Source organism: Streptomyces sp. iso_384 (assembly GCF_056172905.1).
The window spans coordinates 7,813,264-7,868,294 of record NZ_JBWBTT010000001.1 but is presented as its reverse complement, the minus strand read 5'-3'; the positions used below and the strand labels follow the sequence as shown (position 1 = coordinate 7,868,294).

At 70.8% G+C, this 55,031-nt stretch carries 54 protein-coding genes, 2 tRNA genes and 1 pseudogene (2 of these 57 only partly in view); 39 read left to right on the top strand and 18 right to left on the bottom strand.

The features are described 5' to 3' along the window. The 4 genes from AC0VY3_RS35740 to AC0VY3_RS35725 all read left to right on the top strand — a co-directional run. Window positions 1–642 carry the 3' portion of a GntR family transcriptional regulator gene (locus tag AC0VY3_RS35740; protein WP_475551583.1) on the top strand. 102 nt of this gene lie to the left of the window's left edge, so 642 of the gene's 744 nt are visible here — the last part of the coding sequence; its start codon lies beyond the left edge, outside the window; the stop codon is at window positions 640–642. After that, window positions 639–941 carry a hypothetical protein gene (locus AC0VY3_RS35735; protein ID WP_475551582.1) on the top strand — a complete coding sequence of 101 codons (303 nt, stop codon included), beginning with the start codon at window positions 639–641 and terminating at the stop codon, window positions 939–941. Before AC0VY3_RS35740 ends, AC0VY3_RS35735 begins: the two co-directional genes overlap by 4 nt. A 431-nt stretch (window positions 942–1,372) precedes the next feature. After that, a complete protein-coding gene (locus AC0VY3_RS35730) occupies window positions 1,373–2,638 on the top strand; it encodes a TerD family protein (RefSeq protein WP_475551581.1) in 1,266 nt (421 codons plus the stop codon). A 177-nt stretch (window positions 2,639–2,815) separates the two neighbouring features. Beyond that, window positions 2,816–4,171 carry a hypothetical protein gene (locus tag AC0VY3_RS35725; protein WP_475551580.1) on the top strand — a complete coding sequence of 452 codons (1,356 nt, stop codon included), beginning with the start codon at window positions 2,816–2,818 and terminating at the stop codon, window positions 4,169–4,171. Window positions 4,172–4,453: 282 nt separating this feature from the next. Here the strand turns inward: AC0VY3_RS35725 and AC0VY3_RS35720 are convergent, their stop codons facing one another. Continuing rightward, entirely contained in the window at window positions 4,454–5,050 is a 597-nt protein-coding gene (locus AC0VY3_RS35720; RefSeq protein WP_475551579.1) for a hypothetical protein, read from the bottom strand. Window positions 5,051–5,768: 718 nt separating this feature from the next. Then, the gene (locus AC0VY3_RS35715) at window positions 5,769–6,233 is read right to left on the bottom strand and encodes an NUDIX hydrolase (RefSeq protein ID WP_475551578.1); all 465 of its coding nucleotides are present in this window, start codon (window positions 6,231–6,233) and stop codon (window positions 5,769–5,771) included. An 18-nt stretch (window positions 6,234–6,251) separates the two neighbouring features. Here AC0VY3_RS35715 and AC0VY3_RS35710 point away from each other — a divergent pair, with 18 nt between their 5' ends. From AC0VY3_RS35710 to AC0VY3_RS35650, 13 genes are all read left to right on the top strand, one after another. After that, window positions 6,252–7,031: a GntR family transcriptional regulator gene (locus AC0VY3_RS35710; RefSeq protein WP_030579276.1), complete on the top strand. Its 780-nt coding sequence runs from the start codon at window positions 6,252–6,254 to the stop codon at window positions 7,029–7,031. A gap of 139 nt (window positions 7,032–7,170) precedes the next feature. Next, complete coding sequence (locus tag AC0VY3_RS35705) at window positions 7,171–7,533, top strand: SCO3933 family regulatory protein (RefSeq protein WP_475551577.1); 363 nt, start codon at window positions 7,171–7,173, stop codon at window positions 7,531–7,533. 2 nt (window positions 7,534–7,535) lie between these two features. Then, window positions 7,536–8,888: an FtsK/SpoIIIE domain-containing protein gene (locus AC0VY3_RS35700; RefSeq protein ID WP_475551576.1), complete on the top strand. Its 1,353-nt coding sequence runs from the start codon at window positions 7,536–7,538 to the stop codon at window positions 8,886–8,888. Between the two features lie 80 nt (window positions 8,889–8,968). After that, the gene (locus tag AC0VY3_RS35695; RefSeq protein ID WP_326593040.1) at window positions 8,969–9,154 is read left to right on the top strand and encodes a hypothetical protein; all 186 of its coding nucleotides are present in this window, start codon (window positions 8,969–8,971) and stop codon (window positions 9,152–9,154) included. Continuing rightward, on the top strand, window positions 9,154–9,819 hold the full coding sequence (locus AC0VY3_RS35690) for a DUF2637 domain-containing protein (protein ID WP_475551575.1): 666 nt from the start codon (window positions 9,154–9,156) through the stop codon (window positions 9,817–9,819). Before AC0VY3_RS35695 ends, AC0VY3_RS35690 begins: the two co-directional genes overlap by 1 nt. An 18-nt stretch (window positions 9,820–9,837) precedes the next feature. Then, window positions 9,838–10,023, top strand: coding sequence for a hypothetical protein (locus AC0VY3_RS35685; RefSeq protein WP_475551574.1), 186 nt, complete (start codon window positions 9,838–9,840; stop codon window positions 10,021–10,023). Between the two features lie 5 nt (window positions 10,024–10,028). Then, complete coding sequence (locus AC0VY3_RS35680; RefSeq protein ID WP_475551573.1) at window positions 10,029–10,220, top strand: mobile element transfer protein; 192 nt, start codon at window positions 10,029–10,031, stop codon at window positions 10,218–10,220. A gap of 12 nt (window positions 10,221–10,232) precedes the next feature. Then, complete coding sequence (locus AC0VY3_RS35675) at window positions 10,233–10,388, top strand: hypothetical protein (RefSeq protein WP_010060553.1); 156 nt, start codon at window positions 10,233–10,235, stop codon at window positions 10,386–10,388. 27 nt (window positions 10,389–10,415) lie between these two features. After that, the gene (locus tag AC0VY3_RS35670; RefSeq protein ID WP_475551572.1) at window positions 10,416–10,730 is read left to right on the top strand and encodes a SpdD-like protein; all 315 of its coding nucleotides are present in this window, start codon (window positions 10,416–10,418) and stop codon (window positions 10,728–10,730) included. Between the two features lie 91 nt (window positions 10,731–10,821). Continuing rightward, window positions 10,822–12,237 (top strand): replication initiator protein RepSA, encoded by a 1,416-nt coding sequence (gene repSA / locus AC0VY3_RS35665; RefSeq protein ID WP_475551571.1) that lies wholly within the window; start codon window positions 10,822–10,824, stop codon window positions 12,235–12,237. Between the two features lie 2 nt (window positions 12,238–12,239). Next, window positions 12,240–12,461 carry a helix-turn-helix domain-containing protein gene (locus AC0VY3_RS35660; protein WP_014155129.1) on the top strand — a complete coding sequence of 74 codons (222 nt, stop codon included), beginning with the start codon at window positions 12,240–12,242 and terminating at the stop codon, window positions 12,459–12,461. After that, window positions 12,461–13,588: a tyrosine-type recombinase/integrase gene (locus AC0VY3_RS35655; protein WP_475551570.1), complete on the top strand. Its 1,128-nt coding sequence runs from the start codon at window positions 12,461–12,463 to the stop codon at window positions 13,586–13,588. The genes AC0VY3_RS35660 and AC0VY3_RS35655 overlap by 1 nt, the downstream gene beginning before the upstream one ends. Window positions 13,589–13,765: 177 nt before the next feature. Beyond that, entirely contained in the window at window positions 13,766–14,155 is a 390-nt protein-coding gene (locus tag AC0VY3_RS35650; RefSeq protein ID WP_475551569.1) for a hypothetical protein, read from the top strand. 321 nt (window positions 14,156–14,476) lie between these two features. Here the strand turns inward: AC0VY3_RS35650 and AC0VY3_RS35645 are convergent, their stop codons facing one another. Continuing rightward, window positions 14,477–15,691 (bottom strand): amidohydrolase family protein, encoded by a 1,215-nt coding sequence (locus AC0VY3_RS35645; RefSeq protein ID WP_475551568.1) that lies wholly within the window; start codon window positions 15,689–15,691, stop codon window positions 14,477–14,479. Between the two features lie 101 nt (window positions 15,692–15,792). Here AC0VY3_RS35645 and AC0VY3_RS35640 point away from each other — a divergent pair, with 101 nt between their 5' ends. After that, a complete protein-coding gene (locus tag AC0VY3_RS35640) occupies window positions 15,793–16,257 on the top strand; it encodes a MarR family winged helix-turn-helix transcriptional regulator (protein WP_031090228.1) in 465 nt (154 codons plus the stop codon). Between the two features lie 141 nt (window positions 16,258–16,398). On the opposite strand, the gene AC0VY3_RS35635 is transcribed toward AC0VY3_RS35640, so the two are convergent. The 3 genes from AC0VY3_RS35635 to AC0VY3_RS35625 all read right to left on the bottom strand — a co-directional run bounded on the left by AC0VY3_RS35635 (window position 16,399) and on the right by AC0VY3_RS35625 (window position 19,021). Further along, a complete protein-coding gene (locus AC0VY3_RS35635; protein ID WP_475551567.1) occupies window positions 16,399–16,839 on the bottom strand; it encodes a hypothetical protein in 441 nt (146 codons plus the stop codon). Between the two features lie 68 nt (window positions 16,840–16,907). Then, window positions 16,908–18,014, bottom strand: coding sequence for a hypothetical protein (locus tag AC0VY3_RS35630; RefSeq protein WP_475551566.1), 1,107 nt, complete (start codon window positions 18,012–18,014; stop codon window positions 16,908–16,910). A gap of 92 nt (window positions 18,015–18,106) precedes the next feature. Continuing rightward, window positions 18,107–19,021, bottom strand: coding sequence for a bifunctional DNA primase/polymerase (locus tag AC0VY3_RS35625; RefSeq protein WP_475551565.1), 915 nt, complete (start codon window positions 19,019–19,021; stop codon window positions 18,107–18,109). 335 nt (window positions 19,022–19,356) lie between these two features. Between AC0VY3_RS35625 and AC0VY3_RS35620 the strand changes: the two genes are divergently transcribed. The 8 genes from AC0VY3_RS35620 to AC0VY3_RS35585 all read left to right on the top strand — a co-directional run bounded on the left by AC0VY3_RS35620 (window position 19,357) and on the right by AC0VY3_RS35585 (window position 27,295). After that, window positions 19,357–19,671 (top strand): hypothetical protein, encoded by a 315-nt coding sequence (locus AC0VY3_RS35620; protein WP_098023990.1) that lies wholly within the window; start codon window positions 19,357–19,359, stop codon window positions 19,669–19,671. A gap of 241 nt (window positions 19,672–19,912) precedes the next feature. Then, window positions 19,913–21,085 carry an acyl-CoA dehydrogenase family protein gene (locus AC0VY3_RS35615; protein WP_103511448.1) on the top strand — a complete coding sequence of 391 codons (1,173 nt, stop codon included), beginning with the start codon at window positions 19,913–19,915 and terminating at the stop codon, window positions 21,083–21,085. Then, window positions 21,082–22,083 carry a bifunctional MaoC family dehydratase N-terminal/OB-fold nucleic acid binding domain-containing protein gene (locus AC0VY3_RS35610; protein ID WP_103511447.1) on the top strand — a complete coding sequence of 334 codons (1,002 nt, stop codon included), beginning with the start codon at window positions 21,082–21,084 and terminating at the stop codon, window positions 22,081–22,083. Before AC0VY3_RS35615 ends, AC0VY3_RS35610 begins: the two co-directional genes overlap by 4 nt. Window position 22,084: 1 nt before the next feature. After that, window positions 22,085–23,128, top strand: coding sequence for an acyl-CoA dehydrogenase family protein (locus AC0VY3_RS35605; protein ID WP_475551564.1), 1,044 nt, complete (start codon window positions 22,085–22,087; stop codon window positions 23,126–23,128). Next, window positions 23,125–23,556, top strand: a complete 432-nt coding sequence (locus AC0VY3_RS35600) for a MaoC family dehydratase (RefSeq protein WP_242738623.1) — start codon at window positions 23,125–23,127, stop codon at window positions 23,554–23,556. Before AC0VY3_RS35605 ends, AC0VY3_RS35600 begins: the two co-directional genes overlap by 4 nt. Beyond that, window positions 23,553–24,719: a lipid-transfer protein gene (locus tag AC0VY3_RS35595; RefSeq protein WP_475551563.1), complete on the top strand. Its 1,167-nt coding sequence runs from the start codon at window positions 23,553–23,555 to the stop codon at window positions 24,717–24,719. Before AC0VY3_RS35600 ends, AC0VY3_RS35595 begins: the two co-directional genes overlap by 4 nt. 169 nt (window positions 24,720–24,888) lie before the next feature. Then, entirely contained in the window at window positions 24,889–25,452 is a 564-nt protein-coding gene (locus tag AC0VY3_RS35590; RefSeq protein ID WP_103511443.1) for a SigE family RNA polymerase sigma factor, read from the top strand. A gap of 190 nt (window positions 25,453–25,642) precedes the next feature. Then, window positions 25,643–27,295 carry a long-chain fatty acid--CoA ligase gene (locus AC0VY3_RS35585; RefSeq protein ID WP_103511442.1) on the top strand — a complete coding sequence of 551 codons (1,653 nt, stop codon included), beginning with the start codon at window positions 25,643–25,645 and terminating at the stop codon, window positions 27,293–27,295. 148 nt (window positions 27,296–27,443) lie between these two features. On the opposite strand, the gene AC0VY3_RS35580 is transcribed toward AC0VY3_RS35585, so the two are convergent. After that, a complete protein-coding gene (locus tag AC0VY3_RS35580) occupies window positions 27,444–31,643 on the bottom strand; it encodes a hybrid sensor histidine kinase/response regulator (RefSeq protein WP_475551562.1) in 4,200 nt (1,399 codons plus the stop codon). A gap of 292 nt (window positions 31,644–31,935) precedes the next feature. Next, on the bottom strand, window positions 31,936–32,511 hold the full coding sequence (locus AC0VY3_RS35575; RefSeq protein ID WP_475551561.1) for an SSI family serine proteinase inhibitor: 576 nt from the start codon (window positions 32,509–32,511) through the stop codon (window positions 31,936–31,938). 328 nt (window positions 32,512–32,839) lie between these two features. On the opposite strand from AC0VY3_RS35575, the gene AC0VY3_RS35570 reads away from it, so the two are divergent. Together AC0VY3_RS35570 and AC0VY3_RS35565 are read left to right on the top strand one after the other, a co-directional pair. Then, window positions 32,840–32,930: transfer RNA gene (locus AC0VY3_RS35570), tRNA-Ser, on the top strand. 228 nt (window positions 32,931–33,158) lie between these two features. After that, window positions 33,159–33,231 (top strand) — tRNA-Arg (locus AC0VY3_RS35565). An 80-nt stretch (window positions 33,232–33,311) separates the two neighbouring features. On the opposite strand, the gene AC0VY3_RS35560 is transcribed toward AC0VY3_RS35565, so the two are convergent. After that, window positions 33,312–33,884 (bottom strand): ArsR/SmtB family transcription factor, encoded by a 573-nt coding sequence (locus AC0VY3_RS35560; RefSeq protein ID WP_103510865.1) that lies wholly within the window; start codon window positions 33,882–33,884, stop codon window positions 33,312–33,314. Between the two features lie 76 nt (window positions 33,885–33,960). Between AC0VY3_RS35560 and AC0VY3_RS35555 the strand changes: the two genes are divergently transcribed. Beyond that, window positions 33,961–34,695: a hypothetical protein gene (locus AC0VY3_RS35555; protein ID WP_475551560.1), complete on the top strand. Its 735-nt coding sequence runs from the start codon at window positions 33,961–33,963 to the stop codon at window positions 34,693–34,695. A gap of 123 nt (window positions 34,696–34,818) precedes the next feature. Then, window positions 34,819–35,409 carry a hypothetical protein gene (locus tag AC0VY3_RS35550; RefSeq protein ID WP_103510863.1) on the top strand — a complete coding sequence of 197 codons (591 nt, stop codon included), beginning with the start codon at window positions 34,819–34,821 and terminating at the stop codon, window positions 35,407–35,409. On the opposite strand, the gene AC0VY3_RS35545 is transcribed toward AC0VY3_RS35550, so the two are convergent. Together AC0VY3_RS35545 and sigJ are read right to left on the bottom strand one after the other, a co-directional pair. Then, the gene (locus AC0VY3_RS35545; RefSeq protein WP_475551795.1) at window positions 35,381–36,604 is read right to left on the bottom strand and encodes an NAD(P)/FAD-dependent oxidoreductase; all 1,224 of its coding nucleotides are present in this window, start codon (window positions 36,602–36,604) and stop codon (window positions 35,381–35,383) included. The genes AC0VY3_RS35550 and AC0VY3_RS35545 overlap by 29 nt on opposite strands. Window positions 36,605–36,697: 93 nt before the next feature. Next, entirely contained in the window at window positions 36,698–37,651 is a 954-nt protein-coding gene (gene sigJ / locus AC0VY3_RS35540) for an RNA polymerase sigma factor SigJ (RefSeq protein WP_242738637.1), read from the bottom strand. A 174-nt stretch (window positions 37,652–37,825) separates the two neighbouring features. On the opposite strand from sigJ, the gene AC0VY3_RS35535 reads away from it, so the two are divergent. Further along, the gene (locus AC0VY3_RS35535; protein ID WP_103510871.1) at window positions 37,826–38,203 is read left to right on the top strand and encodes a hypothetical protein; all 378 of its coding nucleotides are present in this window, start codon (window positions 37,826–37,828) and stop codon (window positions 38,201–38,203) included. On the opposite strand, the pseudogene AC0VY3_RS35530 reads toward AC0VY3_RS35535, so the two are convergent. Continuing rightward, window positions 38,188–38,431, bottom strand: a pseudogene (locus AC0VY3_RS35530) (IS630 family transposase); the annotation flags it as partial. The gene AC0VY3_RS35535 and the pseudogene AC0VY3_RS35530 overlap by 16 nt on opposite strands. A gap of 89 nt (window positions 38,432–38,520) precedes the next feature. Further along, entirely contained in the window at window positions 38,521–39,390 is an 870-nt protein-coding gene (locus tag AC0VY3_RS35525) for a hypothetical protein (RefSeq protein ID WP_475551559.1), read from the bottom strand. Between the two features lie 231 nt (window positions 39,391–39,621). Between AC0VY3_RS35525 and AC0VY3_RS35520 the strand changes: the two genes are divergently transcribed. The 6 genes from AC0VY3_RS35520 (at window position 39,622) to AC0VY3_RS35495 (ending at window position 47,543) form a co-directional block, all read left to right on the top strand. After that, window positions 39,622–40,467, top strand: a complete 846-nt coding sequence (locus AC0VY3_RS35520) for a DUF2797 domain-containing protein (protein ID WP_258047279.1) — start codon at window positions 39,622–39,624, stop codon at window positions 40,465–40,467. Window positions 40,468–40,490: 23 nt separating this feature from the next. Then, window positions 40,491–41,372, top strand: coding sequence for an amidohydrolase family protein (locus tag AC0VY3_RS35515; protein ID WP_103510861.1), 882 nt, complete (start codon window positions 40,491–40,493; stop codon window positions 41,370–41,372). A 203-nt stretch (window positions 41,373–41,575) separates the two neighbouring features. Continuing rightward, complete coding sequence (locus tag AC0VY3_RS35510) at window positions 41,576–42,322, top strand: response regulator transcription factor (RefSeq protein WP_086778419.1); 747 nt, start codon at window positions 41,576–41,578, stop codon at window positions 42,320–42,322. Window positions 42,323–42,335: 13 nt separating this feature from the next. After that, a complete protein-coding gene (locus AC0VY3_RS35505) occupies window positions 42,336–44,003 on the top strand; it encodes a sensor histidine kinase (RefSeq protein WP_475551558.1) in 1,668 nt (555 codons plus the stop codon). A gap of 25 nt (window positions 44,004–44,028) precedes the next feature. Beyond that, complete coding sequence (locus tag AC0VY3_RS35500; protein WP_475551557.1) at window positions 44,029–45,369, top strand: bifunctional glycosyltransferase family 2/GtrA family protein; 1,341 nt, start codon at window positions 44,029–44,031, stop codon at window positions 45,367–45,369. Beyond that, a complete protein-coding gene (locus AC0VY3_RS35495) occupies window positions 45,366–47,543 on the top strand; it encodes a glycosyltransferase family 39 protein (RefSeq protein WP_475551556.1) in 2,178 nt (725 codons plus the stop codon). The genes AC0VY3_RS35500 and AC0VY3_RS35495 overlap by 4 nt, the downstream gene beginning before the upstream one ends. 26 nt (window positions 47,544–47,569) lie before the next feature. On the opposite strand, the gene AC0VY3_RS35490 is transcribed toward AC0VY3_RS35495, so the two are convergent. Both AC0VY3_RS35490 and AC0VY3_RS35485 read right to left on the bottom strand, forming a co-directional pair. Next, on the bottom strand, window positions 47,570–48,736 hold the full coding sequence (locus tag AC0VY3_RS35490) for a serine hydrolase domain-containing protein (protein WP_103510858.1): 1,167 nt from the start codon (window positions 48,734–48,736) through the stop codon (window positions 47,570–47,572). A gap of 196 nt (window positions 48,737–48,932) precedes the next feature. Next, on the bottom strand, window positions 48,933–49,820 hold the full coding sequence (locus tag AC0VY3_RS35485) for an endonuclease/exonuclease/phosphatase family protein (protein ID WP_103510857.1): 888 nt from the start codon (window positions 49,818–49,820) through the stop codon (window positions 48,933–48,935). A 227-nt stretch (window positions 49,821–50,047) separates the two neighbouring features. Here AC0VY3_RS35485 and AC0VY3_RS35480 point away from each other — a divergent pair, with 227 nt between their 5' ends. Together AC0VY3_RS35480 and AC0VY3_RS35475 are read left to right on the top strand one after the other, a co-directional pair. Further along, entirely contained in the window at window positions 50,048–51,685 is a 1,638-nt protein-coding gene (locus AC0VY3_RS35480) for an MFS transporter (protein ID WP_475551555.1), read from the top strand. A 102-nt stretch (window positions 51,686–51,787) separates the two neighbouring features. Further along, a complete protein-coding gene (locus AC0VY3_RS35475; protein ID WP_258047277.1) occupies window positions 51,788–52,669 on the top strand; it encodes a TetR/AcrR family transcriptional regulator in 882 nt (293 codons plus the stop codon). A gap of 16 nt (window positions 52,670–52,685) precedes the next feature. Here the strand turns inward: AC0VY3_RS35475 and AC0VY3_RS35470 are convergent, their stop codons facing one another. The 3 genes from AC0VY3_RS35470 to AC0VY3_RS35460 all read right to left on the bottom strand — a co-directional run. After that, a complete protein-coding gene (locus AC0VY3_RS35470) occupies window positions 52,686–53,708 on the bottom strand; it encodes an NAD(P)-dependent oxidoreductase (RefSeq protein WP_475551554.1) in 1,023 nt (340 codons plus the stop codon). Window positions 53,709–53,715: 7 nt separating this feature from the next. Beyond that, a complete protein-coding gene (locus tag AC0VY3_RS35465) occupies window positions 53,716–54,186 on the bottom strand; it encodes a PPOX class F420-dependent oxidoreductase (protein ID WP_475551553.1) in 471 nt (156 codons plus the stop codon). 75 nt (window positions 54,187–54,261) lie between these two features. Continuing rightward, window positions 54,262–55,031 carry the 3' portion of a YceI family protein gene (locus AC0VY3_RS35460; RefSeq protein ID WP_137229600.1) on the bottom strand. Its footprint extends 49 nt past the window's final position, so only the last 770 of its 819 coding nucleotides appear in the window; its start codon lies beyond the right edge, outside the window; its stop codon occupies window positions 54,262–54,264.

The following is a 55,031-nucleotide window of genomic DNA, read 5'->3' as shown; positions in this document are numbered from 1 at the left end:
GCCGGCCTGGCCGCTCGGTACAGGGTCAGTACGGTGACCCTGCGGCGCGCTCTCGCCGTGCTCCAGGGTGAAGGACTCGTCGAGAAGATCCACGGCAAGGGCAACTACGTCCGTCACCCCCGCCGCAAGATCATGTACGTCGGCGGCTGGGGCACGCTGGACCCCTGGACCGCCGCTGAGCCAACGTTGCGCATCACGGTTCGCAGCACCACGGTTCCGGCCTCCGTGCACCTGACGACGCTGCTGAAAGTGCCGACGGGCAGCCCTCTCGCGGAGTACACGTGCCTCAGCCTCGAACACGGGTCACCGCACGGCCTGGCCCGCATCTACATCCCGCGCGACCTGGCCCCGGCCGGAGTCCTCGACGACGACTCCGTGTGCCAGGAGGCAGCCACGCGCTTCGCCGTCCTCGGCCCGTCGCCAGCCACCATCCGAGAGACGGTCTCCGCCCGCTCTCCCACCCCGGACGAAGCGTCGGCCCTCCGGATCGGGAACAGCATGGCTGTTCTCGCGATCACCCGCATCGCCACCGACGCCACCGGACGTGTCGTTGAAGCCGCGCTCCTGGCTTTTCCGGGAGACCGAGTCGACGCCGTCTTCACCGCCCACCACATGCTCAACGAGAGGCCAACCCAAGGATGACAACACCGAACGAGCTCCGGCTCCTCCCGTGGTCGGGCCCGGGGGACAAGCCCTGCTACCTGAGCACCGACGACCCGGACGGCTACATGTCCCGCCTCGCTGACAGCATCGAAGCGATCCAACTCGGCACGGCGACCGTCCTGGTGGAAGAGGCCTTGGAGACTCTCGACGACCGGGGCACGAACCTGACTGACCTGCGCCAGCTGGGCTACGACCTGACAGGCGCACTGAGAGACGTGCTGCGCGTCGCGGCAAGTCGCGGGCATCTTCTGATGGAGAGCGGACCTCACCGAATCTGAAGACGCGGCGGCATTACGACAGGCCGAAGGCGGCCATCCTCTGCGCGGGGAGGGGAACCTGAGCACAGCTTGGTTTCCCTCCCCGTCGCGCTTCGCCCGACACCGTGACCACCATCTGGCTCGAACCTATTGACTCTGCCTCGGATGAAGAGGCGAGACCGAACGCTACTTCTCGTGCGGGTCCATGTGGCCCCAGCGACCTGTCCCACTCGTGCCGCATGCCCATGCCCACATAGTGCTGCTTGCGCCAGAACGGCCGTTGCCGAGGTCTGATGCGGACGCAGACTGAGGAAGGCGGTCGAACGGTCAGTGCTCCCTGCCCTCTCAGGAACATGATCACCTTGGAGGCCCTCACCGCAGGAAATCACTGTTTGTCCTACACGAACCGGGTGAGGGGAGCACGATGTCCCCATCACAGTGGGAGGGCACCTATGACTACTAGTCTTGCCAAAGGCGGCAACGCTGTCTTGACCGCAGCACTCTGCCGCGTCACCCTCACCTCGCCCACTACGGGCATCGACGTATCTGCTGTGCTCCTCGGGCAGGACGGCAAGGTGCGGGGTGATGACGATCTGGTCTTCTACAACCACTCGTCGCAAGATGGGATCGTGCTGAGCGGGCAGACGGTTGTTGCGGATCTGGCCGCGGTCCCTGCGACGGTGAACCGTGTTGCAGTCGTCGCGAGCATTGACCCTGAGCTGTCGGCTACTCACTTCTATGCGAACAACACCCCTCACGCTGTCATCGAGTGTGGGAGCGCCCGGATTGCGTTTGCGCCGCCGCCACTTACGAACCGGGAAACAGTGGTCATTCTCGTTGAGCTCTACAGACGGGCAGGCGATTGGAAGGCAAGGGCGGTAGGTCAGGGGTGGGACACGGGTCTGGCCGGCCTGGCCTCTGACTTCGGCATCGTTGTAGACGACCCCGGGCCTTCCACGGCGCAATCTCCGTCTGTGGCGTCTGCGGCACACACCCGGCAGGCGGCTGCGCCGCCTCCACCCGCCTCCCCACCGAACGTGCCGCCGGGGGGTGCACCAGTCCCGCTGATGACGACACCGACTCGCTCTCTCACCCCGCTGGGCAAAGTGGCTCTCACCAAGGCCGGCCAGGCGACTATTGACATGCGCAAGGACGACCCAAGCCTTGTTGTGACGGTCACGCTCGAATGGGACGGTGGAAGCGCAACTCGAAGACAAGCTGGCGCGGACCTTGACCTGTACGCCCTTTATGTCCCTGGAAGCCTTGTCTCTCTACCTGGCAAGCGCCCGAGCAAGTCAGATCAGGTCGTCTACTACCGCCAGCTCGGATCGCCCTTCGCACCGCCCTACATTGCCCTGGACGGCGACTCCCGGGTGCCGGGCCGCGAGACGATAACGATCCGTCGCCCTGATCTTCAGGGCTACGTCCTTCTGTGTGCCTACAGCGCGGTGGAAAATGGGGCCGGTTCGTTCAAGTCCTACGGTGCCCGGGCAGTTGTCACTGACGGGCGTGGTTCCAGCGTAACGGTGCCACTGTTCAGCAACCGAAACTTGTCCTACTGGGTCGCCATCGCCTTGATCGACTTTACCGTTCCCGGCGGTGCCCAGATCCGGCATGTCGAGAAGTACAGCGGAAACCACGTCGAGGCGCGCCCCACCCTCTACTCCAACGGGAACTTTCGCATGAGCACTGGAAAGGTTGAATTCAAAACGCGATAGTCGGCAGCAAGATCAGGTCCGCCGCTGTGCTTTCCAACTGACCGTGGCTGACCGCTCGATCTGGAACGGGACCGGCGCGTAACCTCACAGCTCAACTCGCTCCTTCGCAACGTCCTCGCCAGACTCCCGACTGCCACACTAAGTTCTCAGGACGACCGTGTCAGGAGGAGAGGGACCATGCTGGATCTAGAAGAGAGCCTCGGGCGTATCTGGAACCCCGATGTGCGCCCGTTGGCAGCTGAGGCCTATCGCAGCTACACCACGGGATCCGCACGTGCGTGCATCATTCTCACCTGGGGGGCAGTCGCCTCTGACCTCATCGACAAGTTGCGTCGGCTGGGCGAGGATGGCGAACGCGCTGCAACTGCAATGGTTGTAAAGATTGATGCTGCGCGCGAGCGCAACGATGTTAAAGCCATGCAGGAAGTCGAAGGATCGCTGCTATCCAAGGCGAGAGAGTTGGAACTCCTCGACTTCGTGGAGGAGCGCGAGTTGCAGCGGCTCAGAGAAGACCGGCATCTATGCGCTCATCCATCACTGCGTCCATTTGGTGACTTCTACGCGCCCACTCTTGAGTACGCCCGCGCACACCTGGCGGCGGCGGTCGAAGGTCTCCTCGTCCATCCGCCAAGCCAGGGCCGCAAGGTTGTGGACCGCTTCACTGCTCACGTGGCTGATCCGGCATTCACTGGCAGCCGCGACTTCCTGACTCATACCTTCTTTGACCAGGTGAAACCTACCGTCCGTCGCCAGATCGTCGATGTCGCGGTCAGGGTGGCCGGCCTGGAGCCCGATGGGCTCCCGGATCCGCCTGGAGCTGAAGAGGTGGCGGATCGAATGGCTGACTGCCTCCGTCTCTTCGCCGAGCGCGATCGAAGCCTGGTTGCCCAATACATGAGCAAGGTCACCCAGAGGCTAGGGGACAGGCCTCGCCTCGTTCAGATTCGATCCGTAGCCCGATTGGGCGACATCGATTTTTTCTGGAGTGCTGTTGCAGAGCCGCTGAAGGGGCAGATCGAGGGGCTCATCGCAAGTATCCCGACGAAACGTGACGCGCCCCTCACGGCCGATGAATACCGTCTGCTCTCCCTGGTAGGAATCGATGAAGTCCGCCACACTATACCGGTTCTCGAGGATACGTTTACTAAGCTTGAGGGTGCACGGCAGGCCAACGTGATCAGCCTCCGCCCCGGCAGGTACTTCACTAAATACCTGCCGAATGTTCTTGACTCTGATGCTTCGTCCAATTTTAGGATGGCTGAGATCCTGACGCGGTTCGCCGTCCTGCCTTGTGCTCAATACCTAGAGAAGCCGGAGTTGGAAGCCCTGCTCGTCGCGTGGACAGATAACGTCCAATGCCTAATGGCCTCCGATATGCCGCAAAATGCCCTAACTCTGTATCGAAGCACACAACACTTGCGGCCGAACGATCATAGTATTTGGAGTGACTTCATCACCCGCGTCCGGAGCCAGGTGCCAGAAGAAAACCCGTACTACCGGTACACCGAGGTAGCGACTGCTATCGGCATGTAAGCGCTCATGGGTGACCATCTGCCTGCCCACCCTTTTGGGCAGGCCAGTCGCGACAGATGGCGACCGCGTTCAACCGCTATCTGATGCGACGGCCGGACAGGGGCGTTGCTATGCGCCGACGTCCGGCGCGATTGATGTATGAGATCTTCTGATCCGTAGCTCTAGCCGGATCAGTTAACGACGGCCATACCGGCCGCTACGAGGCCCCGGAGAGGTTGTGTCGTAGGGGGGGCGGCTACTGGGGTTGCGGTACTTCTCTGCGGTACCGATCTCCCCTCTGCATCAAGCCATCCGCGATATCACGGATGCACCCCTGTCAATTTTTGCGTCGCTATGCGTGATTACCCCAATGGCTATCGTGGCAGCCAAAGTTAGGGCCGCGATGGCGATGGTCAGGACTTCCGCACCGCTCAAACGCCAACGAGAATCAGGAAAGTCATCGCGGCGGAGCCAAATCGCAACTCGCGCGCTCCTCGTTATCGCACCACCGGCAGAATACCCGGCTATTGCAAAGAATATGACCGAGGAAATTTGCGCGATAATTAGCGTACGGACGGAAAATGTATCGTCAGGAATGGCAGTAAGCGTGATCGACGAAAGAAGCCCCCAAATCGATATGCTCCATGACGCGAAAGTCCATCTGGAACCGTACCAAATTCCAAGCTTGAAGGGTCGCAATTCTTCAAGTAGCGGCTTAAGCGCCGCCACTCGACCGCGAACCCAGTTCGGGTCGCCCGAAACAAGGCATTGGACTCGCCCTGTATCAGTAATATTCACCCTGACGCTATTGGTCGGCTTGGATTGCTGCCACTTGTCACGCGCAGAGAGGGTCAAATTGTCCAGCAACTCGGGGTCACCGGGCTCCGTTGAAACCTCCACGGCGTCAGCGAGATCGCTGAGCGAGTGCGCTGTGAGGGTGGTAATAGATCTTCGAGTCGAAACCTCAACATTTGCATCAGGTAGCAATCCGTCTTGAACTGCACGCCAGAGACGTTCAGCGGATCTGCGATGGAGCTTGCAACCTTGAACTACGAAGAAGCTCTGGGCTTCTGGCGCTGAGGCTGTTGATGACGACACAGTCTCAATCTTGGCATGCCGATCAGGAGGTTGAGTCCGTTTCTGCTACATGACTCAGAGTGCCAACACCCCACGCTTAGGCTCTCTCAACCCACCACTCACCTCGGCTCCCATCCCGTCCGCCTTCGACCCACACTCCGTGGAGCGGTCGTGGTTCAGGGCGTCAAGGTGGAGCGCGCCACTGTACGAACGACCTTGACGCCCTGGGCCGCGACTGCTCGGCTCTGCCTGGGTCGAAGGTGGTCGGGATGGGAGCCCCACGACGCTCGCCCCGCTCCGGCCGGCACTCGCGAACGGTGCCCCTCCCATCCCGGAGTCTGAGCGCCCCCGCCGGAGGCATCGTCGTGAAGCCGCGGGCTTGGTTCTCGTCTCATGCCCCACGGGCCTATCCACTGCGGGCGCGCGTCGGCGGCGGCAGCGCCGAGCGGGCCGAAGGCAGGAGCGCGGGCGCAGCCAGAGCCGGGAAGCGCGCCCGGCGGAGCGGAGCGCAGCCGGGTGCCTTGATGAAGTAGAGAAAGTCTTATCCCGCTGTGATGAGCTGCTTGCCGTCGTGGCTCCGCACGTGAGGGCCGTTGCCGTCCAGGGCGTCCAGGAGGCGGACCGCGTAGACCTCGGCCATGCGCTCGCTGACCTCATCGGGTGTGAGCCAGGAGACGGCTGTCGACTCGCTTGATGTGCGCTCGGTGCCGCCGGAGGGCTTGCATCGGAAGACCAGGGCGACGATGCCTCGGGTCGTGTTCTTGTAGACGCCGGTGAGCTGGTCCACCTCGACGTGGATGCCTGTCTCTTCCCAGACCTCGCGGGCAACGCCGGCCTCGGGTGTCTCGCTGAGTTCGAGGATGCCGCCGGGGAGCTCCCAGGTGCCGTTGTCGGCTCGGCGGATCGCCAGGAGGCGGCCGTCCTCGCGCACCACTACTCCGGCGACGGACACGGAGTGCAGGGGAGTGGGTGCCGCTGCCTGTGGTTGACTCATGTAGAGGAGCATAGGAGGCAGGGAAGGACTATGGGAACTGCGGCGGGAGGGGCCGGTTCCGGTCCTCGGTATGTGCAGATCGCTGATGACCTCGTGCAGCAGATCCGGGCGGGGGTTCTCAAGGCCGGCGACATGGTGCCGAGCGAATCCGAGCTGGTGGATCGCTACGGCGTCTCCGGCGGGACGATCCGTAAGGCCATGGTCGAGGTACGGGCGAGCGGGCTCGTCGAGACCCGGCATGGCAAGGGCTCGATCGTCAAGAACCGGCCCCCTGTAAGGCACCGCTCCTCCGATCGCTTCCGGCGCTCGCTCCGGCAAGGTGGCCAGGCCGCCTACCTCGCGGAGTCCACACAGTCCGGCGCCACCGCGAAAGTCAGCGTCCTCTACATCGGTCCCATGGACGCGCCCGAGGACGCCGCCGAGCGCCTGGGCGTTCCCGCCGGTACGCAGGTGTTGGCCCGCCGGCGTCTCTACTTCCGCAACGGCACCCCGGTGGAAACCGCCTCGTCGTACCTGCCCTGGGACGTGGTGAAGGAGATCCCCGAGCTGTTCGCCGAGAACCCCGGGGGCGGTGGCATTTACGCCCGACTCGAAGACCACGGGCATGAGTTCGCGGAGTTCGTCGAGACGCTGCAAGCACGACCGGCCTCGAAGTCGGAGGCGTCGGAACTGGCGCTCAGTCCCGGTGCGCCTGTAGTCCACCTGATCCGGGAGGCGCGTACGACTGCGGGTCGGGTGGTCGAGGTGTGCGACACGCTCATGGCCGCTGACCAGTTCGTTTTCGAGTATCGGATCCCTGCCGACGACTGACGTCCGCTCAACTTCCCTCAACCCCTCGCGAGTTCTACTTCGCGGCGGGTTGACTCATGTACAGGAGTCATGCACTCTTCTTCATGTCACTCATATACATGAGTGGCGGAGTCCAGCATCTATAGAGGAGTGATCTGCTGTGCGTCAGATTCCCGTCGACACCTCCAGCGCTGTCGTGATGGTCGCCAAGGTTCCGCAGGTCAAGGTCCGTGACCGCCGCACCGGTGAGATCGCCACCGACATGGAGACCGGTGCTCAGCTCATGACCGTGGACGTGATGTTCGCGGCGAACGAGGAGGTGGAAATCCTGTCCGTCACCGTTCCGGAGCCCGGGATCACCGGTGAGCTGGCCATGGGCACGCCGGTCGCGCTCACCGGCCTGGTCGCCCGTCCGTGGGAGAACGACTTCAACGGTCAGCGGCGGCACGGCATCGCGTTCCGCGCGGTCGCGGTCACCTCGCTCGCCGACGTCGCCGCCGCCGCAGGGTCGAAGGCGGCCTGATCATGACCGCCTTCACGGTCGCTCTGGTGCTGGTCGTCGCCGCTGCGGGTCTCCTGCGGTGGCGGCGGCCCGCCTGGTACTGGCTGGCCTTCGGGGTCACCCTGGCCGCGCTGCGGGTCTTGGTCCGGTACCGCTCGGTCATGGACGCGTGCGGGTTGACCGTTCCGCCGGTGCGGTGGCGGTTATCTCTGGCTCGGGCCACCAACCGGCCGATACCTGAGTCCCGCCCACCGCGTATCCGGCGACTGCGGCCGACTCGTACCGGCCTGGTCCTCCGACTCAAGCTCCGTCCCGGCCAAGACGTCTTCGACATCGCTGCGGCCTCGGACCGGCTTCGGCACTCGTTCTCGATGTTCGGCGTGACCTCGCGTGAGGTGCGGTCCGGTGTCGTCGAGGTGCGGATGACCGGGTACGACGTGCTCAAGCGGGTGCAGATGCCTGCTGAGTCGGAGACCCGGGCGATGCGGGTACCGGTCGCCCTTCGGGAGGACGGGTCGGTGCACTACCGCGACTACCGCGCGATACCTCACGCCCTCACGCTCGGCGCCACGGAGTCCGGCAAGTCGGTCTACCAACGCAACCTGGTCGCCGGCCTTGCTCCTCTGGACGTTGCCCTCGTAGGCATCGACTGCAAGCAAGGGGTCGAACTCTTCCCGCTGGCGCGCCGATTCTCAGCGCTGGCCGACAGCCCGGACACCGCTGCCGAACTCCTCGATGCACTCGTGGTGCGAATGGCGGACGTCTACCGCCTCATCCGTACCCAGCAGCGCATCACCGTCGATGTACCGGACGCGGAGATCGCCGCCGACATCTGGGACCTGCCTGATGAGCTCCGCCCGACCCCGGTCGTCGTCCTGGTCGATGAGGTGGCCGAACTCGCTCTGTACGCAACGAAGGAGGAGGAGAAGCGGCGGGACCGCATCATCACCGCCCTGGGCCGTCTCGCGCAGCTCGGTCGCGCCGCCGGTATATACCTCGAAATCTGCGGACAGCGCTTCGGCTCCGAACTCGGCAAGGGCATCACCATGCTCCGCGCCCAACTCACCGGCCGCACCGCTCACCGCCTCAACGACGAGACCTCCGCCAACATGGCCTTCGGCGACATCGCCCCGGACGCGGTCCTCGCCGCCATCCAGATTCCCGCCGAACTGCGAGGCCTTGCTATCGCGGGAGACTCGTCCGGCGGTTGGCACCGCATCCGCGCTCCGCACACCTCGCTCCGCCAGGCCGTGAACCTCTGCAACCGGTACGCCGACAGGACCCCGGACCTGCCCGAGCTGGCCACTTTCCGGCCCACCACCGGTACCGCCACCGAGCTTGTGCCGTCGGCGAAGGCATCTCCGGCCACCGCGTGATCTCTCCCCCCACCCGGTAGGCGTGACCGTCTTCGCGCCGAGTCCCTACCACTGCCATGCCCAGAGAAGGGAGTACCGCCATGTGCCCCGACTGCGAGGACTTCGCCCGGACCGTGCTTCTGCTCGGCCAACTCGCCCTGTATGCCGACATGGCCGGCGCCGACCTAGACTTCGTGGACGTCGTCAGCCCGTCCCTCGCCGTGTCGCTGCCGGAGCCGCCGCCGGGCACGTTCCCGGACGACTCCGACCCCGCTGAGGACTTCTGATGGGCGCCCGGCACGGTCTCCGGATCGACGCGGTGTTGATTCAGGCGGTCATCGCCGGAGCCTTGTCCTTCGCCCACCTGCACGACCTCGCCGCCGCGGCCGGACAGGACGGCTGGAAGGCATGGGCCTACCCGGTCAGCGTCGACCTGCTCCTTGTCGCCGCCTGGCGTCGGCTGCGCAGCGAGGGCCCGTCCCGGTTGGCCTGGTGCTGGTTCCTGATCGCCCTGTTCGCGTCGCTCGGCGCCAACGTCGCCACCGCCGGGTTCCTCGACCTGGCCGACCCGCCGGCCCTGCTCCGGCTCGGCATCGCCGGATGGCCCGCACTCGCCTTCCTCGGTGGCACTCTCCTCGCCCACTCGTCGGGGAGGCCGGAGCCAGCTCCGCCAGCCGCCGTCACGGAGACGAAGAACGTCGGGCCGGCGCGTGTGCCTGACGCCGCCCCGATCCCATCCCAGACCAATGAGCCCCCTGCGACAACGGCCCTGTCATCGCCCCCGGCCCCGTCCCCGGATCCGCCCGTTCCCGCCGTGCTGATCGACCACGCCCGCAAGGTCGCCGACGAGTACCGCACCCGCACCGGATCACCGATCGACACCGACACCCTCCGCTCCCGCCTCGGCGTTCCGCCCCACCTCGCCGACGCCATCGCCGCCCGCCTCAGCTGACCGCAAAGGAGAACTGAGATGACCCACGATCCCGCCGACCTGACCGCGGCCGACTACCTCGACGGAGCGCGTGAGATGGCCGCAGCCGGACGTCCCTTCCTCGCCCACCTGCTCGCCGAGGAAGCCGCACGGCGCGTCGACGACCCGGCCACCGCCCGCAGCATCCGCACCCAGTACACCGACCCGACGACCGACAGGGGCTGACCGGCATGCCCGCCCGCGACAGCTTCCACTCCCTGATGCGTATCGGCCCCGTGCAGATCGGCACCCACCGCGACCGCACCGGCCGCACCGCCCACGCCGCCGTCTGCACGGCCGACCGCTGCGGCTGGTCCGCCGACTACTCCAGCCGGACCGCCGCCCAACTCGCCGCCCGTACCCACCGCTGCACCGTCCGTTAGGAGACAGCGTCCATGGATGTCCCCCTCTGGATCGCCCTGCTGGTCGTCGGCTACCTCGGCATCAAGCTCTTCCGCCCGCCGGTGTGGCTGATCTGCGTGCTCCTCCTCGGCGGCTACCTCCTCGCCGACAGCCTCTTCGCCTCCGTCATCGATACCGCCGTCAAGTAACCCGCGCTCGGGAGAGGAGAACCACCCATGTTCCAGCCCAAGATCCCGACCATGCCGCAGCCCTCGGGCCTGGTCACCCCGCCCGCCGTCGTCCAGCCGACCACCATCACGCCGGGCACGCCTGCCCCGGCACCCGCCGCCGCCCCTGGGCCGTCCCGTCCGGTCGTCCAGCTCACCCCCGGCACCGCGGTCGCGCTCGTCGGTGCCGGTACTGCCGTCGTCCTGGTCGTCGGCACCGTCCTGGTCTCGCTGCTCCTGGCGGTCGCCGTCACCAGCGCATCGGTCGCCGTCTGCGCGGTCGTCCTGCGCTCCCTGAGCGCGTCCAACGCCAAACGCCGCTGACCGGCCCCCGGGCGGCCTCGATACCGCCAAGCATCCGCCGCCCGGGAGCCGTGCCCACCGATCGATCTCGCAACCGGAAGGAACCTCCAGCATGGCCCACCGGCCCTCACCCTCGAAACAGAAGCGGTCCATGCCCGCCCCACAGCTCGACCCGACCGTCCTCGGGGACGTCCTCCGGGTGGCCTCGGCCTCCGACTACACCCGCTGGGAGGACCAGATCCGCCGCACCGGCGGCTGTGCCGACCCCGTCCATCTGAGCGGCTGGGTAACCCACAAGGACAAGACCACCGGCGAGACCCTGCACCGCTACTCGACCGCGTACGAGCCGGGCGGACGCCTCCGTATCGCCTGCGGCAACCGCCGCGCCTCCCGCTGCCCCTCCTGCGCTTGGACCTACGCGGGCGACACCTACCACCTGATCCGCGCCGGCCTCGCCGGAGACGACCGCCGCGACATCACCGCCGCCGTCCGCGACCACCCGCGCGTCTTCGCCACCCTCACCGCACCCTCGTTCGGCCCCGTCCACAGCCGCCCTGACCGGGGCACCTGCCGGTGCGGCACGGCACACGCCTCGGACTCCGCGGACCTGGGCTCTGCCCTTGATCCGGAGACCTACGACTACGCGGGCGCCGTGCTCTTCAACAACCACGCCGGGGAGCTCTGGCAGCGCTTCACCACCCGGCTCCGCCGCGAACTCGCCATCCACGCGGGCATCCCACGCCGTGAGCTGGGTGACCACCTCCGCGTCTCCTTCGGCAAGGTCGCCGAATTCCAGAAGCGCGGAGCCCTCCACTTCCATGCCGTCGTACGTCTCGACGGTCCGGATGGCCCTTGTACTCCGCCGCCCTCTTGGGCCACGGTCGATCTCCTCACCGACACGATCCGCGCCGCAGCCGCGCACTCGTACACGTCGGTCTCCGTCCCGGCTGCCGGTGAACAGCCGTCCCGGACCTTCCGGTGGGGCCGACAGCTCGACGTCCGCCCGGTCAAGGCCTTCGGCGACGGTTCAGATGTCACCGAACAGGCCGTCGCCTCGTACGTAGCCAAGTACGCCACCAAAGCTGCCGAGAACACCGGCACCCTGGACCGCCGCATCGGAGAACTCGCCGAACTCGACCGCCACCGCGTTCCCGATCACACTCGTCGGCTCATCACCGCATGCCGTGAACTCGACAGCCTCTATCCGGACCGACGTCTCTGGGCCTGGGCCCACATGCTCGGCTTCCGCGGCCACTTCTCGTCCAAGTCCCGCACCTACTCCACCACCCTCGGCGCCCTCCGTCAGGAACGCGCCGACTACCGCGCCGCCCAGGAAGCGCCTGCTCTCGGCCTCGCCGACCGCGAACCGGACACCGTCCTCGTCCTGACCGACTGGCAGTACGTAGGCCACGGGCACACCCCAGGCGAAGGGGCCCTTGCCGCCACCATCGCCCGAGACCTCCAGACCAACCGCGAGACCGCCCGCGACGCACTGAAGTACCGCACTGCCAACGAGGGGGAGTGGTGACCGTGGCGGACCGACTGCTCACCGTGAATCAGGTCGCCGAACGCCTCGGCACCGGTCTTCGCTTCCCCCGCCGGCTCATCGAGGAACGCCGCATCACGTTCGTCAAGGTCGGTCGGCACGTCCGCATCCCCGAGAGCGCCGTGGAGGAGTACGTCAGTGCCCACACGGTGGCGCCGATCGTCCTGCGGCCCGCCTCGGCGTACTCGTACCGGAGGGCTGCCTGATGCCCGCCAAGCGCAAGTCCCGACGTGCCTTTGGTCGGATCCGGAAGCTGCCGTCCGGCCGATTCCAGGCTCGATATCCGGGGCCTGACGGCGTGCTGCGTGCCGCTGATCAGACGTTCGCGACAACGACGGACGCCGATCGCTGGCTGGCACGGAAGCGCATCGAGATGGAGGAGGGCCGCTGGCTCGACCCCGCCGAGGGACGGACCACCGTCCGCGATTGGTCGGCACGATGGCTCACCGCGGTCTCCCCGCAGCTCAAGCACAAGACACAGGCGTCGTACCGGTCCCTGATCAACTCACTGATAGTTCCGGCGCTCGGTGATCGTGAGCTGTCCAGCCTTCGGCCGATCACCATCGTGGAGTGGGTCGGCGCGATGAAGACCCGTGGTCTCAGTGCATCGCGGATCAGGCAGGCGTACCGGGTCCTCTCGCAGATCATGCGGGCGGCCGTCGACAACGAAATGATCGGGCATACCCCGTGCAGGGGCGTGAAGCTGCCTCGCATGCCGCAGACCGAGCCGCACATCCTCACTCCGCTGGAAGCCTCACGGATCGTGCGGAGCGCGACGAAACCGCATGACTTGCTGATCTCCTTGCTCGCCTACGCGGGTCTGCGGGTCGGGGAGGCGTTCGCGCTGCGGCGAGCGGACATCGATGTGTCGGGCGGCCTGGTCCTCGTCGATGAGAACCTGGCCGAAGCGAACGGCACCCTCGTCTTCGACACTCCCAAGTCCCATCAGAAGCGAGTCCTGCGGATCGGGCCGACACTCGCGGCGCGGATCGGCCGGCACCTGGAGACGCTGCCCGGCGGGGAGGACGCTCTCCTCTTCGTCACGCCCGGTGGGAAGCCCCTGCGCTATAACCAATGGCGCAAGGCGTACTTCGACCCCGCCGTGGCGGCGGCCGGGCTCACCGACGTCACCCCGCACGATCTCCGCGCCTCGCACGGAACATGGGTGGCCGACCGGTATGGCGTGATGACCGCCGCGCACCGGCTCGGGCACTCGAACGCGAGCGTAACCACTCGGCATTACGCACGGCCTGTGGCTGGTCGTGATGATCAGGTGGCGGAAGCCGCTGACGCGTGGTTCCGAGAGGAAGACGGATCTTCCGAGGCGAACTAGCCACATAGAGACACGTGCACTCGCTGACGTCCCTGACCGAAACGTGGTCAGGGACGTTGTGCTGTGCGGCCACCGATCTCCGCTTTATGCGCGTCTGCTCCGTGAGCCCCCATCACGCCTGGCCATGTCCGGTTGCCATCTATCCGTTGCGCATAGGCACAGCTACTCTGCGTGCCCATGGGGAAAGTAGTGCGCTTGTACTGGGGCTACATGGTGGCTGCCGCTTTGGTCGTTGCGTGGAGCCAGCAGTGGGCATTGCCGGTGATCGCGTCTCTGTCGGTCGGTGTCACCGCCTACGCAGCCTTCCAGGTGCCAGTCTGGTGTGGTGCGGTTAATCGAGACGGTCAGACCTACTGCCGTAACAACGCCTATGGCGTGTTGATGGGCTGCTCGAAACGTCAGCACAGGTGGCAGAAGATCAAGATGATCGTGCTGCGCAGCAAGGTTGGGAACGTCGGCCGTTCCGTCTTTCCTACGGCCAAAGAGAAGTTCAACGGGGCTCTCGCTGTGGGCGGTCTGCTGTCGGCTGTTGCTGCAGTGATCGTTCCGGTTCTGACAGGTGATTGAGCCGACATGCTCATGTAGATGGGGCACGTGAGGGGCACGGCGTGCACTGTTGTGACTGCAGCGGCACGGTTTCGTCGGTCTGACCTGCGAGGGAACAGCGATCCCGTTCGATCGGCGAAAGGTCTTGAAAACCGTCGTGGCAGCGATGTCACCGTGGGTTCAAATCCCACACCCACCGCAGGCGAGAGGCCCCCGACCAGTACGTATGGTCGGGGGCCTCTGCCATGCCTGCTCCCTGCCGGGCACCGCTGTTCCGGCGATGACGCGACTGATCCCGTTGTCTGAGATGTCGCCGAAAGGATCGCGTCCCAGGGGCTGTGGTTATGCCGCCATTCGGGTTCCGCGGCGCCAGACGGCACGGGTGTTGAGGGTGTCGCTGATGTTGCTGGTCGGGTCGCCGTCGACCAGGAGGAGGTCGGCGCGGAGGCCCTCGGCGATGCGGCCCCGGTCGCTCAGGCGGAAGCGGCGGGCCGTGGTCGCCGTGGCCGCGCGCAGGGCCCGTGCGGGTGTGAGGCCGGCTGTCACCAGGTATTGCAGTTCGTGGTGCAGGCTCGCTCCGTGTGCCAGGCCCCCGAAGAACGTCTCGGGCATGGAGACGTCGGTTCCGGCGAGCACGTCGACACCGGCAGCGTCCAGTGCGCGCACGGTGTCGTAAACGTCGTGGAGCTTGCCCTGCGGGTAGCGGTCATAGCTGGAGCGCAGGGTCCGGTCCCAGTCGGCGTCGAGGCGTGCGGCGACCCGCGGGTCGTCGGCGAGTTCGCTGCCGGTGATCCCCATCATCGAGGCGTTGAGAGTGATGCAGGGGATGACGAACATGCCCGCGTCCTTGATCAGGCTGATGACCTCGGCGGTGTGCGGCTGGTCCATGAACACGTGGGTGACGCCGTCGATGCCGGCTTCGGCGGCCGTCCTGGTGGCCTCCACGGTCAGCGCGTGGGCCACGGTCAGGGCGCCGTACTTCTTGGCTTCGGCGACACCGGCGTGCACGGTGGCCCGGTCGAGCGTGGGCAGTCCGGGGTGACCCTCTACGCTGCCGTCGTCGATCATGAACTTGATGAAGTCGGATCCCCGGCCGAGGAGCTGCGGCACGAAGGCGGCGGCCTCCTCGGGCGTGGTGGAGAACGGCATCAGGGGCATGACCGGGGGAAGGTCCCACTTGGGCCGAAACCCTTCGGGCATCAGCTCACTCGGGTGACCGCCGGGCGGTGTGATGGCGAAGCCGGAGGAGCGCACGTCGGCCTGTGTGTCGTCGTCGGTGATGGCCCCCCGGTTCTCCCGGGTGTTCATCCCCTGCATCTCCAGTTCGGTCGTCACCCCGAACCGCAGGGCGAGCGCCAGGGAGCCCGGGGCGGAGTGGACGTGGGCGTCGATGAGTCCCGGCAGCAGTGTGGCGCCGCTGCCGTCGACGATCTCGCTGCCCTCGGGAGCGTCGCCGCCGACGCGGGCGATCCTCCAGCCGTCGATGACCACGGTCCGCACGCCGACCGCCTTCTCCCCGTCGAAGATCTGCGCGTTGGTGATCGCGGTGAGCGCCATGGCGGTCCGCCTCTTTCCTGGCTCGTTCAAGATTTACATACCTAATGCTATGGACTTATTGAATGGTATGCAAATGTGCCGGCCGGGCCTAGACTCGGCACATGAGCAGCACCTCCTCCGAGCAGCCCCCCGACGACCGGACGCTGGATCAGATCGGTCCGGCGCTGTCCCGTCTGCGGCGGCGCGCACCGGCAACGGGCAAGGATCTCTCCCGCAACCTCGTGCTCAACGTCATCGCCGACGCGCCGGGCGAGACGACCGTCGGCGGGCTTGCCGCCGAGATGGGCGTCGCGCAGCCGGTCGCCAGCCGGACCGTCGCCGCCTGCATAGCGGACGGGCTGCTGCGGCGGGCGGCATCCCAGTCCGACGGGCGCCGCACCGTGCTCGAACTCACCGAGCACGGCGAAGCCGAACGCAACCGCTTCGCCGTCGAACAGCGAGAGGCGTTCCTGGAGATCACTGTCGCCTGGTCACCGGAGGAGCGAACCCAGTTCGCACGGCTCCTGACTCGATACGGAGTCGACGCCACCGCCTGGTCCAGGAAACAGACCCCAAGACGCGACTGAACGGGCAGCGCCCCGAGACCGAGCCGCGGCCAGGAACTCAGGTGCCGAAGCGCTGACGCCCTGGCCGGTCTCGGCGCGCTCACAGGTCGAGGGGCACGCAGCGGGCACGATGACGACGGCAATGGTTCCAGCGGGGTGGCGCTACCAGGCCGGGCGGGGGTCCTGGCGTTCCGGTGACAAGCTCGCGGGCACGCTGTCGCCCGTGTCCGTCCGCCACAAGTAGCCCGGGCTGGGGGCGAACTCGTCGGTGGGAGGGGCCGGGGCGTGGAAGCGCCGGGTGTGGGGGAGCGGTATCTCGACGAGCCTGCCGTCATGCATCATCCACAGCCCGAAGCAGTCGTCCTCCTCGTCGTGGATCAGCACCTGTACCCGGCCCGGGTCGGGCCAGGGAAGCGATTCGAGGTGTCTCAGGAGTCCGGAGCGTGGTTCCACGCGGTTGAACTCGATGACCCATCCGCCGACGAACAGGTTCAGGGGTTCGAAGTGACCTCGCCAGCTCCGCGCATCGTCGGGGCGGGTCAGGGGTTCCATGACCTCGTCCGCGTACGTTGCCAAGACGATGACCTGCGCAATTCTGCTCATGCCGGAGTATCGCCGCGGAGCATGCGTCGGCCGCACCCCTTTTCTGCGGCGCGGGGCCGTCTCCCGCGTCACTCCGCCCGGACCGGTCCGAGTGCGCCGAGGACGGCGGGTGCGTCCTTCTTCCGTGTGATGACGAGGACCGGTACGCCGTTGTCCTCGCATTCCAGGACCACCGCCCGGCCGTCGTAGTCGGGGCGGCCCGCCGGGTCCGTCAGGTAGGGCGGGCGGAGGCGGAGCGGGGTCAGGGTGCGGGCGGCGGTCCTGCGGTGGAAGACGCCGGTGGGGTCGGGGGTCGTGGCCAGGAGGCCGGGGCCCGCTATCAGGTAGCCGGCGCCGCTCGCGTACGGAACCTCGCCCATGATCAGGCCGGGGAAGCACAGCTCCTCGGTGAGCACGGACGGCCGCAGCACGATCGTGTCGTCGCCGCCGCGGTTGCGCCGCCGCAGGAACGGGACGGCCAGGGCGCAGAGCGCCAGTACCACCACGGCGGCCAGACCGGTGAGGTGCAGTGCCTCGGCGATGCCGTCGGTCAGCCAGGGAGCCAGCACGCCGAACGCTGCGAGGACGGTGCCGCCGGTGATCGTGAGGCCGGCCTGCCAGGAGTGGGCCTTGACCGAGCGCCGCATGGCCCGGATCATCGCGGCCGCGCCCGCCAGGAACGCCGCCCCGTAGAGGCCCAGGCCCAGACCGAGAGTGAGCGGGATCCGGTAGGAGCCGCGCGGGTCCGCGTTCGTGCGGTGGTGTTCGGACGCGAGGTCGGCGTACCGGATCTGCCCCCGCCAGTAGGTGACCTCGACGCTCTCTCCGGCCCGGGCGCCCGGGTGCTCCCTCGGGCTGCCGTTGATCCGGGTGCGCGTGGCCGTCCCGTCGGCCTCGGTGATGTACAGCCAGTACGACGCCGACTTGCTCCTCGTCACCTTCTCCGTACGGTCGATCACCGCCGGGACCGTGTGCAGGCAGTCGGAGTCGGAGCCGGCGTCGTGCGGGGTGGGGCATGCGACCGCCGCCCTGAAGGCCCGCTCCTCGGCGTGGGACCCCGGCGTGGTCACGAGCAGCAGCCAGGCCGCCACCAGCGTGAACGCGCTGCCGAGTGTCAGGCCGGGCCGCACTCCCGAACGACGCCTCGCGCTGGGGTCGTTGCTCGTGGGCGGTGGCGGGGGCGGGGTCACGGTCACCCTCGCATTCTGCCCCCACCGGCCCGGCCCCGGTCGGCCCGGCCCCGGTCGGCCCGGCCCCGGTCGGTCCGGTCCCGTTCGGTCCCGTTCTGTCAGGCCGCGCCGTCCGTCTCCCCGCCCCGCCCCGACGTCAGCCGTGCCGCCGAGGCGATCGCGGCGCGGGCCTCGTGTTCCGGAAGTCCGGTGCGGACGGCGGCGGCGGTGAGCGCGTCCGCCAGGGCGTCGCCGAAGCCGTGTTCGTACGCGCGGCAGGCCGCCCAGAACAGGCGGGTGTTGCGCTGGCCCTCGTGCGCGGCGAGCACGAACTGGATCAGTCCCTCGCCCCGGCGGGCCCGGGTGGGGGCGGTGGCCGCGCCCCCGGCGGTCGCGGTCGAGGCCGCGCGGCGCGGCTGCGTCAGGAGGCGGAGCAGGGCGCGGGGGCACGGGGCCGGGGTGAGGTGGGCGGTGCCGGGGGCCAGGCGGTAGCGGCCGTGTGCGGTGACCGAGCCGGGGCCGACCAGATAGCCGCCGCTGCCGCGGATGTCGATGCCCGGGGCGAGGCGGCCGGCGGAGTTGGGGACCGTCGCGTCGGCGGGACCGGTCAGCCAGAGGTGCCGGCCGCCGCTCGGGGTGAGCACCGTGACCGTCGGCGGGATGGTGAACAGGTGCTGGAGGGCCAGCTGCCGGAGCGCGCCCGCCGCGTCGCTGCCGTACGCGGGGTCCACGTCCAGGTCGATGCCGATGAGGCGCTGCGGGGCGCGTCCGCAGGCGATGCCGTAGCCGGTGGCCCGGGGCGCGGCGGCGAAGAGGGCACGGACGGCCGCGGGGTCGGTGGTGGCGTCGTGCACCCCGTGCCCCGGCAGCCCGCACTCTCCGCGGCAGTGCGCGGGCAGCCGCCGGCCCCGGTGCGGCGAGCGCAGGGCGGGGAGCTTGGTGGCGGAGAGGGGGAAGACGGGGAGGCCGCGCCCGGCGGCGGCCAGGGCGTGGGCGAGGGCCAGGGTGGGGGGCTGCCGGTCGATGGTGGCCATGGCTCTATTTTCGTACATGTGTTCGAAGAAAGGAAGAGGGGAGGTGAGGGGGGCGGGTGGAGGCGTACGGGGGAGTCGGGTGGCGGAACGCTTCTTCCCGGGTGCCCCAACAGGTCGCCCCGGTCCCCTCGCCGGCCTGGACTTTCGTACGGCATGGGAGGTTTATCGGCTCTTCGTCATACGTGAGGGGGAATGGGGCGGAGGTGAGGGGTTCGCCGGGGATGTGCTGGGCAACTCTGGTCTCGCGACGTTGTGAACAGCACCGGGGTGGTCGGCCGACTCCCCCGGGACCAGCCGAATATGAAGCCGCAATTCCGTTTCCTGGAGGAAATGACATGGCAAGTATCCGTACCGCTCGTGCCCTCGCCGCTGTCGCCGCTCTGCCCCTGACCGTCGCGCTCTGCGGCGGGGTCGCCATGGCGGACAACGGTTCCTTCGCGAACGACGGATCGAACGCGGCGGTGGCGACGGTCGGCGGCAGCGGTGTCGGCGGCAACAACTCCGGTAACTCGGCCACGACCCAGCAGCAGGCCGTCGGCGCCGGCGCGTCGAACCAGAACACGTCCGCCCAGGTGAGCAATTCGGCCTTCGTGCCGATCGACCAGTCGGACCACAGTGTCGCGGTGAACTTCACGCCCTTCTTCTGGTGATGCTCCCCAGGTGACGCGGCCGTCGGGACCTCCCGGGGGGTGGGTTCCGGCGGACTGAACGGCAGCCCGTGCGACGGCACTTCGGTGTCCTCGTGCGGGCTGCCGTCGTCTTGACAGGGTGCCCGTTTCTGACGGACAGTCAGAAACGTCGGTCATGCGCGGCAGTGGCAGCGGCGACAGCAGCAGCAGTCGCAGCCGCAGTGGCCGAATCCGTAAGGCAAGCAGCCCTGGAGGCCCCTCCGTGCATCTCGCTCCGACGGAACGCCAACAGCGCCTCCGTGCCGAACTCCGTTCGTACTTCAGTGCGTTGATGTCCGACGCGGCGCAGGCCGGGCAGCGCGTCGCCCCGGGCGAACAGCGGCGGCTGCTCCGCCGTATCGGCGCCGACGGTCTGCTCGGTCTCGGCTGGCCCGAGGAGTACGGCGGCCGGGGGCGGGGCCCCGACGAACAGTTCGTCTTCTTCGACGAGGCGTACCGGGCGGGCGCCCCGGTCTCCATGGTCACGCTCAACACCGTCGGTCCGACGCTGATGGCGTACGGGACCGAGGAGCAGAAGGCGTACTTCCTGCCCCGCATCCTCGCCGGCGACCTCGTCTTCGCGATCGGCTACAGCGAGCCCGAGGCCGGCACGGACCTGGCGGCACTGCGGACCCGCGCCGTGCGGGACGGCGACGACTGGGTCATCGACGGCCAGAAGATCTTCACCAGCAACGCCCAGCAGGCGGACTGGATCTGGCTCGCCTGCCGTACGGATCCCGAGGCCCCCAAGCACCGGGGCATCTCGATCATCCTGGTGCCCACCGACGACCCCGGCTTCTCCTGGACGCCGATCGAGACCGTGGGCGGGCTGACCACGACGGCCACCTACTACGACGGCGTACGCGTCCCCGCCGCCAACCTCGTCGGCGCCGAGAACGAGGGCTGGAAGCTCATCACCAGCCAGCTCAACCACGAACGCGTGGCGCTGGCCGCCATCGGCATGCAGGCCGAGGACTTCTACGAGGAGGCCCTCGCCCACACCCGTACCCCCGACCCCCTGACCGGGCGCCGCCGGATCGACGAGCCATGGGTGCGCGCCCGGCTCGCGGAGGCGTACGCCCGGCTCGCGGCGACGCGCCTGCTGAACTGGCGGCTGGTCGACGCCGTGGGCGCCGGCGCACCGGCCCCCGGAGAGGCCAGCGGGGTGAAGTTCGCGGGCACCGAGAGCGCCGTCGAGGTCTACCGGATGTGCCAGGAGGCCGTCGGCGAGACCGCCCTGCTCCGGGCCGGTTCTCCCGGCTGTTTCGGCCCGGACGGCGAGCTGGAGCGGATGAACCGCGCTGCGCAGATCAACACCTTCGGGGGCGGTGTCGGCGAGGTGCAGCGCGAGATCGTCGCGACGGCCCGGCTCGGGATGACCCGGGGCGGACGATGAGCGCACAGACGATGAGCGGGGCGGGCGCCGAAGCCCCACGGCCGGAGGCCGAAAAGGACGAAACGGCCGAAAAGGCTGAGAGGGACGAGCTGTACGAGTGGCTCAGCGCCTACGAAGGCCGTGCCGCCGCCACCGCCGGGCGCGGCAAGGACCCGGTCAACGAGCCGATGATCCGGCACTGGTGCGAGGCGATGGGCGACACCTCGGCCGCCTACCGGGGCCCGGACGCCGTCGCCCCGCCGACCATGCTCCAGGCGTGGACGATGGGCGGGCTGACCGGCCATACCGACCACCGCTCCGTCGCGTACGACGAGATGTTCGCGCTGCTCGACGGCGCAGGGTACACCTCGGTCGTCGCGACCGACTGCGAGCAGGAGTACCTGCGACCGCTCCGCCCCGGTGACCGGATCACCTTCGACACGGTCATCGAGTCCGTCTCCCCGCGCAAGACGACCAAGCTCGGCACCGGCTACTTCGTCACCACCCGCACGGACGTGCACGCCGACGGGGAACCGGCCGGGACGCACCGCTTCCGCATCCTCAAGTACCGCCCCGCGCAGAGGGACAAGAGCTCCGAACCGGCGCGCCGGCCCCGGCCCGTGATCAACCGCGACAACGCCGGTTTCTGGGCCGGAGTCGCCGAGCACCGGCTCCTCATCCAGCGCTGCACCGACTGCGCGGCCCTTCGACTGCCCTGGCTGCCCGGCTGCAACGCCTGCGGTGGCGCGGAGTGGGACACGGTCGAGGCGGGCGGGGACGGCACGGTTTTCAGCCATGTCGTGATGCACCACCCGCCCTTCCCCGCCTTTGCCCCGCACGGCGAGGGCGGACCGTACGCCGTCGCGCTGATCGAGCTGGCCGAGGGCGTCCGCATCGTCAGCAACGTGATCGGTGTGCCGTACGACAAGGTCCGCGTCGGCATGCCCGTACAGCTGGAGTTCCTCCGTACGGACCCCGACCTCGAACTGCCGGTCTTCCGGGCGGGCGAAGGAGGTTGAGATGGACTTCACCCCGAGCGAGGAGCAGTCGGCGGCGCAGGGGCTGGCCGCGCGGATCTTCGGCGATCTGTCCACGCACGAGCGGCTGACGGCGGCCGGTTCGGGCACGGACGCGGAGCTGTGGAAGGAGCTGTGTGCGGCGGGACTGCCCGGCGCGGTCGAGGAGATCGGGCTGCTCGGCCTCGTGCTGCTCCTGGAGGAGCAGGGCCGGGCCACCGCCCAGGTCCCGTTCGCGGCCACCTGTGTGTACGGGCTGCTCGCGGTCGCCGAGCACGGTACGGCCGGGCAGCGCGAGCGCCTGCTGCCCGGTCTGCGCGACGGTACGGAGGTGGCGGCGGGCGCCTTCCCGGCGCGGGGCGGTGTACACCTCGCGGACGGTGCGCTGTACGGGGTGGTGCCCTGGGTGCCCTGGCTGCGCGACGCCACCCAGGTGCTGGTGGCGGACGCGGAGCGCGGTCTGTGGATCGTCCGGACCAGCGAGCCGGGCATCACTGTGGTGCCGGTGGAGACGACCGCGCCCTGGTCCGCGGGGCGGCTGGTTCTCGACGGCGTACCCGGGGAGCGCCTGGGGAACGGGCCGGAGGCGTACGCGGCCGTCCTCGCCACCGCCCGTACCGCCTTCGCCGGGCTCCAGGCCGGGGTGTGCGCCGGCTCGCTCGCGCGCGCGGTCCAGCACACCGTCACCCGCGAGCAGTTCGGGCGTCCGCTCTCCACCAACCAGGGCGTCCTGCTCCGTGCCGCCGACGCCCATATGGACACCGAGGCGATCCGGGTCACCGCGTACGAGGCGGCCTGGCGTCACGACGCACAAGAGGTCTACGAAGCACAGGCGTTGACCGCCGCCTGGTGGGCCTCGGAGGCGGGCAAGCGGGTCGTCCACGCGGGCCAGCATCTGCACGGCGGCACCGGCGCCGACCTCGACCACCCGGTCCACCGGCACTTCCTCTGGGGCCGCCAACTCGACGCGCATCTCGGCTGCGGCAGCGAAGTCCTTGAGGAGCTGGGCCTGTTGCTGGCGGCCGGACCCCGGGAGGAGGCGTCGTGACGCGCACGCGCACCCATCGCGTCGGCGACGAGCTGCCGCCCCTGGAGATCCCGGTGACCCGGACCCTGATCGTCGCCGGGGCCATCGCCTCGCGCGACTACCAGGACGTGCACCACGACGCGGAGCTGGCCCGGGAGAAGGGCTCCCCCGACATCTTCATGAACATCCTCACCACCAACGGGCTCGTCGGCCGCTACCTCACCGACCACTTCGGCCCCACCGCCGTCCTCCGCAAGGTCGCGATCCGGCTCGGCGCTCCCAACTACCCCGGCGATGTACTGCGGTTGACCGGACGGATCACGGAGATGGCAGCCGGGGACACGGCCCGAGCGACCGTCCGGGTCACCGGCGACAACGGCATCGGCCGCCACGTGACCGGCACGGTGACCCTCACCCTCCCCGGCCCGGACGGGGTGGCCGCACCATGAGCATCCGCAGGGCCGACACGCTCGGCGGAAAGGCGGCGATCGTCGGCATCGGGGCCACCGAGTTCTCCAAGGAATCCGGCCGCAGCGAACTCAAGCTGGCCGTCGAGGCCGTCCGCGCCGCGCTCGACGACGCGGGCCTCACGCCCGCCGACGTCGACGGACTGGTCACCTTCACCATGGACACCAGCCCGGAGATCACCGTCGCCCAGGCGGCCGGCATCGGCGAGCTGTCGTTCTTCTCCCGGATCCACTACGGCGGCGGTGCGGCCTGCGCCACCGTGCAGCAGGCCGCCCTCGCGGTGGCGAGCGGCATCGCGGACGTCGTCGTCTGCTACCGGGCCTTCAACGAACGCTCCGGCCGCCGCTTCGGCTCCGGCGTCCAGCGGCGCGAGCCGACCGCCGAGGGCACGGCGCTCGGCTGGAACCTGCCGTACGGGCTGCTCACCCCGGCCTCCTGGGTGGCGATGGCGGCCCAGCGCTATCTGCACGCGTACGGCCTCGGCCCGGAGGTCTTCGGGCACGTGGCGGTGGTCGACCGGCGGCACGCGGCGCGGAACCCGGCGGCGTACTTCCACGGGAAACCGATCACGCTCGCCGACCACGCCGCCTCCCGCTGGATCGTGGAGCCGCTGCGGCTGCTGGACTGCTGCCAGGAGACGGACGGCGGTCAGGCACTCGTCGTCACCAGCGTGGAGCGCGCCCGCGACCTGCCCCGGCCACCCGCCGTGGTCGTCGCGGCGGCCCAGGGCGCGGGCCGGTCGCAGGAGCAGATGACGAGTTTCTACCGGGACGGGCTGACGGGCCTGCCGGAGACGGCCGTGGTCGCCCGGCAGCTCTGGCGCAGCTCCGGACTGACCCCGGCCGACATCGATGTGGGCATCCTCTACGACCATTTCACCCCGTTCGTCCTGATGCAGCTGGAGGAGTTCGGTTTCTGCGGGCCGGGGGAGGCGGGCGACTTCGTCGCGGCGGACGCTCTGCCCCTGAACACCCATGGGGGGCAGCTGGGGGAGGCGTACCTCCATGGGATGAACGGCATCGCGGAGGCCGTACGGCAGATCCGGGGGACCTCGGTGAACCAGGTGACGGGGGCGGTGAGGTCGCTGGTCACGGCCGGTACGGGCGTTCCGACCTCGGGCCTGGTCCTCGGCGCGGACGGCTGAACGGCGGCCTCCGGTCCCGGGGGCTCTCGGGGCCGGACCCTGACGGCCTTGCCGAGGCCCGTCCACCTTCAGGAGGTGCAGGGTGTACGCCCCCTACAACCTGAGGCGGACGGCGCTTCGGGACCTGGGGGCGATCCCCTCGGCGGCGCCCGCTCCTAGCGTTGAGTACATGACCACGCCAGTCTGCACGGGCGCCTCCAGGGCGGCCTCTGCCACCGCCGCCGGCCACCCCCACACGCCCTACGCGTCGTTCTCCTCGTACGTCCGGGCCCGGGGACCGGTCCTGCTGCGTACCGCGCGCTCGCTCACCGCGAACCCGTGCGACGCGGAGGACCTGCTGCAGACCGCGCTCGCCAAGACGTACGTCGCGTGGGAGCGGATCGAGGACCACCGGGCGCTGGACGGCTACGTGCGCCGGGCCCTGCTGAACACCCGCACCTCGCAGTGGCGCAAGCGCAAGGTCGACGAGTTCTCCTGCGAGGAGCTGCCCGAACGGGAGTCCTTCCCGGCGCCGGACCCGGCCGAGCAGCAGTCGCTGCACGACGCGATGTGGCGCGCGGTGCTCAAGCTCCCGGACCGCCAGCGCGCGATGGTCGTCCTGCGGTACTACGAGGACCTGAGCGAGGCGCAGACGGCCGAGGTGCTCGGCGTGTCGATCGGTACGGTCAAGAGCGCCGTCTCCCGCGCCCTCGGAAAGCTCCGCGAGGACCCGGAACTGACGCCGGTCCGCTGACGCCGGTCCGCTGACGCCCGCTGACCGCGGAAGGCCGGCACACGGCTCCCGCAGGGCCCTCGCTCAGGGTTCCCGTACCGCCCCGGGCCTCCCCGGGCAGGAATTTTTTCCGCGAGTAGTGACATACCGCGTGGTATGTGCGCAGAATCAGCGGAACCTTACTGCCGCGTAGCGCCCCCGGGAGGACGCCGTGCTGAGCACCATGCAGGACGTACCGCTGACTGTCACCCGCATCCTGCACCACGGGATGACGATCCATGGGAAGTCGCAGGTCACGACCTGGACCGGCGAACCCGAGCCGCACCGCATCACCTTCGCCGAGATCGGGGCGCGCGCCACTCGGCTGGCCAACGCGCTGCGCGACGAGCTGGGCGTCGACGGCGACCAGCGGGTCGCGACGCTCATGTGGAACAACTCCGCCCACGTCGAGGCATACCTCGCCATCCCCTCCATGGGGGCGGTGCTCCACACCCTCAACCTCCGCCTGCCGCCCGAGCAGCTCGCCTGGATCGTCAACCACGCGGACGACAAGGTGGTGATCGTCAACGGTTCGCTGCTGCCGCTCCTCGTGCCGCTGCTGCCCCACCTGCCGAGCATCGAGCACATCGTCGTGTCCGGGCCGGGGGACCGCTCCGGGCTGGCCGGCGTCGCGCCGCGCGTGCACGACTACGAGGAACTGATCGCGGACCGGCCCACCACGTTCGACTGGCCGGAGCTGGACGAACGCCAGGCCGCGGCCATGTGCTACACCTCCGGCACCACCGGCGACCCCAAGGGCGTCGTCTACTCGCACCGCTCGATCTACCTGCACTCGATGCAGGTCAACATGACCGAGTCGATGGGACTGACCGACAAGGACACCACCCTCGTCGTCGTGCCCCAGTTCCATGTGAACGCCTGGGGCCTGCCGCACGCCACGTTCATGAGCGGCGTGAACATGCTGATGCCGGACCGCTTCCTGCAGCCCGCCCCGCTCGCCGAGATGATCGAGCGCGAGCGCCCGACGCACGCGGCCGCGGTCCCCACCATCTGGCAGGGCCTGCTCGCCGAGGTCACCGCCAACCCGCGCGACCTCACCTCCATGGCCAACGTGACCATCGGCGGCGCGGCCTGTCCGCCCTCGCTGATGGAGGCGTACGACAAGCTCGGCGTCCGGCTCTGTCACGCCTGGGGCATGACGGAGACCTCACCGCTGGGCACCATGGCCCACCCGCCCGCCGGACTGAGCGCCGAGGAGCAGTGGCCCTACCGGGTCACGCAGGGCCGCTTCCCCGCCGGCGTCGAGGCGCGACTGGTCGGCCCCGCCGGCGAGCACCTTCCGTGGGACGGCGAGTCGGCCGGTGAGCTGGAGGTCCGGGGCCCCTGGATCGCCGCCGCCTACTACGGCGGGGCCGACGGCGAGCATCTGCGTCCCGAGGACAAGTTCAGCGAGGACGGCTGGCTGAAGACCGGCGACGTCGGCGTGATCAGCACCGACGGCTTCCTGACCCTCACGGACCGGGCCAAGGACGTCATCAAGTCGGGCGGCGAGTGGATCTCCAGCGTGGAGCTGGAGAACGCGCTGATGGCCCACCCGGACGTCGCGGAGGCGGCCGTCGTCGCCGTGCCGGACGAGAAGTGGGGCGAGCGTCCGCTCGCGACCGTCGTCCTCAAGGAGGGTGCCGCCGATGTCGACTACGAGGCGCTGAAGGCGTTCCTCGCCGAGTCGGGCATCGCCAAGTGGCAGCTGCCGGAGCGCTGGTCGGTGATCGCCGCCGTGCCGAAGACGAGCGTCGGCAAGTTCGACAAGAAGGTGATCCGGAAGCAGTACGCGGAGGGCGAGCTGGACGTCACCCAGCTCTGAGGCTTCGGTTCCGGCCCTCCGGGCCGCACGTTTCACGTGAAACAGGGCGGGGCGGTACGGAAACAGGGCAGGACGGCAACGGGAAACAGGGCGGGGGCGGTACGGGAATCCCGTACCGCCCCCGCCCTGTTCTGTTTTACGCGGCTGCTCAGTTGGTGCCGATCTTCGCCAGCAGGTCGACGATCCGCGACTGGACCTCGTCGCTGGTCGACCGTTCCGCCAGGAAGAGAACGGTTTCGCCCGATCCGAGCCGCGGCAGCTCCGCATGGTCCATCCCGGCCGAGGTGTAGACGACCAGCGGGGTGCGGTTCAGCTGCCCGTTGGCCCGCAGCCAGTCGATGATCCCGGCGCGCCGGCGGCGTACCTGCATCAGGTCCATCACCACGAGGTTCGGCCGCATCCGGCCCGCCAGATCGACAGCCTCGCTGTCCGTCGCGGCGCGCGCGACCTGCATGCCGCGCCGCTCCAGGGTCTGCGTCAGCGCCACCGCGATCTCCTCGTGCTCCTCGATCAGGAGCACCCGCGAGGGATGCTGTTCGCTGTCGCGCGGGGCCAGCGCCTTGAGCAGGACGGCCGGGTCGGCTCCGTACGCCGCTTCCCGGGTCGCCTGCCCGAGACCGGCGGTGACCAGTACCGGAACCTCGGCCGCGACAGCCGCCTGGCGCAGCGACTGCAACGCGGTACGGGTGATGGGACCGGTCAGCGGGTCGACGAAGAGCGCGGCGGGGAACGCGGCGATCTGTGCGTCGACCTCCTCGCGGGAGTTCACGATCACGGGACGGTAGCCCCGGTCGCTGAGCGCCTGCTGGGTCGGTACGTCGGGGGCGGGCCAGACCAGCAGCCGGCGCGGGTTGTCCAGCGGTTCGGGCGGCAGCTCGTCGTCGACCGGGTGCGGATGCGGCCGGTTGGCGACCTCGACCGCGCCGCCGGGCCCGTCCAGCGGCTCGGGCCCCTCGGCGCCCTCGTCGGGCGCCCCTATGGCGTACGCGCGCCCCTCCGCGACGGGCGGTGCGAGCAGCTGCCCCTCGCCGTAGGCGGCGCCGGGCCCGCTCTGCGCCGGCTGACCCGGCTGCCCCGGTCGTCCGGCCTCGTGCGCCGGGTTGTGGCCCTGGGCCTGGACCTGGGCCAGGTCCTGACTCGGGTCCTGGTTCTGGGTCTGCTGCGGCGGGCCGGATGCGGGCGCTGGGCTCGTCGGCTGGGCCGGGCCCGGGCGGTCCTGCTGGGGCGCGACCTGCTGGCCGCCGGCGGTTCGCGCCGAGGTGCGGTCGCCCTCCGGCGGGGCGGCGAGCTTGCGACGCCGTCCGGCGCCGCCGAGACTCTGGTGCGGCTGGTTCTGCTGGTGCGTGAGGTGCTGGGCGAACGGCACGCCCTGGCCCAGCGTCCGCACGCTGAAGGCCCTGCCCTGCGTGGAGTCGGGGTTGCCGCCCTCCGGCATCGGCTCCTCGGCGGGCAACGGCTGCCGCAGCGCGTCGGGCGCGTCGGCGGGGTGCGGCACCGGATCGGCGACGGCCGCGACGCCGGTGGCGTGGGCGGTGTGTCCGGTGCCGGTGTGCTCGGTGTCGGGGTGTGCGGTGCCGGTGAGCCCGGTGTCGGTGTGCGTGGGGTTGCCCCAGGAGGCGTTCTCCGGCGCGGGGCCCGGAGCCTGCGGGAGGCCGCCGTTGCCGTACGGGTCGGACGCGTGCGGTGCTTCGGGCGCGGCCGGGAAGCCCTGCTCGGAGGTTCCGTCGGCCTGCGCGCCGGGGTGCACCGGGGCGACGGGGTGCGCCTGCGGAGGCGTGTGACCGGCCTCCGGTGCGGTACGCGCGTGGTGCCCGCTCGCCTCGTCACCGAGGCCCGCCGGGGCGTCGGGAGCGAGCGGCGCCCGGTCGGCGTCGGCCGGCGGCAGGGCGAAGGCGGTCCGCGGACCGGCGTCGGCAGCGGTGCGCTCCTGGGCGGCGGCCAGCGCACGCCGGGCCCGCCGCCCACCGGGCTGCTGACTGCCGGCCTGTGGGGCCGACTCCGGCCCCGGGTGGCCGCCGTTGCCGGAGGCGAGGGCGGGGAGGGCGAGGTTCTCACCGTCGCGCCGGGCCCGCCGTCCGGTGGGCGGAACGGGCTGCTGCGGGTCCACCGGGACGCCCTGGGGCGGCACGGTCGGCCCGAGCTGCGGACGACCACCGCCCTGGGCGTTCTCGGCCGCGGTGACGACCGACCCCTCCGAAGGCGCGGCGGATGGCGCGGAAGTCAGGGCCAGTGCCTGCCGTTGCGGTTGCTGGGGCTGCTCCTGTACGGCGGCGGACCCGGCGTCCACCGGAACCGCGCCCTGGACCGGGGCAGGGGCCGCCTCGGCCGGGCTGGGACGGCCGCGCCGCCGCCCGGAACCCTCGCCCTGCTGGGCGGGGATCAGTTCGGGGGCCTGCTGCTCCTCGGGTGCGGCCGGTCCACGGCGCGCCCGCCGCCGCCCGGTCGGCTCGGCGGCAGCAGCGGAAGCGGGGGCGGGGACAGGGACGGCCGCCACGGCACCGGCGGGCTCGCCGCCGTCCGTACCCTCCGGCGTACCGCCGGGGCTGTCGAGGAACGCGTCGGTGGAGGACCGGCGGGCCCGGCGCCGGCCGCCGCTGGTGACGCCCGGCGCGCCGAGGCCTCCGGGCGTGGCGGACGCGGCGGGCGCGGGCTCCGGCAACGGGGCGTTGCCGTCCGTCTCCGGGGGCGCGATCGTGCCGGCGGCAGCGCCGATGGGCAGGTCGAGGACGTACGCGCTGCCGCTCATGCCCGGCATCTCGTGGGTCTGGAGAACCCCGCCGTGCGCCCGGACGATGCCGCGCACGATCGGCTCGTGCACCGGGTCGCCCCCGGCGAACGGCCCGCGCACCTCGATCCGTACGACGTCACCGCGCTGGGCGGCGGCCACGACCACGGTGGAGTCGACATAGCCGCCGCCGGGCACGGTCCGAGTCTTGCCGGTCGAGTCGACACCGCAGACGTCCGCGACGAGGTGGGCGATGGCGGTGGCCAGCTGACGTGCGTCGACCTCGGCCTCGATCGGCGGGGCGTGCACGGCGAACTGGACGCGACCGGGTCCGATCAGCTCGACCGCCCCGTCGATCCCGCCGGTCACGACCCCCTCGATCATGGCGGGGGCCTTGTGCAGCCCCTCCACGCCGGTGTCGAGGCGCTGGTAGCCCAGGACGTTGTCGACGAGGGTGGTCATCCGGGCGTACCCGGCGGCGAGGTGGTGCAGGATCTGGTTGGCCTCCGGCCACAGCTGGCCGGCCGGGTCGGCGGCGAGAGTGGACAGTTCGCCGCGCAGCTCCTCCAGCGGCCCGCGCAGCGAACCGCCGAGGACGGCGGTGAGCTGGGAGTGCTGGGCGCCCAGGGAGGCGAGCAACTCGGCCTGGCCCTCGATCTCGGCGGCGTACCGCTCGGTCCGGTCGGCGACCTCGGCGGCGTGGGCCTCCTTGAGCGCCTCCAGCTCGGCCGCGTGCGCCTCCCTGAGCGCGGTGACCTCGGCGGAGTGGCTCGTGGTCAGCTCGGCGACGACGTTCTTGTGCTGCGCCGACAGCTCCTCGTACGGGCGGCGGTCGGTGAACGTCATCACCGCGCCGACGAGCTGGTCCCCGTCCCGTACCGGCGCGGTCGTGAGATCCACCGGGACCTGCGCGCCGCTCTTGGACCACAGCACCTGCCCGCGCACCCGGTGCTTGCGCCCCGACTTCAGGGTGTCGGCGAGCGGGGAGTCCTCGTACGGGAACGGCTCGCCCTCCGCCCGCGAGTGCAGGATCAGCGGGTGCAGCTCCTGACCGCCGAGGTCGCTGGCCCGGAAGCCGAGGATCTGTGCGGCGGCGGGGTTGACGAGCACGACGCGCCCGTCGGTGTCCGTGCCGACGACGCCCTCGGAGGCGGCCCGCAGGATCATCTCGGTCTGGCGCTGCGAACGGGCCAGCTCCGCCTCGGTGTCGACGGTGCCGGAGAGATCCCGTACGACGATCATGAGGAGCTCGTCGCCGGTGTAGCTGGAGTGGATGTCGTTGTACGCGGCCTGCCCGCTGTCGAGGCTCGCGCTGGTGACCTCGACGGGGTACTCGTTGCCGTCGGTGCGCCGCGCGGTCATCCGCGTCGGCTTGGTCCTGCCCTGTTCGTCCGCAGCCTCGGGCCGGCGCATCGAACCCGGGATCAGCTTGGAGTCGAACTCCGGCAGCAGATCGAGCAGTCCGCGACCGACGAGCGCGGTGCCCGGGGTCTCGAACATTTCGAGGGCGATGGCGTTGGCGTTCACGACCGTGCCGTTGCAATTGACGAGCAGGAGCCCGTCAGGAAGGGCATCGAGTATGGCTGCGAGGCGAGCAGTGCCTCGGGATGGCCTGCTGCTCACGACGACGCTTCCTCCCTGATTACCGCACCTTGCCGACAGCGGGCCCCATCTTGCCCCTCGGGCCGCAGACTGTCACTGGAGGAGTCTAAGGGCAGGGGAGGCTCCGGGGGCGGCGGATGAGGGGGAGCTCTCACCAAGGTTCTGTGCGTGCGGTGTACGCCGCGAGCCCATGGCGTGAGCGTCCGCGCACCCTGTGACGTGCGCGGACGCGCGGCGCGGCGCTCCGCCCCGGCCACCGGAAAGCCCTGTGGCCCTTCGCCGGAGCGAACGCCTTTACGCCCTGACCGACGGGCTATCGAACATCCGGGAGCACCGGCACGAGGCTGTTCCAGCGCGCGATCTCGCAGCCGTCGCGGCGGCTGGCGGTGGTGTCCACGGCCCGGCCCTCCCAGGTGCCGACGATGCGCGCGGTGGCGTCGCCGCCGTGGATCATCGTGCACATCGTGCCCTCGGGGGTCTCCCGGAACAGCTCCTGCCGACCGGCCCGGGTCGCGCCGGCCTCCGCCAGCCGGTCACAGGCGGCCTGCCCCTGCGGGTGGCTGCCTCCGGTGGGCCCGCACTCCAGCTCGAAGGCGCCGTCGGCCCCGGCGACCCCGGAGTTCTCGACGCTCACGGTGAGCCGCGTACGTACGTCACCGGCCCCGGTCCCCTCCCCGCCGTCCCCGCCGTCCAGGAACCCGGGCAGCGGGAGGGGCATGGGCAGCGGACCGAGGGCGGGCCGGGCGGCGGCGAACGGGCCGGTGGTGGGCACGGCGGAGGGCACCGGACCGGAGGACGCGGGCCCGGAGGAGGTGGCGATGGACGCCGGCACGGCGGTGGCGAGCGCGGCGAGCGAGACGACGGCGGTGAGGGCGAGACGGCGCAGCATGCGGAAGCTCCAGGATCTCTGCAGCACGGTCGGCCACGGGCGGCGGTCACGGACGATTACGGACCCGCCCCGGCGCCACGGCTGACGGACGACTGACGGGCAACGACGACTGACGACCGGCGACGAGGACTGACGGAGCCGCCGCCGGACGGAGACCCGGGGCCCCCACCCCTCTCTAACGCGCACCACGCCCGGACGTTGCGCCACCACGCCGAACTGCTTTGCCCTGGCCCCCGAGGGCCTAGTAACGTTGGCGGCGATTGGTGACACGACGCTCGACTGTGTCATCATCTGCACGCACCACTCGCGTCCACGCGAGGTGTGTGGAGGAGGCGTCGCCTAGTCCGGTCTATGGCGCCGCACTGCTAATGCGGTTTGGGTCTTAAAGCCCATCGAGGGTTCAAATCCCTCCGCCTCCGCTCCACCCCGAAGCCCCGTGCCCCTGGCACGGGGCTTCGGCCGTTCCTGGGACACGCGCGGGCGCGGAGGGCGCGCCGGGGCTGGTTCGGAGGCTCGCCCGAGACGGGCCGCAGGACGCTGTTTCCGCAGCTCAGCAGCGGTGGGGCTAATGGATTTCGCGTCACGGCGCAGGTCATGTAATGTTGTTCTCGCAACGCCGACCGGGAAGAAAAAGCCCGGAAAGCCAAGCACTCGTAGCTTAACGGATAGAGCATCTGACTACGGATCAGAAGGTTGCAGGTTCGAATCCTGCCGAGTGCACAGCAGGCCAGAGGCCCCCAGGAGAAATCCCGGGGGCCTTTCGCGTTGCTCGTGCCGCTCGGACGCTGAGCGGCTGACGGTCAGTCGGCGGGGAGGCCGAACCAGCGGAGCAGTACGGGGCGTGCGTCGGCGGGGGCGTCCTCGGGGCCACGGGCGTAGCGCGCGAGCAGGGTCAGGTAGTCGTCGTGGAACGCGTCCAGCTCGTCCTTCGTGAGGTGGGCGAGGCTGCGGGAGCCCCGCATCCAGCCTTCCGACTCCGCTTGTCCGGCGGTGAACTGCCGGGCTAGCTCGACGTCCTCCTCCATCCTCATCCGGTCCAGCTCGGCCGACATGGCGCGCTCGGCCTCCGTCAGTTCACCCTGCGGCGGTCTGCGGATGTCGAGCCCGCGTACTCCGCGCCACCAGCGCTCCCGCCCGGTGGAGCGCTCGGGGATGTCCTCGATGAGGCCGCTGCGCTCCAGCATGCGCAGGTGGTAGCTGAGCGTCCCGGTGTTCTCGCCGAGGGCGGCGGCGAGCGTGGTCGAGGTGGCCGGGCCCGCTGTGCCGAGGTGGCGCAGGATGCGCAGGCGCAGGGGGTGCGAGAGGGCCTTCAGCACCTCGGGGCTCTCGACCGTGTGGCTCTCCACGGCTTCCGTTCTCCGCTCTTCCGTCATGGCGGCAGTCTAGCCAGATGGCAGCGAATTCTCTGCAGACCTTCCTCTGCAGAGAAACCTCTGCAATACTGAGTGCATGACGCCGAATCGAGTGACCTTGAATCGAGCGGTCCGCCGCTTCGTACGCGCTGCTGCGGGGGCCCTGCTTGCCGGACTCGCCCTGGGTGCCGGGCCGGCGCACGGAGCCGAACGGGCGGTGCAGCTGCCCGCGTTCGACTTCTCCGCCTGCCCGGCCGCCGATGAGCTGCCCGCAGGGGCGGACCCCGGGACCTGGCGCTGCGAGGTCATGCACGCCACGGGGCATCTGCGCATGGGGGCCGTCGACGAGCCGCTCACCGAGCCCATGAAGATCACCTTCGCGGAAGGTCGTGTGGACGGTGAGTTCCGTCAGGTCTTCGGTGAGATGACCGCCGCGCCGATCCGGGTGGGAGGCACCCCGCTGACCCTGACTCCGCGGTACGGCGGGTACGCGGACTTCCTGTCCGACGACACTCGGCGCGGCGAGTTCGACATCACGTTCGCCCTGGGCTCGGCGCACGGGCTGGTGGGCCGGCCGTTGTCGGGATGCTCGGTGGGCAGCGATGAGGACGCGGTTCATCTGGTACTCAAGGACACCGTGCCCACCCGGGTGATATCCAGCGACCCGCTGGTCCTCGCCTTCGGTGCCCGGGACGCGGAGTTCTCCGCGCCGCGCGTCAGTGGCTGTGGCCCCCTGGGGCGTGTGCTCGACCGAGCTCTTGGCCTGCCGGCCGCCGCGGGGGCGAACGCCTTCGACATGGATGTCACGGTGGCCATCCGGTCCTACGCGTAGACCTGTTGGGCCACCGGATCGCCTCGGCCGCAGCCCCTGGGTGAGATGCCCTGTGACCTCTCGCGATTTCCCCGTGCGGGCGGTGAGTCGAGCGTCGTGCGGCCCCCGTTAGGCTCCTCGCTCATGGAAAGCAAGGGTGGGGAAGCGTTCGCGTCCGACAGGGACACGGACACCAGCACCGACACGGGCACGGGAGCGGATGTGGTGTTCGTCTACCGGCCGACCGTCGGGGACTTCGAAGAGGCGCTTCGTGCGCGCGCGTTGCGGACAGGGGCGGGGCGGGTGCAGGCGATGACGGGGCCGGTGGTGTCTGTCGGTGCTCTGGCCGGGTTCGGTCTGGTCGTCGGTATGTCGGCACCGGTGCTGGTCGTCGCCCTGGTGGTCTGCGCGGCCGTCGTTTCCTGGGGCGCCCTGCGGGCTCTGCGCACCCAGGCCCGCCGGATGTTCAGCATTGTGGAGCCGTACGGACAGTGCCGCATGGTGGCCGATGAGCGCGGCGCTGTCAGTACCGGTGAGCGGGTGTCCTTCACCGTCGAGTGGGCGGTGCACCGGGAGTATCTGGAGACCGCCCGTCTCTTTGTGCTGCTCGGCGGTGAGCGCTCGGCCGGTATCGCGGTGCTGCCGAAGCGGGGCGCCCAGGGCCCTGAGGGCGTGGAGCGCCTCAGGGGGATCCTGGACCGGAACCTCAAGCCGCTTCGGCGGCAGCGGCTGTAGTGCTCGCCCGGGCCGTCTCGCTCGTGGTCCCGCGGCGGCGGGCCGGCAGGCCCATGGTCGGGTTCGCGACGCCCCAGGCCGCGCCCTTGCAGACCAGTTCCTTGTAGAAGGCGGCCAGGCGGCCGGTGAGGGCTGCGCTGACGGCTCGGTCGTCGGCGGTGACGTACTGGATCAGGCCCTCCTTGCGGCCGAGGGAGATGCACTGGTTGAAGTAGCGGGCCGAGATGGTCGGGAGCTTTCCGCCGGTGAGGCGGGCCGCGATGGCGTCGGCGGCCTGCCAGGCGGTGGGGACGCCCGAGGCGCACGACATGCGCAGCGGCTTGTCGCCGGGGCCCGCGACCAGGGCCGCGTCGCCGACGGCGTACACGTCCGGATGGGAGGCCGAGCGCATGGTGGCGTCGACCACGATCTGGCCCGTGTCGCCGGTTTCCAGGGTCGTGGCCCGGGCGATCGGGTGGACCGAGAAGCCCGTCGTCCAGATGGTGACCGCGGCCGGGATGTCGCCCTCGGCTGTGGTGACGCGGTCGGCCTCCACGGCGGTGGCGGCGGTGTGTTCGTGCACGGTGATCTTCAGGCCGGTGAAGACCTTCCGCAGGTGCCGGGCGCCCTTGGGGGAGAGCCAGTCGCCCAGTGCGCCCCGGGCGATCAGGGCCACGTCGAGGTCCGGGCGGGTCTCGGCGATCTCCGTCGCGGCCTCCACGCCGGTGAGGCCGCCGCCGACGACGACCACGGGTTCGCCGGGGCCGAGGGCGGCCAGGCGCTCGCGCAGTCGCAGGGCTCCGGGGCGGCCGGCGATGTCATGGGCGTGCTCGGCGGCGCCCGGCACGGCATGGGTGTTCCATGCGCTGCCGAGGGCGTACACGAGGGTGTCGTACTCCAGGTCCTCCGGCTCGCCCGCTCCGTCCGGGGCGGTGACGGACACCGTCCTGCGGTCGACGTCGACGCCCGTGACCTTGGCGAGGCGCAGTCGGACGCCCGTGCCGGCGAACATCTCGCGGTAGGGCCGGGGGCGGAGGTCCTGGCCCGCCGCCAGCTGGTGCATCCGGACGCGTTCGACGAAGTCCGGTTCGGCGTTGACGAGGGTGATGGAGACGTCCTCGCTGCGCAGCCGCCTGGCGAGGCGCCCGGCGGCGGTCGCTCCGGTGTAGCCGGCTCCGATGACGATGACGCGGTGCTGCTGGATGTTCTGCCGCATGTTCTGCATGTCCCTGCACTCCTGTCTCGCGCGGTTTCGCCCCTTGAACCGGGCAGGCCGCCTATTGCTGACAGGTGGAGTGCGTGATGTGGGTCACATGTGCTGGTGGATGCTGAAGAGTGGGGCTCCGTGGTCCGTGGCCGCCCACTGCCGCGTCGCGCGTTCGAGCTTGTCGGGGTTGACCTGGCTGCGGAACGCGGCGATGCCGTCCGGGGTGAACTCCAGGCAGACCACCCCGATGACCCGGCCGTCGACGAGGACCACCAGGGCGGGCAGCCCGTTGGCGGACGAGACGTGGATCTCCGCGGTGCCGCCGAGGAGCCGGCGGGCGGCCTGGTTGGGGGTGAACAGGCTCCGCATGAACTTCGCGACGGCCACGGCCCCCTCGAACGCCTTCGCACGGGCCGGCACCTTCCCGCCGCCGTCGCCGATCGCGACGGCGTCCGCGGTGAGCAGCTGCACGAGCGGTTCGGTCCGGCCGCTGGTGGCGGCCGTGAGGAACTCCTCGACGATCCGCCGGGCGGCGGTCTCGTCGATCTCGGTACGGGTCCGGCCCTCGGCGATGTGCTTCTTCGCGCGGTGGAACAGCTGCTGGCTCGCGGACTCCGTGGTGTCGAGGATCTCGGCGATCTTCCCGTGCGGGTACGCGAACGCCTCCCGCAGCACGTACACCACCCGCTCGTTGGGCGACAGCCGCTCCATGAGGGCGAGGACGGCGTACGAGACCGATTCGCGCTGTTCGACGGTGTCGGCGGGGCCGAGCATCGGGTCCCCGGCGAGCAGCGGCTCGGGCAGCCACTGGCCGACATAGGTCTCGCGCCGGGCGCGCGCCGAGGTCAGCTGGTTGAGGCAGAGGTTGGTGAGGACCTTCGTCAGCCACGCCTCGGGCACCTGGATGCGGTCGATGTCGGCGGCCTGCCAGCGCAGGAACGTGTCCTGCACGGCGTCCTCGGCATCGCTCGCGGAGCCGAGGAGACGGTAGGCGATGGCCTTCAGCCGGGGCATGGAAGCCTCGAACAGGTCCATCTGGTTCCCGGTCAGCGCCATGGTCGGCATCTTAGACAGACGTAACTCTCAACGCTCTCGACGCCGGTCGGAGGCCGTCGGATCGGTGAGGTCGAGGTCACCCCGGACAGCGGGCAGCTGACGCAGGCCGGCATGTGGCCCCCGGCCTTCGGCTCGTGGGACGAGCGCACGCGGAACGGCTGGTATTACTGGGGCATGCAGGAAGAGACGGCACGCTCCGCGATCGACACGTTCATCTCCGCGTTCAACGCCTCGGACGACAGCTATGTGACTGCCCTGCTCTCCCAGGCCCTGACCTCAGACGTGGTCTTCTGGGGACCGTTGGGTCGCAGCGAAGGAATCGCGGCGGTCGAGGGGTTCGTGCTGGACATCCGGCGCCACCCGGCGGGGGCCGGCACGATGGTGCGCTGCTCAGCGGTGGACATGCCTGACGAATGGGCCCGGTACCAGTGGGTCTTCACCACGCCTGACGGTGGCCCCCGCCTGGCGGGAACGGACGTCGTCCATCTGCGGCGGAGCCTCATCGACCAGGTCATCGTCTTCGCGGGAGAGATCGAGCCGTCCGCCCCTTGAGGGGCCGGGCAGGTCGGGCCGAGCTCATTGAAGCGGTGGATCACATCGCGGTGTCCTCGTCGGCCCGGACCAGCTGGGCGATCACCGGCACCCGGTTCCCACCCGCCGAGGCGAGCAGCATCATCGGGTGCCGGTAGCGGACGAACCCGTGCTGCCCCGGCGCACGTTCTGCCGCAGCTTCTGCCCACCCTGGTCGGTCGGTCCGCGTATACGGACAGGCTCAGCCACCGCGCCTCCAGCGATCGGATCGGAGGCCACCGCACATCCAACCGTCGCGACCACCAACCCGGCGGACCTTCCCTGTCAGAGCACGACAACTAGGACGTGCTCAGCAGGACATATGCGCCCTGCTGAAGGAAGAGCACAAGGGTGATCAGCGTGGGGACGGCCGCTGCCGCGCCGATCGCGTGACGTTTCGCGGTCCACTTCTCGGCGCCGGTACGGGCAGCGCGGATACGGAACAGCGCGTGCGCGGCCATGGCCACGAAGATCAGCGACCCGAAAGCCGCGCCGATCACGGTCATGATCGCGATGCGATTCATCAGGGTCGCGGTGTCATCGCCCTGGAGCAGGGCGGCGAGGAGCAGGCCGGCGGCGGTTCCCCGGCCGACGAAGTCGAGCAGCTTCGCCCCCAGAGGACGCCAGAGCAGGGACGCCTCGTTGTCGCGGACGGCGGTCCACAACAGCGCGAAGCGGATTCTGTCCTTCTCCCGTGACAGGCTTCTCAGTTCGGCGATGTCCCGGGCCCGCGAGGCCCGTTCGACGATCTCGTGGTTCACCCAGTCCGGTTCCTTCCTGTGGAGGAAGGCCAGAGCCCTGTCCCGTGAGCCCGACATCTCCCCGAGGAGTTCGTAGAGCGCGTGCCGGTCATCGGGGTCCATGAGGTCTCCCGCTGATTTCGTCACGTGCCTTGCCCACTCGACATCCGGAGTTCTGGCCGCTTTCCACGGAGCGACGGAAGCCGCGACGGTCTGCTTGGCACGGGCTGCGAAAACCTTGCCGCGGGTGGCGCCGCCCGGGACGATCTCGCCGATACGGGAAGCCACCGCCCTGGTGAAAGAGCCGTGGAGAGCGGCGGCGCCGCTGCCCACCCAGGCGACCAGGATCAGGACGATCAGCCCCTCCGAGAGGCCCACGCAGAGCCACATGCGCCAGACCGCATCCCACGAGAATGCCTGAGAAATCACTGCCGCCCCCATGTCGTGAGTTTTCCGCCGTGCCTTTTCCGGCATGTGTTTTCGTCGGGCGTTCCCCGTTGTCCATGCCCTATGAACTTATCGCGGTGCGCCGGCGCCGGGCCGGTGCGCCGTAGCATCGCCGGGCCGGTGCGGCCGGTCGTCAGGTGCGGGGAACAGGGGAACGGAGTCCGGGTGTCCGGTGGTGGGTGGCGGTGTGCCGGGCTGCGGTGGCCCGGGGAGGTGCCCGAGCTGGGGTGGAGCAGGGGCCGTGACCGGCGGGTGAGTGTGCTCGCGTACGGGACCGGGCTCGGGTTCCGGGCTCTCGGGGAGCGGCACTGTGTGGGGGCCCGGGGCCATGTGTGCCCGCTCGGGGCCGTGGTGCCCGGGCGCTCCACCGGAGGGCGGTGCGCCGAGTGTGCGCGGCTGGACCGGGCGCATTCGGTGGCCGCCGACACGATGGCGGACGACCCCCGGACGTACCGCGTGTACCTCGCGTGGTTCGGGCCCGGCCTGGTCAAGGTCGGCATCACCGGCGAGGAGCGCGGCGCGGCCCGGCTGCGGGAGCAGGGGGCCGTGGTCTTCAGCTGGCTGGGGCGCGGGCCCCTCATGGCGGCCCGGCGGACCGAGGAGGTGCTGCGGGCGGCCCTCGGGGTGCCCGACCGGATTCCGTACGCCAGGAAGCGTGTCGAGCGCGGGCGCCTCCCCGACGCGGACGAGCGGGCCGCCGAGGTGGCGGAGCTGTACGGGCGGGCGGCGGAGCTCGAAGGGCGCGGCTGGCCCGAGTCGTTGGAGCGGCTGCCTCTCGAAGTCGTCGACCAGGCAGGGATCTTCGGGCTCGACCGTGCGGACGCGCCCGGCCGGTCGGTGCGGGAGCTGGTGGACGGTGGTGTCGTCGCGGGGCGGCTCGTCGCGGCGGCCGGCCCCGATCTTCACCTCGCCGTGGACGGTGCGGGAGCGGGAGCGGGCGTGGTCGTGCTGGATACGCGGCTGATCACCGGGTGGCAGCTGACGGCGGTGACCGAGAGCGATGTCCGTGTCCCCCTCATCGACATCGGCGGCGGTGGTGTGCAGGGTGGGTTGTTCTGAACGACCGGCGGAAGGGCCTGTGCATGGAAACGGGAAGCGATGACGTGGTGCGGTTCTGGGAGCGGCTCGGGCTGCCCGGGATCATCGACGTGCACACCCACTTCATGCCGGAGCAGGTCCTGCGCAAGGTCTGGGCCTACTTCGACTCGGCCGGGCCGCTCACCGGGCTCGAATGGCCGATCACCTACCGGTACGAGGAGGACGCGCGGCTGGCCGTGCTGCGGTCCTTCGGGGTGCTGCGCTTCACCGCCATGCTCTATCCGCACAAGCCCGGCATGGCCCGCTGGCTGAACGGCTGGGCCGCCGGCTTCGCCGCCCGGACGCCCGACTGCCTGCACACCGCGACCCTCTTCCCGGAGGAGGGCGTGGAGACGTATGTGAAGGAGGCCGTGGAGGGCGGGGCCCGGGTGTTCAAGTCGCACCTCCAGGTGGGCGCGTACGACGCCAACGATCCGTTGCTGGAGCCTGCGTGGGGGCTGCTCGCGGAGGCCGGGGTTCCGGTGGTGATGCACTGCGGGTCGGGGCCGGCGCCGGGGCGGTTCACCGGGCCCGAACCGGTCGGGCGGCTGCTGGCGCGGCATCCCCGGCTGCGGCTGATCGTGGCGCACATGGGGATGCCGGAGTACGCGGAGTTCCTGGCGCTGGCGGAGGCGTATCCGGAGGTCCGGCTCGACACGACGATGGCGTTCACCGACTTCAGCGAGGGGCTCAGCCCCTTCCCGGCGGCGGAGCGGGGGCGGCTCGCCGATCTCGGGGACCGGATCCTGCTGGGGACGGACTTCCCGAACATTCCGTACCCGTACGTCCACCAGCTGGAGGCGCTGGAGCGGCTCGGGCTGGGCGAGGAGTGGTTGCGGGCGGTCTGTCACGGGAACGCCGCCGCGTTGTTCCCCGCCCGCGCGTGACGATGCCCCCGCGCGTGACGAGGCCTCCGCGCGTGACGAGGCCTCCGCGCGTGACGAGGCCTCCGCGCGTGACGAGGCCTCCGCGCGTCCGTACGTGACGAGGCTCCCCACCCGTGCGTGACGAGCCCGCACGGACCGCTTTCTCAGGCAATTCACAGAAACGGGTCAGGCTTCTCTCACGGGTGCCTCACAGAGTGGTTCCCATGACGATGACGACCTCGCCCCAGGGGCGTACCGAACTGCTCAGGCCGGACCGTACCCCCGTGCGGGTCCTGGTCGTGGACGACGAGGCTCCGCTCACCGAGCTGCTCTCGATGGCCCTGCGGTACGAGGGGTGGGAGGTGCGCAGCGCAGGCGACGGGGCCGGGGCGGTCCGGGCCGCCCGGGACTTCCGGCCCGACGCGGTGGTCCTGGACGTGATGCTGCCGGACATGGACGGGCTGTCCGTACTGGGCCGGCTGCGCCGCGAGTACGCCGATGTGCCGGTCCTCTTCCTGACCGCCCGCGACGCCGTCGAGGACCGGATCGCCGGGCTCACCGCGGGCGGCGACGACTATGTCACCAAGCCGTTCAGCCTGGAGGAGGTCGTGGCCCGGCTGCGCGGGCTCATCCGCCGCTCGGGCTCGGCCGTCGCCGCCGGGCGGAGCGAGTCCACGCTCGTCGTCGGGGACCTGGTCCTGGACGAGGACAGCCACGAGGTGAGCCGGGGCGGGGACGCGATCCATGTCACGGCCACCGAGTTCGAGCTGCTGCGCTTCCTGATGCGTAATCCGCGCCGGGTCCTCAGCAAGGCGCAGATCCTCGACCGGGTCTGGAACTACGACTTCGGCGGCCAGGCCAACGTCGTCGAGCTCTACATCTCGTACCTCCGCAAGAAGATCGATGCCGGGCGCACGCCGATGATCCACACCCGGCGCGGCGCGGGGTATCTGATCAAGCCCGGTGAGTAGGGGACCGGGCGGCGTGCCGAGGCGGACCTGGACGCTGCGGACCCGGCTCGTCGTGTCGGCCGTCTCGCTGATCGCCGTCGTCGCCGCCGTCATCGGGTCCGTCACCGCCATCGCCTTCCACAGCTACATGTACGGCAAGCTCGACGACCAGCTGCACTCCGTCGCCGAGCGGGCCGAACGGCCGCCCGGGCCCGCGCCGGTGCCCGACGCGTTGCGCGCGAACGGTCCGCTCGGCTTCGTCGGCGGCGGCGGGCAGCCGCTCGGCACGTTCGGGGCGCTCGTCGGCGGCGACGGGGCCGTCGGTGTGTCGAAGGTCGTCGAGGACAGCGGGCTGCGCGCCCAGGAGAGCGCGAAGCCGCTGACCGAGGACCAGCGGCAGGCGCTGGAGGAGGCCGCACCGGAGACCGGTGAGGGCACCACGAGCGTCGATCTGCCGGGGCTCGGCGGCTACCGGGTGGAGGCCGCGACCACCACCGACGGTCACACCGTCCTCGTCGGCATCCCCAGCGCCGAGGTGAGCGGCGCGCTGACCACCCTGATCGTCGTCGAGGTCTGCGTCACCGCGGCCGGGCTGCTCGCCGCCTCGATCGCGGGCACCGTCCTCGTCGGGTTCGCCCTGCGCCCGTTGCGCCGGGTCGCCGCCACGGCCACCAGGGTCTCCGAACTCCCCCTGCACAGCGGCGAGGTGGCCCCCCTCGAACGCGTACCCGAAGCCGAGGCCGACCCGCGTACCGAGGTCGGGCAGGTGGGCGCGGCGCTCAACCGGATGCTGGGGCACGTCGGGTCGGCGCTCGCGGCCCGGCAGGAGAGCGAGATGCGGGTCCGGCAGTTCGTCGCCGACGCCAGCCATGAGCTGCGCACCCCGCTGGCCTCGATCCGGGGTTACGCCGAGCTGACCCGGCGCGCCACCGGCGGGCGGGAAGCCCCGGAACCGGATCCGGTCACCCGGCACGCGCTCGGGCGGATCGAGTCCGAGGCGGACCGGATGACGGGCCTGGTGGAGGATCTGCTGCTGCTGGCCCGGCTGGACGCCGGGCGGCCGCTCTCGTGCGGCACCACCGATCTGCTGCCGCTGGTCGTGGACGCGGTGAGCGACGCCCAGGTGGCGGATCGGCCGGATGCCGGTCCGGGCGGCGATGTCCAGGTGGCGGATCGGGCAGGTGCCGGTTCGGGCGCCCGGCACCGCTGGCGGCTCGAACTGCCCGACGAACCCGTGACCGTACGCGCCGATCCCGACCGGATCCGGCAGGTGCTGGCCAACCTGCTGGCCAACGCCCGGACGCACACCCCGCCGGGGACCACCGTCACGGTCTCCGTGCGGCCGCCCGTACGGGGTGGGGAGCCGGTCACGCTGGCGGTACGGGACGACGGGCCCGGTATTCCGGCGGAGCTGCTGCCGCACGTCTTCGAACGGTTCGCCAGGGGCGACGCCTCACGGACGCGGGGCACCGACGGCGGCGGAGCGACCGGTTCCACCGGGCTCGGCCTCGCCATCGTGCAGGCCGTCGTCTGCGCCCACGGCGGCCGGGTACGGGTCGAGTCCGCGCCGGGGCGCACGGAGTTCGTGATCGAGCTGCCGGCCGAAGAGGCGGCAGAGCCGGGAGAGGCGGGAGAGGCGGGGAAGGCCGCAAGGCCGCCCGGGAACTCACAGGCCAGGGACAGGCTCACCACACCGGTGTGACAGCGCGGTTGGCGAACGTCGGAGCATGACCACCGACAGCAGCCTCCGGAGCGGCCCCGGCGCGACCGGCCGCAGTAGCGGGGACGGCGCAGAGCACGGCGCGGGGCACGGCCGCCTGCCGGGCCGGGAGCACCTCCCGGCCCGGCCGGCGGCCGCCGTGCCCGACGCCCCCGTGCTCGATGTCGTCGTCCCCGTGTACAACGAGGAGAAGGACCTCCGCACCTGCGTCCTGCGCCTCCACGGCCATCTCGCGCGGACCTTCCCGTACCCCTTCCGTATCACCGTCGCCGACAACGCCAGCACCGATGCCACCCCCGCCGTCGCCGCCTCGCTGGCCGCGGAGCTGCCCGGGGTGCGGAGCGTACGGCTGGAGGAGAAGGGGCGCGGGCGGGCCCTGCGGACCGTGTGGTCGGCCTCCGAAGCCCCGGTCCTCGCCTATATGGACGTCGACCTCTCCACCGACCTCAACGCCCTCCTCCCGCTGGTCGCCCCGCTGATCTCCGGCCACTCCGACCTGGCCATCGGCTCGCGGCTGGCGCGGAGTTCGCGCGTGGTGCGCGGGCCGAAGCGGGAGTTCATCTCGCGCGCCTACAACCTGATCCTGCGCTCGTCCCTCGCCGCCGGCTTCAGCGACGCCCAGTGCGGGTTCAAGGCGATCCGGCGCGAGGTGGCCGAGCGGCTGCTGCCGATGGTGGAGGACAGCGGCTGGTTCTTCGACACCGAGCTGCTGGTCCTCGCCGAGCGGGCCGGGCTGCGCATCCACGAGGTGCCCGTCGACTGGGTCGACGACCCCGACTCGACCGTCCACATCGTGCGGACGGCCACCGACGACCTGAAAGGCGTGTGGCGGGTGGGGCGGGCGCTGGCCGTCGGCGCGCTGCCGCTGGACCGGCTGGCCCGGCCCTTCGGGGACGATCCGCGCGACCGGGCGCTGACCGGGGTGCCGCGCGGACTGGCCCGCCAGCTCGTCGGGTTCTGTGTCGTCGGAGCCCTGTCCACCCTCTTCTACCTGGCCCTCTACTCCCTCTTCCGGCTCGGCGTCGGCCCGCAGATCGCCAACGGCGGCGCGCTGCTCGTCTCCGCCGTCGCCAACACGGCCGCCAACCGGAGGCTCACCTTCGGCGTACGCGGCCGGGGCGGGGCCGTCCGCCATCAGGCCCAGGGCCTGGCCGTCTTCGCGATCGGCCTCGCGCTGACCAGCGGCTCGCTCGCGGCGCTCGGCGCGGCCTCCGGATCGCCCTCGCACTCCACGGAGCTGGCCGTACTGATCACCGCCAACCTCGCGGCCACCGTGCTGCGCTTCCTGCTCCTGCGCGCCTGGGTCTTCCCGGCCCGCGCCTGCCCCGAACCCGAGGATCTCCGATGACCACGGCCACGATCACCGCCACCGACCCGCCTCCGGAACCCGATCGCGGTTCCGGCCCGAGCCCTCGGTGGGCGCGGCCGGCGCTGTACGGGCTGCTGCTGGCCGTCGGGCTCGCGTACCTCTACAACCTCAGCGCCTCCGGCTACGCCAACTCCTTCTACTCCGCGGCCGTCCAGGCGGGCAGCCAGAGCTGGAAGGCCCTCTTCTTCGGCTCGCTGGACGCGGCGAACGCCATCACCGTCGACAAGCCGCCCGCCGCGCTCTGGCCGATGGCCCTGTCGGTGCGGCTGTTCGGGCTCAACTCCTGGGCGATCCTGGCCCCTCAGGTCCTGATGGCGCTCGCCACGGCGGCCGTGCTGAACTCCGCCGTACGCCGTCGCTTCGGGCCGGTCGCCGGGCTGATCGCGGTCGGCGTGTTCGCGCTGACGCCCGTCGCCGCGCTGATGTTCCGCTTCAACAACCCGGACGCGCTGCTGGCCCTGCTGATGACCGTCACCGTGTGGTGCGTGCTGCGGGCCCTGGAGCAGGGCCGGACGAAGTGGCTGCTCTGGGCGGGTGCGGCGGTCGGGTTCGCGTTCCTGACCAAGACCCTCCAGGCGTTCCTGATCCTGCCGCCGCTGGCCGTGCTGTACGCGGTGTGCGCCCCCGTTCCCGTACGGAAGCGGCTCGGCCAACTCGCCCTGTCCGCGCTGACGATGGCCGTCGCCGGTGGCTGGTGGGTCGCGATCGTGGAGCTGATGCCGGCGTCTTCGCGGCCGTACGTCGGCGGCTCGCAGAACAACTCCTTCCTTGAGCTCACCTTCGGTTACAACGGGCTCGGCCGGATCAACGGCGAGGAGACCGGAAGCGTCGGCGGCGGTGGTCGCGGGGGCGGAGGCGGCGGTGGCTGGGGCGAGACCGGCATCGGGCGGATGTTCAACTCCGAGGTGGGCGGCCAGATCGCATGGCTGCTGCCCGCCGCGCTGATCCTGCTGGTGGCCGGTCTCTGGCTGACCCGGAAGGCGGCCCGGACCGACTCCGCGCGGGCGGCGTTCGTCGCCTGGGGCGGTGCGCTGATCATGACCGTCGTGGTGTTCAGCTTCATGGCCGGGATCTTCCACCAGTACTACACGGTGGCCCTCGCCCCGTACGTCGCGGCGCTCGTCGCCATGGGCGTCACGGTGCTGTGGGAGGAGCGGAGCGCGTGGTGGCCGCGTGCGGTGCTCGCGGGCACGGTCCTCGCGACGGCGCTCTGGGCGTACGTCCTGCTGGGCCGCACTCCGGACTACCTGCCGTGGTTGCGGTGGGCGGTGCTCGCGGGCGGGATCGTGGGCGCGCTCGGGCTGCTGGCCGTGGGCCGGTTCGGCGGCCGTGGCCTGGCCCTCGCCGTGGTGGCGCTGAGCTGCGCGGCGTCGTTGGCGGGGCCGACGGCGTACACCGTCAGCACCTTGAACAGCGGCCACCAGGGGTCGATCGTGACGGCCGGTCCTTCCGCGGGAGGGTTCGGCATGGGCGGGCCCGGGGGCGGCGGTGGCCGGGGCGGTCCCGGTGGACCCGGCGACGGTGACGGTGGGCAGCGCGGGGGAATGCAGCAGCCGACCGGGCAGCGGCAGTTCCCGGGGCAGGGCACGTCTCCCGGGCAGGGCCAGGGGCAAGGCCAGGGCCAGGGCCAGGGCCAGGGGAATCAGCAGGGCAATGCGCCGGGTGGCATGCCCACCATGCCCGGCGGCACCGGAACCGGCAATGGCTTCGGCGAAGGCATGAGGGGTGGTGGCGGAGGCGGCGGCATGGGCGGCCTGCTCAACGGCGCGACCGTCGACGCCGAGGCGAAGGCACTCCTGGCGAAGGGCGCGGACGACTACACCTGGGTCGCCGCAGCCGTCGGCGCGCAGAACGCGGCCAGTTACCAACTCGCGACCGGTGAACCGGTGATGGCGATCGGCGGCTTCAACGGCAGCGACCCGTCACCGACGCCGGCCCAGTTCAAGAAGTACGTGGCGGAAGGAAAGATCCACTACTTCGTCTCGGGCGGCGGAATGGGCGGCAGAGCCATGGGCGGCGAAGGCGGCACGGGTGGCGGCCCCGGGGGCTCCTCCGGCACCTCCTCCCAGATCTCCTCCTGGGTGACGGAGAACTTCACCGAGGTCACCGTCGGCAGCGCCACGTTCTACGACCTGACGCAGCCTGCGGGTTGACGGCCGGGGGACGTACGCGGCCGGGCTCAGAACCCGGCCGCGTACGTCCAGAAGTCCCGCATCACCTGCGGTGCGGTGGGCCCGGACATCGCCATCTGGGTCAGCAGGACGGCGACCGTGCCCGTGGCCGGAATGATGTGGGCCGTGGTGCCGGTGCCGCCGACCCAGCCGTAGCGGCCGAGAACGTTCCACGGGGCGGCGATCTCGACGTCCACCGCGCCGCCGAACCCCCAGCCCTGGCCCTCCGTGAACAGCCCGCTCGCGGCGCGCTGCTCCGGGGTCAGGTGGTCGGTGATCATCTGGCGGACCGACTCGCCGGCCAGCACCCGGTCACCGGCGTCGTTGAGGCCCCCGGCGAGCAGCATCCGGCCGAAGGCGTACCAGTCGTCGACGGTCGAGACCAGGCCTCCGGCGCCGGACGGGAAGGCGGGCGGGCTGCTCCACTGCCCGTCCGGGGCGTCGGCGAGCACCGGATCGCTTCCGCTGTCCGCCCCGGGCCGGTAGGCGGAGGTGAACCGGTCCAGCGCGGCGGGCTCCACCCAGAATCCGGTGTCCTTCATGCCGAGGGGCTCGAAGATCCGCTCCGCCAGATACGCGGGCAGCGGGCGGTCGGCGACCCGGGCGATGAGGACCCCGAGGATGTCGGAACAGGTGTTGTAGAGCCAGCCGTCGCCCGGCTGGTGCAGCAACGGGACACGGGACAGCGCGGCCGTCCAGGCGTCCGGCGCGAGGCCGGCCTGCGGCTCCGGCGGACCCTGGCTCAACTCCGCGAACAGCGGGGCGACGGCCGGGAGCGAGAAGTCCGACGGGAGGCCGTAGCCGGCGCGGAAGGTCAGCAGGTCCAGCAGGGTGATCGGGCGGACCGCCGACACCACGTCGTCGACCGGGCTTTCGGGGGTCCGGACGACCAGAGGCGAGGCCAGCTCGGGCAGCCAGGCCGCGACCGGGTCGGCGGGGGCGATCAGGCCGTCCTCGACGAGCGTCATGGCGGCCGCCGCCACGACGGGTTTGGTGACCGAGGCGATGCGGAAGATCGAGTCCCGCCGCATCGGCGCGGACCCGGCGAGTCCGGTCGTACCGGCCGACACCACCTCTGTCCGTTCGCCCCGGGCGACCAGCGCCACCGCGCCCGGCATCGACCCTTCGGCGATGTGGGTGTCCAGCAGTTCGTGCAGGGTGGTGGAGGTGGTCATGGTCGTCGTCGTCCTTCGTTCTGTACCGCGTGTTCTCTCGGAGCTCTGGGCCCGCCCTTGGGCAGGAAGACGCACTCCGGCCGTAAATGGAGGCTTTCAGGCCGAAGCCGCCGAAGCCGCCGAAGCCGCCGGAGCCGCCCGGGCTGCCGAGGCCGCCCGGGCGGCCGAAGGCGGAGACTTCCGGACGGCTCCGGAGTCATCGGTCGCGTCCCCTCCCGCGTACCAACAGGTCCGCCACCACCGCCCGGTGGTCCGAGGCGACGCTCTTCGGCACCCACGCCCTCCGCACCCCGGCTCCGTCCTTCGACACCGCCACGAAGTCGATCCGCTTGACCGGGTCCTGCGCCGGGAACGTGGGCGCAGCCGGGTCCGCGTCGGTCAGCTCCTGCCACAGCGGGGCCAGTTCGGGGGCGGCGGGCTCCGCGTTGAAGTCGCCGAGCAGGATCTGCGGGCCCCGGTCCTCGGCCATGATCCGCCGGGTGTCGGCGACCTGGGCGACGCGGACGGCGGGGTCCGGGCGGTAGTCGAGGTGGGTCACGTACACGTGCACGGGCAGCCCCCGCACCCGTACGACGACCTCGCCGAACCCCGGGGCGGGGGCCGGGACCGGGTTCGGGTCCTGGGTCGAGAGGCGGGTGATCTCGTGGTTCTCGGCGCTCACGATCCGGTGCCGGGAGAGCACGGCGACCCCGTACTCCGCGCGGGGCCCACCCGGTTCGGCCGGGTCCAGGCTGTAGATCGGCGCGAAGGAGACATGCATACGCAGCCGGCGCGCCAGCTCTCCCGCGAGATCCCGCCACTCGCTGCGGGCGCCCCAGTGCCGGTCGACCTCCTGAAGCCCGATCACATCGGCATTCAGGTAACGGAGTTCGGCGGTCTGGCGGTCGAGATCGAAGACGCCGTCCATGCCCGCCCCGGCGTGGATGTTGTACGTGGCGACCCGCAGCGGCAGGCCCGCGCCGGACCCGCCCGAGGGGGAGCGATGGGCCGATGCGGCGGTGGCGGGCGGTGCGAGGAGTGCGCCCAAGAGGGACGCGGCGAGGAGTAGTTGAGGGGATCGAGCGGAACGGCGACGCAGCGACATGGCTCTCCAGACGGCCGAAAATCGCGCACTTTGTCAGGTCAGCGCCGAGAACCGTACCGCCGGGCCGCCCTCCGGGTCCCAGCGGCGCGACGGGTCCGACCCCACGGAAATCGACTTGTACGTCGTACAGGGCTGCCTTACGGTGTACAACACGTCGTCCTGTACGCCGTACAACCACCGGTCGCGCGATCACGCTCCGGTCGACCCATGGAGCCCAAGGAGCCCGCATGACGGCGCCCGCCGCAGAGCGAAACGACCTTTCCCCCCAGGGACATCCGCAACGCTGGCTGATCCTCGGCGTCATCTGCCTGGCCCAGCTCACGGTGCTGCTCGACAACACCGTCCTCAACGTCGCGATCCCCTCCCTCACCACGGAGCTGAACGCCTCCACCGCCGATGTGCAGTGGATGATCAACGCCTACTCGCTCGTCCAGGCGGGCCTGCTGCTCACCGCGGGCAGTTCGGCCGACCGCTACGGGCGGAAGAAGATGCTGATGGTGGGCCTCGCCCTGTTCGGCGTCGGCTCGCTGGCGGCCGGGCTCGCCCAGTCCTCCGGCCAGCTCATCGCGGCCCGTGCCGGGATGGGCATCGGCGGCGCGCTGCTGCTCACCACCACGCTCGCCGTCGTGGTCCAGATCTTCGACGAGACCGAGCGGGTCAAGGCGATCGGTATCTGGTCCACCGTCGCCTCCCTCGGTTTCGCGGCGGGCCCGCTGTTCGGCGGGTTCGTCCTCGACCACTTCTGGTGGGGCGCGATCTTCCTCATCAACATCCCGGTCGCCCTGATCGGTCTGATCGCCGTCGCCCGGCTCGTACCGGAGTCCAGGGTCGTGCAGGGCGACCGGCCCGACCTGCTGGGCGCGCTGCTCTCCACGATCGGTATGACCGCCGTGGTCTTCGCGATCATCTCCGGGCCCGAGCACGGCTGGACGTCCGGCCGGGTGCTGCTGACGGCGTTCATCGGCGTCGCCGTGCTGACCGGGTTCGTGCTGTGGGAGCTGCACATCCCGTACCCGATGCTCGACATGCACTTCTTCCGGAACCAGAAGTTCGTCGGCGCGGTGGCGGGCGCGCTCCTGGTCGCCTTCGGGATGACCGGCTCGCTCTTCCTGCTCACCCAGCACCTTCAGTTCGTGCTCGGGTACGGACCGTTGGAGGCGGGGCTGCGGACGGCCCCGATGGCGCTGACCGTGGTCGTCCTCAACCTGGCGGGCCTGGGCGCCCGCATGGTGCGGAAGGCCGGGACGCCCGCCGTCATCGCGGCGGGGATGAGCTGCCTGGCGGCCGGGCTCGCCGCCATCGCGCTCCTCGGGCGGCACGGGTACGGCGGGATGCTGCTCGGCCTGCTCGTGATGGGGGTGGGGATCGCGCTGGCGATGCCCGCGATGGCCAACGCCATCATGAGCGCCATCCCGCCGGAGAAGGCCGGTGTGGGCGCGGGGGTCAACGGCACGCTCGCGGAGTTCGGCAACGGGCTCGGGGTCGCGGTGCTCGGCGCCGTTCTGAACGCCCGCTTCGCCGCGCTCGTACCGGCCGCCGTCGGCGCCACCTCGCTGCCCGCGGCCCTGGCCGCCGCGGACGGGCCCGCCGCCCGGGACCAGATCAAGGACGCCTTCTCCTCGGGTCTCGAGGTCAGCCAACTGGTGGGCGCGGTCGCGGTGCTGGCGGGCGGTCTGCTCGCCGCGTTCCTGCTGCGCCGGGCCGAGCGGGGGGAGGCGGCGGCCGGGGTGGCCGGGACGGCTTCCGGTACGCCGGCCGCCGGGGCGGAGAGCCCCGCCCCCGCCGGGCAGGGCGTTGCCGCCGAGCAGGACGATCGGCTGAAGAAGGCCGGGGACCGGGCAGACTCGGCGGGACCGGCGGCATAGCATCGGACGGGACGCGCGTACCGGACCGTAGGCGTCCGGTACGCCGCCCTTCCGGCAGGACGGCTCGGTGGGCCGGTCCGAGATTGACGAGGAGAGTGCGCCATGGTGTCCGCGTCCGGTACCGAGCCCGAGTCCGAGTCAGCATCCGGGCCCGGGACGTCCGGGGCCGAGTCCGAGTCGGCGTCCGGGGCCGGGTCGACGTCCCGGGCAGCGTCCGGGGCCGACCGCGCGAACGACGCCGGGCGGACCAGCGTGTGGCTGGACCGGCGGACGCCTTCGCGCTCCCGCAGGTCGGAGTCCCCGGCGGGTCTGGACCGCAACCGCATCACCGAGGCGTCGGTGCGGCTGCTGGACGCCGACGGCCTCGCCAAGTTCTCCATGCGCCGGCTCGCCGCCGAACTGGACGTCACCGCGATGTCCCTCTACTGGTACGTCGACACCAAGGACGACCTCCTGGAGCTGGCGCTCGATTCGGTCTACGCCGAGATCGCCCCGCCCCGCGAGGCCGACGACTGGCGGGACCGGCTGCGGGACCTGGCCCGCAGCTACCGCGAACTCCTCGTCCGCCACATCTGGATCTCGCCGCTGGCCGGGACGTTCCTCAACATCGGCCCGAACTCCATGCTGTTCTCGTACGCCGTCCAGGACATCGTCCGGGCCACCGGCCTGCCCCTGGAGCGGCAGACGGGCGCGCTGTCGGCGGTCTTCCAGTTCGTGTACGGATTCGGCACCGTCGAGGGCCACTTCAAGGCGCGCTGCGACGCGACCGGGCTCACGCAGGACGAGTACCACCAGCGGGCGATGGGCACGATCAGGGCGCAGCCGCACATGCAGGAGATCGCCGCGTACTCCGACGACATCATGGCGGCCCGGGGCGGCGACACCGTCGAGGAGATGCGCGAGCGGGACTTCGTCTTCGCGCTGGACCTGCTGATCGCGGGCATCGAGACGATGAGCGCCCGGACCGGCACCCCTTCGCCGTGAACCGGCCCCCGCACGTTCAGTAGCCGCGCTTTACGTCCACCGTCAGCCCGGGCCGCCTGCCCGCCGTCACGGCCTCCCAGCAGGCGGCGAAGTCCACGGCCACGTCCTCGTCGGCGGTGATGCCCGAGGAGTGCGAGGTGATGACCGTACGGGGCAGCCTCCACACCGGGTCGTCGGGCGCGGCCGGTTCCGTCGGCAGCACGTCCAGGACCGCCCGCCGCACCCGGCCGTCCCGCAGCGCGCCCTCCAGCGCCCCCATGTCCACGGTCGCGCCCCGCCCCACGTTGACGAACGTCGCCCCGCGCACCGCCGCGAACCGGGCGGCCCCGAAGAAGCCCTCGGTGGCCGCGGTCAACGGCAGCGTGGAGATCACCCAGCGGGCCTCGGCCAGCGCCCCGCCGTCCTCACCGGCCCCGACGACCAGATCGAAGCCCGGCACCACCCGTCCGAAGCCCGGCACCTCCGAAGCGGAGTCCGGCAGCTCCGAAGCGCGGCCCGGCGGCGGCCCCGACCGCGTCGTACGGGCGACGCCCACCGTGCGTACCCCGCAAGCCCCCAGCAGCCGCCCCACGGCCGCGCCGATGCGGCCGGTCCCGTAGATCAGCGCGGTCTGCCCGGCGATGAGCTCCGTGGGCAGGCGCTCCCAGTGCGCGCGGGCGTGCTGGGCGGTGAACTCCGGTACGGACTGGCACTCGGCGAGCAGCCAGCCCAGGACGTACTGGGCCATCCGCTCGCCCATCCGGCCCACGGTCCGGGTCAGCAGCGCCGGGGCGGGCCAGGAGCCGGCGGAGAGCAGCGGGTCCGTGCCCGCGTTGACGCTGTGGAACCAGAGCAGACGGTCCGTCCGCAGCGCCTCGGGCAGCGTCTCGCCCACGCACAGAAGCGGTTCGCCGGACGGCGGCGGGACGTCCGTGAGGGGTTCCGCCGTGCGGCCGGCGACCCGCTCCAGCTCCCGCACCAGGCCGCCGTCCAGCGAGGGCGCGACCAGCAGCCGGGCCCGCGCGAGTTCGCCGGGCGCGGGCAGCGGCGTCGTGGCCATCGCGGGGTCAGCTCCCCGGGGCCAGGCGGGCCGGGAAGCCGCCGGTGGCGACGGGGCCCCAGCGCTCCGGGGTGACCCGGATGATCGACTTGCCCTGCTTCACCATCGCCGTCCGGTACTCGTCCCAGTCCGGATGCTCGCCCGAGATGTTCCGGAAGTACTCGACGAGCGGCTCGACGGAGTCCGGGGAGTCGATGACCTCCGCCGTACCGTCGATCTGCACCCACGGCCCGTCCCACTCGTCCGACAGCACGATCACGCTGACCCGTTCGTCGCGCCGCGCGTTGCGGGTCTTGGCGCGCTCGGGGTACGTCGACATGACGATCCGCCCCGAGTCGTCCACGCCGCAGGTCAGCGGGGAGCCCTGGGGGCGGCCGTCGGCCCGGGCGGTGAGCAGGACCGCCCGGTGCCGGGGGCGTACGAACGCCAGCAACTCGTCGAGCTCCACGGCGGTGTTGGTCGCGATGTTCGGTGCCATGCCCACCACCCTACGACCGGCCCGGACCGTCGGCCGGGCAACGCCTCGCGCGACCGGCGCGAGGCGGGCCGGGGGTCACGGCATGGGCAGCGCCTCGCCCTGCACCGCCTGGATGTCCAGCTCCACGCGCAGGGTCGTGCCGATCGCGGAGATGCCCGCCTGGACGACCTGGTTGTAGTTCATCGCGAAGTCGTCGCGGCGCAGTTCGGCGGTGGCGTGGAAGGCCGCGCGCACCCCGCCCCACGGGTCGGGCCCGGTGCCGAGGTAGCTGAGGTCCAGGTCGACGGGGCGGGAGACGCCGTGCATCGTCAGCTCGCCGTGCACGGTCCAGCGGTCGGGCCCGGCCGGGGCGAGGCCGGTGGAGCTGTAGGCGATCTCCGGGTACCGGTCCACGTCGAGGAAGTCGGGCGAGCGCAGATGCTTGTCCCGCATGCCGTTGCCGGTGTCGATGCTGGCCGCCCGGATCACCGCGTCGACGCGGGAGCTCCCGATCTCCTCGGCGATCTCGATCCGGCCGCCGAAGTCGGTGAAGCGGCCGTGCACGCTGGAGATCCCCAGGTGCTGGGCGACCGCGCCGACCGAGGAGTGCGCGGGGTCCAGCGACCAGGCGCCCGGCGGCGGCAGTTCCACCCCGCCCTGGCGGGCCAGCACGATCTGGCCGCCCTCGATCCGGCCGCTCGCGGTGACGAGGGCGGTGGAGGCGGCGGGGGCGTACCCGACCGCCGTGACGATCACCGTGTACGCGCCGGCCGCCAGGGACCCGTCCGTGCGGACCGCCCCGTCCTCGTCGGCCGCGGCCCGCAGCACCTGGGCGCCGGTCATGTCGGTGACCGTCACGACGGCGT

Bases quoted from the DNA above. Each gene is read 5' to 3' on its own strand.
- AC0VY3_RS35685 (WP_475551574.1), top strand. From the start codon at position 9,838: ATGACCCACGATCCCGCCGACCTGACCGCGGCCGACTACCTCGACGGA.
- AC0VY3_RS35475 (WP_258047277.1), top strand. From the start codon at position 51,788: ATGGTGTCCGCGTCCGGTACCGAGCCCGAGTCCGAGTCAGCATCCGGG.
- AC0VY3_RS35535 (WP_103510871.1), top strand. From the start codon at position 37,826: ATGCAGGAAGAGACGGCACGCTCCGCGATCGACACGTTCATCTCCGCG.
- AC0VY3_RS35735 (WP_475551582.1), top strand. From the start codon at position 639: ATGACAACACCGAACGAGCTCCGGCTCCTCCCGTGGTCGGGCCCGGGG.
- AC0VY3_RS35700 (WP_475551576.1), top strand. From the start codon at position 7,536: ATGACCGCCTTCACGGTCGCTCTGGTGCTGGTCGTCGCCGCTGCGGGT.
- AC0VY3_RS35645 (WP_475551568.1), bottom strand. From the start codon at position 15,691: ATGGCGCTCACCGCGATCACCAACGCGCAGATCTTCGACGGGGAGAAG.
- AC0VY3_RS35555 (WP_475551560.1), top strand. From the start codon at position 33,961: ATGACGCCGAATCGAGTGACCTTGAATCGAGCGGTCCGCCGCTTCGTA.
- sigJ (WP_242738637.1), bottom strand. From the start codon at position 37,651: ATGGCGCTGACCGGGAACCAGATGGACCTGTTCGAGGCTTCCATGCCC.
- AC0VY3_RS35610 (WP_103511447.1), top strand. From the start codon at position 21,082: ATGAGCGCACAGACGATGAGCGGGGCGGGCGCCGAAGCCCCACGGCCG.
- AC0VY3_RS35680 (WP_475551573.1), top strand. From the start codon at position 10,029: ATGCCCGCCCGCGACAGCTTCCACTCCCTGATGCGTATCGGCCCCGTG.
- AC0VY3_RS35670 (WP_475551572.1), top strand. From the start codon at position 10,416: ATGTTCCAGCCCAAGATCCCGACCATGCCGCAGCCCTCGGGCCTGGTC.
- AC0VY3_RS35575 (WP_475551561.1), bottom strand. From the start codon at position 32,511: ATGCTGCGCCGTCTCGCCCTCACCGCCGTCGTCTCGCTCGCCGCGCTC.
- AC0VY3_RS35715 (WP_475551578.1), bottom strand. From the start codon at position 6,233: ATGCTCCTCTACATGAGTCAACCACAGGCAGCGGCACCCACTCCCCTG.
- AC0VY3_RS35485 (WP_103510857.1), bottom strand. From the start codon at position 49,820: ATGTCGCTGCGTCGCCGTTCCGCTCGATCCCCTCAACTACTCCTCGCC.
- AC0VY3_RS35635 (WP_475551567.1), bottom strand. From the start codon at position 16,839: ATGAGCAGAATTGCGCAGGTCATCGTCTTGGCAACGTACGCGGACGAG.
- AC0VY3_RS35465 (WP_475551553.1), bottom strand. From the start codon at position 54,186: ATGGCACCGAACATCGCGACCAACACCGCCGTGGAGCTCGACGAGTTG.
- AC0VY3_RS35625 (WP_475551565.1), bottom strand. From the start codon at position 19,021: ATGGCCACCATCGACCGGCAGCCCCCCACCCTGGCCCTCGCCCACGCC.
- AC0VY3_RS35710 (WP_030579276.1), top strand. From the start codon at position 6,252: ATGGGAACTGCGGCGGGAGGGGCCGGTTCCGGTCCTCGGTATGTGCAG.
- AC0VY3_RS35510 (WP_086778419.1), top strand. From the start codon at position 41,576: ATGACGATGACGACCTCGCCCCAGGGGCGTACCGAACTGCTCAGGCCG.
- AC0VY3_RS35590 (WP_103511443.1), top strand. From the start codon at position 24,889: ATGACCACGCCAGTCTGCACGGGCGCCTCCAGGGCGGCCTCTGCCACC.
- AC0VY3_RS35550 (WP_103510863.1), top strand. From the start codon at position 34,819: ATGGAAAGCAAGGGTGGGGAAGCGTTCGCGTCCGACAGGGACACGGAC.
- AC0VY3_RS35725 (WP_475551580.1), top strand. From the start codon at position 2,816: ATGCTGGATCTAGAAGAGAGCCTCGGGCGTATCTGGAACCCCGATGTG.
- AC0VY3_RS35515 (WP_103510861.1), top strand. From the start codon at position 40,491: ATGGAAACGGGAAGCGATGACGTGGTGCGGTTCTGGGAGCGGCTCGGG.
- AC0VY3_RS35730 (WP_475551581.1), top strand. From the start codon at position 1,373: ATGACTACTAGTCTTGCCAAAGGCGGCAACGCTGTCTTGACCGCAGCA.
- AC0VY3_RS35595 (WP_475551563.1), top strand. From the start codon at position 23,553: ATGAGCATCCGCAGGGCCGACACGCTCGGCGGAAAGGCGGCGATCGTC.
- AC0VY3_RS35490 (WP_103510858.1), bottom strand. From the start codon at position 48,736: ATGACCACCTCCACCACCCTGCACGAACTGCTGGACACCCACATCGCC.
- AC0VY3_RS35655 (WP_475551570.1), top strand. From the start codon at position 12,461: ATGCCCGCCAAGCGCAAGTCCCGACGTGCCTTTGGTCGGATCCGGAAG.
- AC0VY3_RS35495 (WP_475551556.1), top strand. From the start codon at position 45,366: ATGACCACGGCCACGATCACCGCCACCGACCCGCCTCCGGAACCCGAT.
- AC0VY3_RS35620 (WP_098023990.1), top strand. From the start codon at position 19,357: ATGGCAAGTATCCGTACCGCTCGTGCCCTCGCCGCTGTCGCCGCTCTG.
- AC0VY3_RS35675 (WP_010060553.1), top strand. From the start codon at position 10,233: ATGGATGTCCCCCTCTGGATCGCCCTGCTGGTCGTCGGCTACCTCGGC.
- AC0VY3_RS35640 (WP_031090228.1), top strand. From the start codon at position 15,793: ATGAGCAGCACCTCCTCCGAGCAGCCCCCCGACGACCGGACGCTGGAT.
- AC0VY3_RS35480 (WP_475551555.1), top strand. From the start codon at position 50,048: ATGACGGCGCCCGCCGCAGAGCGAAACGACCTTTCCCCCCAGGGACAT.
- AC0VY3_RS35500 (WP_475551557.1), top strand. From the start codon at position 44,029: ATGACCACCGACAGCAGCCTCCGGAGCGGCCCCGGCGCGACCGGCCGC.
- AC0VY3_RS35560 (WP_103510865.1), bottom strand. From the start codon at position 33,884: ATGACGGAAGAGCGGAGAACGGAAGCCGTGGAGAGCCACACGGTCGAG.
- AC0VY3_RS35545 (WP_475551795.1), bottom strand. From the start codon at position 36,604: ATGCGGCAGAACATCCAGCAGCACCGCGTCATCGTCATCGGAGCCGGC.
- AC0VY3_RS35605 (WP_475551564.1), top strand. From the start codon at position 22,085: ATGGACTTCACCCCGAGCGAGGAGCAGTCGGCGGCGCAGGGGCTGGCC.
- repSA (WP_475551571.1), top strand. From the start codon at position 10,822: ATGGCCCACCGGCCCTCACCCTCGAAACAGAAGCGGTCCATGCCCGCC.
- AC0VY3_RS35695 (WP_326593040.1), top strand. From the start codon at position 8,969: ATGTGCCCCGACTGCGAGGACTTCGCCCGGACCGTGCTTCTGCTCGGC.
- AC0VY3_RS35650 (WP_475551569.1), top strand. From the start codon at position 13,766: ATGGGGAAAGTAGTGCGCTTGTACTGGGGCTACATGGTGGCTGCCGCT.
- AC0VY3_RS35690 (WP_475551575.1), top strand. From the start codon at position 9,154: ATGGGCGCCCGGCACGGTCTCCGGATCGACGCGGTGTTGATTCAGGCG.
- AC0VY3_RS35470 (WP_475551554.1), bottom strand. From the start codon at position 53,708: ATGGCCACGACGCCGCTGCCCGCGCCCGGCGAACTCGCGCGGGCCCGG.